The organism is Undibacterium sp. SXout7W, from assembly GCF_049339385.1.
Taxonomy (GTDB): domain Bacteria; phylum Pseudomonadota; class Gammaproteobacteria; order Burkholderiales; family Burkholderiaceae_D; genus Undibacterium.
The window spans coordinates 1-57,220 of sequence record NZ_JBMPPF010000024.1 but is presented as its reverse complement, the minus strand read 5'-3'; the positions used below and the strand labels follow the sequence as shown (position 1 = coordinate 57,220).

58 protein-coding genes and 1 tRNA gene (1 of these 59 cut by a window edge) are annotated in these 57,220 nt (G+C 47.1%); 26 read left to right on the top strand and 33 right to left on the bottom strand.

Going from position 1 to position 57,220, the window contains the following annotated elements:
- Positions 1–1,713 carry the 3' portion of a ferrous iron transport protein B gene (feoB, locus tag ACO0LB_RS18895; protein ID WP_423051930.1) on the top strand. It extends 192 nt beyond the left edge of the window, so 1,713 of the gene's 1,905 nt are visible here — the last part of the coding sequence; its start codon lies beyond the left edge, outside the window; the stop codon is at positions 1,711–1,713.
- Between the two features lie 107 nt (positions 1,714–1,820).
- Here feoB and ACO0LB_RS18890 read toward each other — a convergent pair whose 3' ends face one another.
- The gene (locus tag ACO0LB_RS18890; RefSeq protein ID WP_423051928.1) at positions 1,821–2,012 is read right to left on the bottom strand and encodes a hypothetical protein; all 192 of its coding nucleotides are present in this window, start codon (positions 2,010–2,012) and stop codon (positions 1,821–1,823) included.
- A gap of 76 nt (positions 2,013–2,088) precedes the next feature.
- Between ACO0LB_RS18890 and ACO0LB_RS18885 the strand changes: the two genes are divergently transcribed.
- The gene (locus ACO0LB_RS18885; protein WP_423051926.1) at positions 2,089–2,661 is read left to right on the top strand and encodes a hypothetical protein; all 573 of its coding nucleotides are present in this window, start codon (positions 2,089–2,091) and stop codon (positions 2,659–2,661) included.
- Positions 2,662–2,793: 132 nt separating this feature from the next.
- On the opposite strand, the gene ACO0LB_RS18880 is transcribed toward ACO0LB_RS18885, so the two are convergent.
- Complete coding sequence (locus ACO0LB_RS18880) at positions 2,794–3,432, bottom strand: NAD(P)H-dependent oxidoreductase (protein WP_423051924.1); 639 nt, start codon at positions 3,430–3,432, stop codon at positions 2,794–2,796.
- Between the two features lie 266 nt (positions 3,433–3,698).
- On the opposite strand from ACO0LB_RS18880, the gene ACO0LB_RS18875 reads away from it, so the two are divergent.
- The gene (locus ACO0LB_RS18875; protein WP_423051922.1) at positions 3,699–4,811 is read left to right on the top strand and encodes an NADH:flavin oxidoreductase/NADH oxidase; all 1,113 of its coding nucleotides are present in this window, start codon (positions 3,699–3,701) and stop codon (positions 4,809–4,811) included.
- 110 nt (positions 4,812–4,921) lie between these two features.
- Here ACO0LB_RS18875 and ACO0LB_RS18870 read toward each other — a convergent pair whose 3' ends face one another.
- From ACO0LB_RS18870 to ppsA, 3 genes are all read right to left on the bottom strand, one after another.
- Positions 4,922–5,863, bottom strand: a complete 942-nt coding sequence (locus ACO0LB_RS18870; protein ID WP_423051920.1) for an SPFH domain-containing protein — start codon at positions 5,861–5,863, stop codon at positions 4,922–4,924.
- 57 nt (positions 5,864–5,920) lie between these two features.
- Entirely contained in the window at positions 5,921–6,445 is a 525-nt protein-coding gene (locus ACO0LB_RS18865; RefSeq protein ID WP_423051918.1) for an NfeD family protein, read from the bottom strand.
- A gap of 264 nt (positions 6,446–6,709) precedes the next feature.
- Complete coding sequence (gene ppsA, locus ACO0LB_RS18860) at positions 6,710–9,127, bottom strand: phosphoenolpyruvate synthase (protein ID WP_423051916.1); 2,418 nt, start codon at positions 9,125–9,127, stop codon at positions 6,710–6,712.
- A gap of 207 nt (positions 9,128–9,334) precedes the next feature.
- Between ppsA and ppsR the strand changes: the two genes are divergently transcribed.
- Complete coding sequence (ppsR, locus tag ACO0LB_RS18855) at positions 9,335–10,180, top strand: posphoenolpyruvate synthetase regulatory kinase/phosphorylase PpsR (protein ID WP_423051914.1); 846 nt, start codon at positions 9,335–9,337, stop codon at positions 10,178–10,180.
- Between the two features lie 21 nt (positions 10,181–10,201).
- On the opposite strand, the gene ACO0LB_RS18850 is transcribed toward ppsR, so the two are convergent.
- From ACO0LB_RS18850 to ACO0LB_RS18775, 16 genes are all read right to left on the bottom strand, one after another.
- Positions 10,202–10,990, bottom strand: coding sequence for a TrmH family RNA methyltransferase (locus ACO0LB_RS18850; protein WP_423051912.1), 789 nt, complete (start codon positions 10,988–10,990; stop codon positions 10,202–10,204).
- Entirely contained in the window at positions 10,987–11,592 is a 606-nt protein-coding gene (gene rnhB, locus ACO0LB_RS18845; RefSeq protein ID WP_423051910.1) for a ribonuclease HII, read from the bottom strand. The genes ACO0LB_RS18850 and rnhB overlap by 4 nt, the downstream gene beginning before the upstream one ends.
- On the bottom strand, positions 11,585–11,836 hold the full coding sequence (locus tag ACO0LB_RS18840; RefSeq protein ID WP_423051908.1) for a glutaredoxin family protein: 252 nt from the start codon (positions 11,834–11,836) through the stop codon (positions 11,585–11,587). The genes rnhB and ACO0LB_RS18840 overlap by 8 nt, the downstream gene beginning before the upstream one ends.
- Before the next feature lie 125 nt (positions 11,837–11,961).
- On the bottom strand, positions 11,962–13,443 hold the full coding sequence (locus tag ACO0LB_RS18835; RefSeq protein WP_423051906.1) for a DegQ family serine endoprotease: 1,482 nt from the start codon (positions 13,441–13,443) through the stop codon (positions 11,962–11,964).
- 12 nt (positions 13,444–13,455) lie between these two features.
- On the bottom strand, positions 13,456–14,469 hold the full coding sequence (locus ACO0LB_RS18830) for a MucB/RseB C-terminal domain-containing protein (RefSeq protein ID WP_423051904.1): 1,014 nt from the start codon (positions 14,467–14,469) through the stop codon (positions 13,456–13,458).
- Between the two features lie 4 nt (positions 14,470–14,473).
- On the bottom strand, positions 14,474–15,121 hold the full coding sequence (locus ACO0LB_RS18825) for a sigma-E factor negative regulatory protein (RefSeq protein WP_423051902.1): 648 nt from the start codon (positions 15,119–15,121) through the stop codon (positions 14,474–14,476).
- A gap of 60 nt (positions 15,122–15,181) precedes the next feature.
- Positions 15,182–15,784 (bottom strand): RNA polymerase sigma factor RpoE, encoded by a 603-nt coding sequence (rpoE, locus tag ACO0LB_RS18820; protein ID WP_423051900.1) that lies wholly within the window; start codon positions 15,782–15,784, stop codon positions 15,182–15,184.
- A 103-nt stretch (positions 15,785–15,887) separates the two neighbouring features.
- A complete protein-coding gene (locus ACO0LB_RS18815; RefSeq protein WP_423051898.1) occupies positions 15,888–16,379 on the bottom strand; it encodes a protein YgfX in 492 nt (163 codons plus the stop codon).
- Positions 16,380–16,438: 59 nt separating this feature from the next.
- Positions 16,439–17,680, bottom strand: a complete 1,242-nt coding sequence (gene fabF / locus ACO0LB_RS18810; protein ID WP_423051896.1) for a beta-ketoacyl-ACP synthase II — start codon at positions 17,678–17,680, stop codon at positions 16,439–16,441.
- A gap of 33 nt (positions 17,681–17,713) precedes the next feature.
- Entirely contained in the window at positions 17,714–17,953 is a 240-nt protein-coding gene (gene acpP, locus ACO0LB_RS18805; RefSeq protein WP_008449912.1) for an acyl carrier protein, read from the bottom strand.
- Positions 17,954–18,101: 148 nt separating this feature from the next.
- A complete protein-coding gene (fabG, locus tag ACO0LB_RS18800; RefSeq protein WP_423051894.1) occupies positions 18,102–18,854 on the bottom strand; it encodes a 3-oxoacyl-ACP reductase FabG in 753 nt (250 codons plus the stop codon).
- Positions 18,851–19,786, bottom strand: a complete 936-nt coding sequence (gene fabD, locus ACO0LB_RS18795; protein WP_423051890.1) for an ACP S-malonyltransferase — start codon at positions 19,784–19,786, stop codon at positions 18,851–18,853. Before fabD ends, fabG begins: the two co-directional genes overlap by 4 nt.
- Before the next feature lie 33 nt (positions 19,787–19,819).
- Complete coding sequence (locus ACO0LB_RS18790) at positions 19,820–20,806, bottom strand: beta-ketoacyl-ACP synthase III (protein ID WP_423051888.1); 987 nt, start codon at positions 20,804–20,806, stop codon at positions 19,820–19,822.
- Positions 20,803–21,879 (bottom strand): phosphate acyltransferase PlsX, encoded by a 1,077-nt coding sequence (gene plsX / locus ACO0LB_RS18785; protein WP_423051886.1) that lies wholly within the window; start codon positions 21,877–21,879, stop codon positions 20,803–20,805. Before plsX ends, ACO0LB_RS18790 begins: the two co-directional genes overlap by 4 nt.
- Positions 21,880–22,137: 258 nt before the next feature.
- Entirely contained in the window at positions 22,138–22,320 is a 183-nt protein-coding gene (rpmF, locus tag ACO0LB_RS18780) for a 50S ribosomal protein L32 (RefSeq protein ID WP_162018712.1), read from the bottom strand.
- A gap of 125 nt (positions 22,321–22,445) precedes the next feature.
- Positions 22,446–22,970 (bottom strand): YceD family protein, encoded by a 525-nt coding sequence (locus ACO0LB_RS18775; RefSeq protein WP_423051884.1) that lies wholly within the window; start codon positions 22,968–22,970, stop codon positions 22,446–22,448.
- Positions 22,971–23,106: 136 nt separating this feature from the next.
- On the opposite strand from ACO0LB_RS18775, the gene ACO0LB_RS18770 reads away from it, so the two are divergent.
- The 3 genes from ACO0LB_RS18770 (at position 23,107) to ACO0LB_RS18760 (ending at position 25,965) form a co-directional block, all read left to right on the top strand.
- Positions 23,107–23,787, top strand: coding sequence for a Maf family nucleotide pyrophosphatase (locus ACO0LB_RS18770; protein ID WP_423051882.1), 681 nt, complete (start codon positions 23,107–23,109; stop codon positions 23,785–23,787).
- A 203-nt stretch (positions 23,788–23,990) separates the two neighbouring features.
- Positions 23,991–24,740 (top strand): SAM-dependent methyltransferase, encoded by a 750-nt coding sequence (locus ACO0LB_RS18765; RefSeq protein WP_423051881.1) that lies wholly within the window; start codon positions 23,991–23,993, stop codon positions 24,738–24,740.
- Positions 24,741–24,804: 64 nt separating this feature from the next.
- Positions 24,805–25,965, top strand: a complete 1,161-nt coding sequence (locus ACO0LB_RS18760; protein WP_423051879.1) for an iron-containing alcohol dehydrogenase — start codon at positions 24,805–24,807, stop codon at positions 25,963–25,965.
- 224 nt (positions 25,966–26,189) lie between these two features.
- Here the strand turns inward: ACO0LB_RS18760 and ACO0LB_RS18755 are convergent, their stop codons facing one another.
- The 5 genes from ACO0LB_RS18755 to ACO0LB_RS18735 form a co-directional block, all read right to left on the bottom strand.
- A complete protein-coding gene (locus ACO0LB_RS18755) occupies positions 26,190–27,413 on the bottom strand; it encodes a hypothetical protein (RefSeq protein WP_423051877.1) in 1,224 nt (407 codons plus the stop codon).
- Positions 27,414–27,547: 134 nt separating this feature from the next.
- Complete coding sequence (locus tag ACO0LB_RS18750) at positions 27,548–28,321, bottom strand: hypothetical protein (RefSeq protein ID WP_423051875.1); 774 nt, start codon at positions 28,319–28,321, stop codon at positions 27,548–27,550.
- A gap of 10 nt (positions 28,322–28,331) precedes the next feature.
- Positions 28,332–28,928 carry a hypothetical protein gene (locus ACO0LB_RS18745; RefSeq protein WP_423051874.1) on the bottom strand — a complete coding sequence of 199 codons (597 nt, stop codon included), beginning with the start codon at positions 28,926–28,928 and terminating at the stop codon, positions 28,332–28,334.
- Positions 28,925–29,203 carry a DnaJ domain-containing protein gene (locus ACO0LB_RS18740; RefSeq protein WP_423051872.1) on the bottom strand — a complete coding sequence of 93 codons (279 nt, stop codon included), beginning with the start codon at positions 29,201–29,203 and terminating at the stop codon, positions 28,925–28,927. The genes ACO0LB_RS18745 and ACO0LB_RS18740 overlap by 4 nt, the downstream gene beginning before the upstream one ends.
- Before the next feature lie 268 nt (positions 29,204–29,471).
- Positions 29,472–30,083 carry an FKBP-type peptidyl-prolyl cis-trans isomerase gene (locus ACO0LB_RS18735; protein WP_423051870.1) on the bottom strand — a complete coding sequence of 204 codons (612 nt, stop codon included), beginning with the start codon at positions 30,081–30,083 and terminating at the stop codon, positions 29,472–29,474.
- A gap of 205 nt (positions 30,084–30,288) precedes the next feature.
- Between ACO0LB_RS18735 and ACO0LB_RS18730 the strand changes: the two genes are divergently transcribed.
- A complete protein-coding gene (locus ACO0LB_RS18730) occupies positions 30,289–30,873 on the top strand; it encodes an SAM-dependent methyltransferase (protein ID WP_423051868.1) in 585 nt (194 codons plus the stop codon).
- 266 nt (positions 30,874–31,139) lie between these two features.
- Here ACO0LB_RS18730 and ACO0LB_RS18725 read toward each other — a convergent pair whose 3' ends face one another.
- From ACO0LB_RS18725 to ispD, 3 genes are read right to left on the bottom strand one after another with little or no spacing between them, the layout of a single operon-like run.
- A complete protein-coding gene (locus tag ACO0LB_RS18725; protein ID WP_423051866.1) occupies positions 31,140–31,409 on the bottom strand; it encodes a DUF4404 family protein in 270 nt (89 codons plus the stop codon).
- 42 nt (positions 31,410–31,451) lie between these two features.
- On the bottom strand, positions 31,452–31,955 hold the full coding sequence (ispF, locus tag ACO0LB_RS18720; RefSeq protein WP_423051864.1) for a 2-C-methyl-D-erythritol 2,4-cyclodiphosphate synthase: 504 nt from the start codon (positions 31,953–31,955) through the stop codon (positions 31,452–31,454).
- 19 nt (positions 31,956–31,974) lie between these two features.
- A complete protein-coding gene (ispD, locus tag ACO0LB_RS18715) occupies positions 31,975–32,796 on the bottom strand; it encodes a 2-C-methyl-D-erythritol 4-phosphate cytidylyltransferase (RefSeq protein ID WP_423051862.1) in 822 nt (273 codons plus the stop codon).
- A gap of 128 nt (positions 32,797–32,924) precedes the next feature.
- Here ispD and mfd point away from each other — a divergent pair, with 128 nt between their 5' ends.
- From mfd to ACO0LB_RS18695, 4 genes are all read left to right on the top strand, one after another.
- On the top strand, positions 32,925–36,356 hold the full coding sequence (mfd, locus tag ACO0LB_RS18710; RefSeq protein ID WP_423051860.1) for a transcription-repair coupling factor: 3,432 nt from the start codon (positions 32,925–32,927) through the stop codon (positions 36,354–36,356).
- A gap of 18 nt (positions 36,357–36,374) precedes the next feature.
- Positions 36,375–37,235, top strand: a complete 861-nt coding sequence (serB, locus tag ACO0LB_RS18705; protein ID WP_423051859.1) for a phosphoserine phosphatase SerB — start codon at positions 36,375–36,377, stop codon at positions 37,233–37,235.
- Positions 37,236–37,471: 236 nt separating this feature from the next.
- Positions 37,472–38,548 carry a phosphotransferase gene (locus ACO0LB_RS18700; RefSeq protein WP_423051950.1) on the top strand — a complete coding sequence of 359 codons (1,077 nt, stop codon included), beginning with the start codon at positions 37,472–37,474 and terminating at the stop codon, positions 38,546–38,548.
- A 108-nt stretch (positions 38,549–38,656) separates the two neighbouring features.
- Positions 38,657–39,916: an acyl-CoA dehydrogenase family protein gene (locus ACO0LB_RS18695; protein WP_423051857.1), complete on the top strand. Its 1,260-nt coding sequence runs from the start codon at positions 38,657–38,659 to the stop codon at positions 39,914–39,916.
- Positions 39,917–40,023: 107 nt separating this feature from the next.
- On the opposite strand, the gene ACO0LB_RS18690 is transcribed toward ACO0LB_RS18695, so the two are convergent.
- Both ACO0LB_RS18690 and ACO0LB_RS18685 read right to left on the bottom strand, forming a co-directional pair.
- On the bottom strand, positions 40,024–40,917 hold the full coding sequence (locus tag ACO0LB_RS18690; protein ID WP_423051855.1) for a DMT family transporter: 894 nt from the start codon (positions 40,915–40,917) through the stop codon (positions 40,024–40,026).
- A gap of 116 nt (positions 40,918–41,033) precedes the next feature.
- Positions 41,034–41,843 (bottom strand): SDR family NAD(P)-dependent oxidoreductase, encoded by an 810-nt coding sequence (locus ACO0LB_RS18685; RefSeq protein WP_423051948.1) that lies wholly within the window; start codon positions 41,841–41,843, stop codon positions 41,034–41,036.
- Positions 41,844–42,025: 182 nt separating this feature from the next.
- Here ACO0LB_RS18685 and ACO0LB_RS18680 point away from each other — a divergent pair, with 182 nt between their 5' ends.
- The 12 genes from ACO0LB_RS18680 to ACO0LB_RS18625 all read left to right on the top strand — a co-directional run bounded on the left by ACO0LB_RS18680 (position 42,026) and on the right by ACO0LB_RS18625 (position 53,910).
- Positions 42,026–42,931 (top strand): LysR family transcriptional regulator, encoded by a 906-nt coding sequence (locus tag ACO0LB_RS18680; protein WP_423051946.1) that lies wholly within the window; start codon positions 42,026–42,028, stop codon positions 42,929–42,931.
- A gap of 194 nt (positions 42,932–43,125) precedes the next feature.
- Complete coding sequence (locus ACO0LB_RS18675) at positions 43,126–43,818, top strand: glutathione binding-like protein (RefSeq protein ID WP_423051853.1); 693 nt, start codon at positions 43,126–43,128, stop codon at positions 43,816–43,818.
- A 68-nt stretch (positions 43,819–43,886) separates the two neighbouring features.
- Entirely contained in the window at positions 43,887–45,113 is a 1,227-nt protein-coding gene (locus ACO0LB_RS18670; RefSeq protein ID WP_423051851.1) for a DUF2863 family protein, read from the top strand.
- An 862-nt stretch (positions 45,114–45,975) separates the two neighbouring features.
- Positions 45,976–46,524 (top strand): TlpA family protein disulfide reductase, encoded by a 549-nt coding sequence (locus ACO0LB_RS18665; RefSeq protein WP_423051849.1) that lies wholly within the window; start codon positions 45,976–45,978, stop codon positions 46,522–46,524.
- On the top strand, positions 46,524–46,766 hold the full coding sequence (locus ACO0LB_RS18660) for a DUF4266 domain-containing protein (RefSeq protein ID WP_423051847.1): 243 nt from the start codon (positions 46,524–46,526) through the stop codon (positions 46,764–46,766). Before ACO0LB_RS18665 ends, ACO0LB_RS18660 begins: the two co-directional genes overlap by 1 nt.
- Positions 46,767–46,798: 32 nt before the next feature.
- Positions 46,799–47,953, top strand: coding sequence for a DUF3570 domain-containing protein (locus ACO0LB_RS18655; RefSeq protein ID WP_423051845.1), 1,155 nt, complete (start codon positions 46,799–46,801; stop codon positions 47,951–47,953).
- A 34-nt stretch (positions 47,954–47,987) separates the two neighbouring features.
- Positions 47,988–48,887 carry an FAD:protein FMN transferase gene (locus ACO0LB_RS18650; RefSeq protein ID WP_423051843.1) on the top strand — a complete coding sequence of 300 codons (900 nt, stop codon included), beginning with the start codon at positions 47,988–47,990 and terminating at the stop codon, positions 48,885–48,887.
- Between the two features lie 68 nt (positions 48,888–48,955).
- Positions 48,956–50,212, top strand: coding sequence for a DUF4214 domain-containing protein (locus tag ACO0LB_RS18645; protein WP_423051841.1), 1,257 nt, complete (start codon positions 48,956–48,958; stop codon positions 50,210–50,212).
- A 275-nt stretch (positions 50,213–50,487) separates the two neighbouring features.
- Positions 50,488–51,678 carry an acyl-CoA dehydrogenase family protein gene (locus ACO0LB_RS18640; protein ID WP_423051839.1) on the top strand — a complete coding sequence of 397 codons (1,191 nt, stop codon included), beginning with the start codon at positions 50,488–50,490 and terminating at the stop codon, positions 51,676–51,678.
- Between the two features lie 10 nt (positions 51,679–51,688).
- Positions 51,689–52,828 carry an acyl-CoA dehydrogenase family protein gene (locus tag ACO0LB_RS18635; protein WP_423051837.1) on the top strand — a complete coding sequence of 380 codons (1,140 nt, stop codon included), beginning with the start codon at positions 51,689–51,691 and terminating at the stop codon, positions 52,826–52,828.
- 135 nt (positions 52,829–52,963) lie between these two features.
- On the top strand, positions 52,964–53,425 hold the full coding sequence (locus ACO0LB_RS18630) for a MaoC family dehydratase (RefSeq protein WP_423051835.1): 462 nt from the start codon (positions 52,964–52,966) through the stop codon (positions 53,423–53,425).
- A 32-nt stretch (positions 53,426–53,457) separates the two neighbouring features.
- On the top strand, positions 53,458–53,910 hold the full coding sequence (locus ACO0LB_RS18625) for a MaoC family dehydratase (protein ID WP_423051833.1): 453 nt from the start codon (positions 53,458–53,460) through the stop codon (positions 53,908–53,910).
- A gap of 298 nt (positions 53,911–54,208) precedes the next feature.
- Here ACO0LB_RS18625 and ACO0LB_RS18620 read toward each other — a convergent pair.
- Positions 54,209–54,285 (bottom strand) — tRNA-Pro (locus tag ACO0LB_RS18620).
- A gap of 213 nt (positions 54,286–54,498) precedes the next feature.
- Here ACO0LB_RS18620 and ACO0LB_RS18615 point away from each other — a divergent pair.
- Together ACO0LB_RS18615 and ACO0LB_RS18610 are read left to right on the top strand one after the other, a co-directional pair.
- A complete protein-coding gene (locus tag ACO0LB_RS18615; RefSeq protein ID WP_423051944.1) occupies positions 54,499–55,644 on the top strand; it encodes a M14 family metallopeptidase in 1,146 nt (381 codons plus the stop codon).
- 75 nt (positions 55,645–55,719) lie between these two features.
- Entirely contained in the window at positions 55,720–56,187 is a 468-nt protein-coding gene (locus ACO0LB_RS18610; RefSeq protein ID WP_423051831.1) for a CYTH domain-containing protein, read from the top strand.
- Positions 56,188–56,375: 188 nt separating this feature from the next.
- Here the strand turns inward: ACO0LB_RS18610 and ACO0LB_RS18605 are convergent, their stop codons facing one another.
- On the bottom strand, positions 56,376–57,035 hold the full coding sequence (locus ACO0LB_RS18605; protein WP_423051829.1) for a hypothetical protein: 660 nt from the start codon (positions 57,033–57,035) through the stop codon (positions 56,376–56,378).
- Positions 57,036–57,220 lie beyond the last annotated feature (185 nt).

Below are 57,220 nucleotides of genomic sequence, written 5' to 3'. Positions count from 1 at the left end.
GGCACCTATAGTTTGAACGCCATTACTCCCGATGAAAAAATTACAGAAGAAGTTATCAAGGGACAACGTGCTGACGAAGCTTTACCTGACGCAGTTTTGTGCGTGGTGGATGCAACTAATCTGAAACGCGGTTTGCGGGTTGCTTTTGAATTAAAAACATTAGGTTTACCGATGATACTGGCAGTCAATATGATGGACGTCGCAAAAAAGCGCCACATCCATATTGATATTGCAAAAATGGCAGATATTTTTGCTCTTCCAGTGGTCGAAACGATTGCAGTCGATCATCACGGTGTAGATGTATTGCTCGAACAACTGGAGTTATTGGCACAGCGTTTGCAGTTACGGCCGACTGTACAGGATACTCATCGAGAACACGTCCCTGATACCGAAACCCCGGAAAGCATACAACATCGAGTCAACGAAGTATTACGTCTTTGTGTCTCTCAAACAGAAAACAACATCGATCAAGGTCATGACAATCTAAGTTATAAACTGGATTCTTTTGTCTTGCATCCAGTCTTAGGCCCACTCATTTTTGCAGCGCTGATGTTCCTTGTTTTTCAGGCAGTATTTGCCTGGGCACAATTGCCAATGGAATTGATTAAGACGGCCATTGACCATATCGGTACGATAGTAGAGTCTTCTATGCAAGAAGGAATGTTGCAAGGCTTATTGGTCAAAGGCGTGATTGGTGGCGCTGGCAGCGTGCTCGTATTTTTACCGCAAATTATCATTCTGTTCTTCTTCATTCTGGTAATGGAAGACTCTGGTTACCTTCCACGTGCTGCATTTTTACTGGATAGAGTGATGGGAAAAGTGGGTCTTTCCGGGCGCGCATTCATCCCACTTCTTTCCAGTTTTGCCTGTGCTATTCCAGGCATTATGGCAACACGAACAATACAAAACCCCAGAGACCGGTTGGTTACCATCATGATTGCGCCATTGATGACCTGCTCTGCCCGGCTTCCTGTTTATGCATTAATCATTGCTGCATTTATTCCTGATGAAACAGTGCTAGGTATATTAAGCCTGCAAGGTCTTGTTTTATTTTTCTTATATATTGCAGGTATTATTTCTGCCATGCTCGTTGCTTTTTTGTTGAAAAAACAATGGGGGAAATCAGAACAACAACCGCTCATGCTTGAGTTGCCAGATTATCGGTTGCCCAATTCTCGTAATCTGATCTTAGGTTTATGGGAGCGCATCAAAATTTTCACGACCCGCGTAGGGACGATTATTTTGGCATTGATGGTGTTTTTATGGTTCCTGAGCAGCTTTCCCGGCGCTCCTGAAAATGCGCCAAATCCAGCTATTTATTACAGCATCGCCGGGCAATTAGGCAGAATTCTTGAGTTTGCATTTGCTCCCATTGGTTTTAATTGGCAAATTTGTATTGCGCTTGTTCCTGGTCTTGCTGCCCGGGAAGTGGCAGTTGCTGCACTGGGAACAGTCTATGCACTATCGCAGTCGGGGGAAGAGTTAAGTCGCTCATTGGAACCTTTGATCGCCCACTCATGGAGTCTCCCAACGGCACTTTCCCTGCTCGCATGGTATGTGTTCGCACCGCAGTGCATTGCAACGCTTAGTGTAGTCCGACGGGAAACAAATACTTTACGGTACCCACTCATCATGGCTGCGTACCTTTTTGGATTGGCTTATTTTGCTTCGTTTGTAACCTATCATATTGCAACGCTATTAACTAATGGGTGATAAATGCAAACTCTGATTGCGACATGCTTGCTCATGTTGGCAACACTTTATCTGTCTATAAAGTGGATGCCTGCTAAATTGAAGGCATCATTCCTATCGTGGCTGAATCAACGCTCGCCATCAGCAGCTCGTCTATTGTCGGCATCAACCCGTGGGTGCAGTGATGGTTGCTCGTCAGCATGTAATAGTTGCAATTCGGCTACAAAGTCAGCTGAAAACAATACAATTAAATCAATCAAAATTGTTCGAAAACTATAAATATCAATAATGTTGGTAAAGCATGCCTCAGTAGTTGGCACAGTATGTATTGCTGATGTATGCTAGGTTCACAAAGTCAGAATACATACTGACAATTCGAGACACTACCTAGCTAATATGATCGCCATCATTTACGATAAAACCGATAAAGGGCGCGAAGAAATTGTCACGCGCAAATACCATTTAGCCTCACGACTAAGAACTTTATTAGTGATGGTCGATGGAAAACAGAACCATCAGGATTTACTAAAAAAAGTCGCAGGTCTGGGATTGAACGAACAGCATCTGCAAGAATTGATCGATCAAGAATATATCAGCACGTCAATACCCGTCATCTCAGAAGAAAATTTACCTGCGATACCTGATTTGCTTTTGGAGGAAACCCCTAAGACTGATCAGACAACAGCAGCAAACCATGTGACCGATGCCGAAAGATTTCAAGCGCTTTATAACTTCTTTAATGAAACGATTAAAAGTGCCATTGGACTCAGAGGTTATGGACTGCAACTGAAAGTAGAAAAAGCTACTAGTCTGGATGACTTTCGTGAATTGAGACAGCCCTATATTGAAGCTGTGCTCAAGGCAAAGGGAAAAGAAACCGCCCGTAGCTTCAGGGACAGACTGGATCAGTTACTATACGATGGCCAAAACATGCAAAACGATACTTTGCTCAAGGATGAACCGTTGTAAAAATATATTCTAACCTTGCGATTATCAGAGAAAAACAAAACACCCGATAACTTCATCGGGTGTTTTGTTTTCATATGTCTCAGCTCTAAAACTGCTTCAGACTGAATTTATCACTTCAGAATATGGTGAAACTTACTTGACTTCTGTGACAAAATTTTCTGTATGACGACGTACTTTTTTAAGATTTACCAACCAGTCTTTATCTTCTTCACGATAGCCCAAAGGAAGAATCACAACGCTACGCAGACCTTTAGCACGCAAGCCTAGGATATCATCCAGCGCTGCCGGGTCAAAACCCTCCATCGGTGTAGCATCCACCTGCTCTTCTGCCGCAGCAATTAATGCAGTACCCAAGCCAATATAGGCCTGGCGCGCAGCGTGTTGAAAATTAACTTCTGCATCACGTGCTGGATAGGTACTGAGGAGCATATTACGATAATTCTCCCAACCCTCATTTTTAAAACCACGAATGTCGTTCGTCAGGTCAAACATGGTGTTGATTCGTTCCACAGTGTAGTTATCCCACGCAGCGAAAACTAACAAATGAGAGCCTTCTGTAATTTGCGCCTGATTCCAGCCTATGGCTTTGATTTTTTCACGAATTTCTGGGTTAGTGACCACCAAAACTTCGTAAGGTTGTAATCCGCTAGAGGTGGCTGTCAGACGTATTGCTTCCAGAATGCGTTCTACTTTTTCCTGAGGAACAGCTTTCGCTGGATTCATTTTTTTTGTTGCATAACGCCATTGCAGTTTTTTAATTAAATCGCTCATTGATTGCTTTCAAAATAAGTGTGGGCAGTAACTTTACTACGACTGAAAAAAACCAGATGATATATATCAGGATGCATCATGGATTACACAAGTCAGAAAATGCAGTAATAATTTGGATAAGTCGTTCAGTATTTTTGATCAGTAAGACCTGCGCTGGTTTCACGATTACGAATGCCACAAGAACCCAAAGCACATCCAAACAAGAATAAGTAATCTGACATATGATAACTGGCTTACAGACACTTTTTTCATGAAAGAATTTAGTAATGAGTGCTTTATTCTCACCGACATCCATCGGTAGCATTGATCTAAAAAACAGAATTGTCATTGCTCCTATGTGCCAATATTCAGCGTCCGGGGGTAACGCCAACTCCTGGCATTTGATTCATCTCGGTAATCTTGCGCTGTCCGGTGCAGGCTTATTGATTATTGAGGCAACTGCGGTTGAAGATATCGGCCGCATTTCTCCTTGGGATCTCGGTTTATGGTCGGATGAGAATGAATCTGCATTGGCACAGGTACTAAGTACGATCCGTCAACACTCTTCGATGCCAATAGGCATACAGCTCGCCCACGCTGGTCGCAAGGCGTCGAGCGAAGCTCCGTGGAACGGTGGACAACTGATCACTCCAGAAAAAGGGGGCTGGGAGACTGTAGCACCTTCCGCAATTTCACATGCAGAGGGAGAACTTCCCCCGTCCTCGCTGGATTTGGACGGATTGGCACGCATCAAAACAGCGTTTGTGAACGCGGCTATTCGAGCACATAGACTCGGAATTGAGGTGATTGAGCTACATGCTGCACATGGCTATCTTTTACACCAATTTCTATCTCCACTCGCAAATCAACGTACAGATCAATACGGTGGTGTTCTGGAGAATCGCATGCGCTTTCCACTAGAAATTTTTGATGCTATACGTGCAGCGCTACCTGAACATCAGGCGATCGGGGTGCGCATTTCTGCGACTGATTGGGTTGAGCATGGATGGAATCTTGCTGAGAGTATGGTATTCACAAAAGCATTGGAGCAACGTGCCTGTTCTTACATTCATGTGTCCAGTGGTGGGGTGTCGCCTTTGCAGAAAATTCCCTTGTCTGCTGGATATCAAGTAGATTTTGCTACGCAAATACGCAAGCAAACCAAGATGCCTGTTATCACGGTTGGTTTGATTACCGAAGCAGAACATGCCGAAGAAATTGTAGCGTCGGGTCAGGCTGATATGGTTGCCATCGCACGAGGTATTTTGTTTGACCCGCACTGGCCATGGCATGCCGCAGCAAAACTGGGGGCGACGGTAGAAGCGCCACGCCAGTATTGGCGCTCCCAACCCAGGGAATTAAAGTCCTTGTTTGGAGAAACAAAGATAGGGCAGCGTTAAATTTTTCTTGTCTCATGAATAGCCGGTAAGCCTTTACATTCAATGAAAATTTATTCAATTGACTGTAAAGGCGAACCGACAATATCGCTGAATATCTCTGCTACTAGACATTATTTCAATGTTTCATTGCCCGTATTTTTTTGTGATTTAACGACTTGCATGGCAGTAGCAATCAGACTACTCATATCACCAACATTGGCTGGCACGATGATGGAGTTATTCGTTTTGGCCAAATTGGCAAATGCGCTGACATATTGCTCTGCCACTTTGAGATTAACAGCGTCTGCCCCACCAGGAGATTGAATCGCTGATGCTGTTTTACGAATGGCTTCAGCACTTGCTTCTGCAATCGCGAGAATTGCAGCTGCCTGCCCTTCCGCGCGATTAATTGAGGCTTGTTTTTCACCTTCAGATTTAGCGATTGAAGCTTCACGTTCACCTGTCGCAATATTAATTTGTTCTTGTTTGCGTCCCTCTGAAGCAGCAATCAACGCCCGTTTTTCGCGCTCTGCAGTAATCTGTGCCTGCATTGCATGCAAAATCTCTTTCGGCGGAGTCAAGTCTTTGATCTCATAGCGCAGCACCTTAACCCCCCAATTGGCTGCGGATTCATCAATCGCATTAACGATCGTGGTATTGATATGGTCACGCTCTTCAAATGTCTTATCGAGCTCCATTTTGCCAATCACCGAACGCAGCGTAGTCTGTGCGAGTTGTGTGATTGCCGCAATATAGTTCGACGACCCATAAGAGGCCCGCATTGCGTCAGTAATCTGAAAATACAAAATGCCATCGACCTGCAGCTGTGTATTGTCTCTAGTAATACAAACCTGCGGAGGTACATCAAGAGGAATTTCCTTTAATACGTGTTTATAAGCAATTCTATCGATGAATGGAACCACGATATTTAATCCCGGCCCAAGTGTTGCGTGATACTTGCCTAGTCTCTCCACCACCCAAGCATGCTGTTGTGGTACGACATTGATTGTTTTGACGATAAAAACAATCGCCAAAACAAAGATGATCAGAGCAACACTTCCTATGCTTTCCATATAGCTTCCTTTATTGTGTTATCTAAAATAATTTTCACATTGAATCAATATTGCTATCTATGCAGGCCTCACAATTAAACGACTTCCGCGAATTTCTTCGATCACGAAAGTGCCTGCGTATGCTGCTGAATGCCTGAGTTCAACATCCCACATGGCGCCACGATACGTCGATCTGGCAATGTATATACCATTACCCTGATCTTGCCATTCACTAACCTGCAAATGCATTCCTATATCCATATTGACATTCGGATCACGAGAAGACTCTTGGCTTTTATTCCAGCCATATCTGCTTTTATGCAAAATTATCGTAGTGATACTACTGATAATTGCTCCGATGATTAACTGTATCTCCAGAGGTGCACCGACAGCAGCAGCCACAGCACCAACAGTTAATCCTATGGCAATCATTAATAAATAAAATGTTCCGGTAAAAAGTTCAAGTATGACAATTACTCCCGCTAACATCAGCCATATCATCCATGCATTCATATTTTTGTATTCTCCTTGGATAAAACGTTGCCCAGACTTCACACTGACATTCTTCTTCACCAGATCGAAACATTCATCGGTAATCAACACTAACGATTACCCACAAAAAAGCCCCCGTAACCAGCAAGTAACGAGGGCTTTTAATCAATGATGAAGAAGTTTTAATTTTATTTTTATTACTGTTTCGACATGGGTAGTCTAGTTCAAATAGAAATAATCACAAGTTTTATTATGGTGATACGCAAAATTGTTGCTATAACACATCAACGAACAAGAAATATAAATACAATCTGCCAATCAAAAGCGGGACATATTTTCATATGTCCCGCTTTTAAACTACCTCTGATTCACTATTTACTTGGTGACTGTTGCCAGTTTTTGCCAGGTATCAATGACCGAATCAGGATTTAAGGAAATTGATTCTATCCCTTCCTTCATTAACCATTCTGCAAAATCAGGATGGTCGGAAGGTCCCTGCCCGCAAATACCTACGTACTTGTTCAATTTGCGGCATGCAGCAATGGCCTTGGACAATAATGCACGAACAGCAGGATCACGCTCGTCGAAATCAGCTGCCAGTAATTCCATGCCAGAATCTCTGTCCAACCCTAAAGTCAATTGTGTCAGATCATTAGAGCCGATAGAGAAGCCGTCAAAGAATTCCAGGAACTCTTCTGCCAAAATCGCATTGGAAGGAACTTCGCACATCATGATCAGGCGCAGGCCGTTTTCGCCACGCTTCAGGCCATTTTTACCCAAGAGATTGACCACTTTTTCGGCTTGGCCCAAAGTACGTACAAATGGCACCATAATTTCAACGTTTGTCAGCCCCATGTCGTTGCGGACACGTTTCATTGCCTGACATTCCATGGCAAAAGACTCGTCAAAATCAGCCGCAAGGTAACGTGCAGCGCCACGGAAACCTAACATTGGATTTTCTTCATCCGGCTCGTAACGCGAACCACCAATCAGCTTTTTATACTCATTGGATTTGAAGTCAGACAAACGTACGATGACTTTTTTGGGCCAGAACGCAGCTGCGATTGTCGCAACACCTTCTGCCAATTTATCAACGTAAAAGGCTTTTGGAGAAGCATGTCCACGCGCAACAGATTCGACCGCTTTCTTCAGATCAGGATCAATATTTGGGTATTCCAGAATCGCTTTTGGATGAACGCCGATATTGTTATTGATAATGAATTCCAGACGCGCCAGACCAACACCGTCATTAGGAACAGACTGAAAATCAAATGCGAGCTGAGGATTACCCACGTTCAACATGATTTTCAGAGGTAATTTTGGCAATTCACCACGAATTTCTTCGGTTACTTCTGTTTCCAGCAAGCCGTCGTAAATCTTGCCCTCGTCACCTTCAGCACAAGAAACAGTAACCAGTGTGCCGTCTTTCAAAATATCAGTGGCATCACCACAACCTACAACTGCAGGCACACCCAGTTCGCGCGCAATAATCGCTGCATGACAAGTACGGCCGCCACGATTCGTGACAATGGCTGCGGCGCGTTTCATCACTGGTTCCCAGTTTGGATCTGTCATATCAGCGACCAGAACGTCACCTGGCTGTACACGCTCCATCTCTGATGGATCATGAATAACACGAACACGGCCAGCGCCGATTTTTTGGCCAATAGCACGACCAGAAGACAAAACTGTACCACTGCCTTTCAATTTGAAACGTTGCTGCGCATCAGTTGCTTTTTGCTGTGATTTGACGGTTTCAGGACGCGCCTGCAAAATATATAACTTACCATCACGACCATCTTTACCCCATTCGATGTCCATAGGACGACCGTAATGCTTTTCGATAATGACTGCGTATTTGGCCAGTTCAACAACTTCCGTATCGTTCAGTGAGTAACGATTACGCATTTCGACTGGAACGTCGACTGTTTTGACAGAGCGCCCCGCTTTTGCTTCGTCAGTGAACTCCATCTTGATTAATTTGGAACCAATATTACGGCGGATCACTGGCAGTTTGCCTTGTTCCAGCATCGGTTTATGTACGTAAAATTCATCCGGATTTACGGCGCCTTGAACGACTGTTTCTCCTAAGCCATAACTGGAAGTAATGAATACGACATCTTTGAAGCCTGACTCTGTGTCAATCGTGAACATCACGCCTGCCGCACCCAAGTCTGAGCGCACCATGCGTTGAACACCTGCCGATAATGCGACTTCTGCGTGCGTAAAACCTTTGTGTACACGATAGGAAATTGCGCGGTCGTTATACAAAGAGGCAAACACGTGTTTCATTGCTTCCAGAACATTATCAATACCCACAACGTTCAGGAAGGTTTCTTGCTGGCCTGCAAATGAAGCATCTGGCAAATCCTCAGCTGTAGCCGAAGAGCGCACAGCAAATGACATCTCAGCAGTGGAATCTGCAACAAGTTTGTTATAAAACTCTTCAATTTCTTTTTGGAGACGTGGTTGAAACGGTGTTTCAATAATCCATTCACGAATCTCTGCACCTGCCTTTGCCAGTTCTTTCACATCTTCGATGTTCAGATCAGCAAGACGATCGGCAATACGCTGAGCTAATGGTGCGCCACCATTTTCACTGTATGATAAAAAATCGCGAAAAGCCTGAGCTGTTGTGGCAAAGCCGCCCGGCACACGTACGCCTGCCGAAGCCAATTGGCTGATCATTTCTCCTAAAGATGCATTTTTACCGCCGACGGATTCAACATCCGTCATTCGTAAATGCTCAAACGAGGCAACATAAGTTGCTTCGGTATTTGCTGCGTTAGACATAACAACCTCTTTTTGATGGTAAGAAATCTTTCGTATTGCTTCGTCTATGAAGTTTTTTTTGTTATTCTTGATCGAACAGACGCATAAAGTACTGATGCAGCATTTTACATTGTGTACTGAGAAATTTATCTATGTGCCATCACAAATTAAGGTCTTTTTTGTCAGACTTTGTACAAATTTTTTTCATCAATTCAACTAAACAATAAAATGCCAGAAGCCTCACATCGACTCCCTGCCGCGAATCGCACAGTCTTCTTTATTTCAGATGGAACAGGGATTACTGCAGAAACCTTTGGTCACTCCGTACTGACCCAATTTGACCTCAAATTTCGTCAGATCAGGCTTCCATTCATTGACACGTTAGATAAGGCACACGATGCCGTCAGGCGCATTAACGATGCCTACGCATCAGAAGGTAATCGTCCTATCGTATTTTCAACGCTGGTAAAGGCAGATTTAGCCAATGTCGTCTTTAAATCCAAAGGCTTGCATATGGATTTAATTCAGACTTTTGTATCTCCTCTGGAGCAGGAACTTGGTGTCAAATCAACGCATACAATAGGTCGTAGCCACAACATTGCAGATTCGGAAGAGTATAAAAATCGCATTGAGGCGATCAATTTCTCGCTCGCACATGATGATGGTCAGTCGAATAAAAATTTATCGACTGCAGATGTTATTCTGGTGGGTGTTTCGCGCTCCGGAAAAACACCCACCAGCTTGTATCTGGCAATGCAATACGGAATCAAGGCTGCGAATTATCCTTTGATACCGGATGATTTTGAGCGTGGAAAATTACCTTCGGCCTTACCTGAGTTTAAAGGGAAAATTTTTGGCCTGAGCATTGCTCCTGAACGCTTATCAGAAATACGCAACGAGCGCCGGCCAGGTAGCAAATATGCTTCATTAGAAAACTGTCGCTATGAAATCAATGAGGCGGAAGCAATGATGAAGCGCGAAGGAATAAGATGGCTCTCATCAACTGCAAAATCAATCGAAGAAATTTCCACGACGATTTTGCAAGAAATTAAATCTGACCCAAGAATTTACTGATACAGATGAAAACACGGCGAGTCAGGTCGGTAATTGCTGTCTGACTTGTTCAAAAAAACAAATTGCAGCGCTGGCAGCAACATTCAATGATTCAATCGCTGCCTGCTGTGGAATAGTGACAGTCTGGGTTGCCATACGCATGAGTTGTGGTGATACGCCCTGCCCTTCGTGACCAAATAGCCAAACAACGGGTTGATTCAGATCGGTCTGATAAATCGTTTGCTGCGTATGTGAACTCGTCGCCAGAACTGGAATTGTTGCAGTAGCCAACACCTCTTCCAACGCCACATTTTCAAAAATATTTAATAAAAAATGGGCTCCCATGCCCGCCCGCATGACCTTAGGCGACCATGCGAATGCGGTACCGTGACTGCAAAATATATTATTTATTCCGGCAGCCGCTGCGCTTCTCAAAATGGAACCAAGATTTCCGGGATCTTGTAAATTATCCAGTAATACCGACGACTGCTTTAATTCCAAGGGAAACTCAGGGTTTGGCGTTTGTATGACAAACATCACCCCAACGCCATTCTCTACCTGACTTAATGCATGATAAAGCGCATGCGATAAGCTGATACAAACCGTACCTTTTTGCTCGCATTCTGCAAGCAACGAAACAACCTCTGGATGATTTAAGGCATCTTCCGCCACAATGCATAACTGTGGCATACCCAGATGCTGACAATATGCCTGACATAAATGCACGCCATCAAGCAATGTGCGCCCTGCTTTACGGCGCACCTGAGAGCTTGTTGCCAGTTGCTTAAGCTCTTTGTACAGTGGGTTGTCGCGAGAAGTAATGGATTTCATTTCAATAAGGCCTTTACTGGCGCATAAGACTTGCGGTGTATAGGAGACACGCCATGCGCTCTAAGACGTTCAAGATGTAAGGCGGTAGGATAGCCTTTGTGCTGATCCAATGCATATTGGGGATACTGCAAATGAAGAGCAGCAAGCGCATGATCACGTGCAGTTTTGGCAAGGATGGACGCTGCGGAAATTGCAGCTACTTTATCGTCACCTTTCACAATCGCTTCAGAGCGAATTTTCATGACTGGGCAGCGATTACCGTCAATCAGTGCTAACGTTGGCTGAATGGATAATGCTTCCACAGCACGTCGCATCGCCAACATCGTTGCCTGTAATATATTTAAGTCATCAATTTCTTGCTCTGAACACTCTGCGATTGCCCACGCGAGGGCATGCTCCTTGATTTGAGCTGCCAGAATTTCGCGTCGTTGTTCACTCAGCTTCTTGGAGTCTCGCAGACCTTCGATTGGCCTGGAGGGATCAAGTATTACCGCGGCGGCCATCACGGGCCCAGCTAAAGGCCCTCGCCCCGCCTCATCTACACCGCAAATAATTTCACCTTCAACATCGAAAAGAAATTGATTTTGTATTGGTTCAGTCATGTAAAAAAGCCTTCAGTGCTTCATGATCTAAGAAGTAGTGGCAAATTTGTTTTGCGCCGGCATTGGGTTTCTTGCCGACCAGCACCGGCACCAGTTCATCATATAACTCGGTCAATGCTGGGTCTGCATCGACATCAAGAACACGTACTTCGAAAGCATATTCAGGATGATAGTGTTGCAACTGCTCCAGCATGTCATCACACAAATGACAATAACTACGGGAATAAAGAATAAATTGAATCATCTGAATAAGGCACAAAAGCGTGGAGCGGTATTATAAGTCTGAGGATGTAGCAACGGACGACTATCAAAGGAATAAAAAAAGCTGCCCCTTTAACAGAAGCAGCTTTTAATGGAGTAATAGTAAGATTACTGCGCTTGTGGTCTGATAGGAATAAACCTTGAAGTATCGCCTCTGCGTACTAACAACACAGCGGCTTTCTTGGTATCGAGCTTGGCTAACATTGTTGCAAATTGTTTTGTATCTTTTACATCCACGTTATTTAACGTCAACACAATATCACCAGGGCGCAGATCAACGGCTGCAGCTGGCCCATCGACTGACTCAATGACGACACCAGACGCCACGTTTAATTCCTTTTTCTGAGCATCAGTCAAATCTGCCGCATAGATACCAAGTGGATTGATCGTTTCTTTTTTTGATTTCTTTTCAAGTTTTGTGGCTGCTTTTTCCTGTTCAGTTTCTGCCACAAGTATTGTCAAATCCCGAGCCGCCCCCTTGCGCCAGATGGACATTGTTACTTTGGAACCTGGTTTTGTCGAGCCGACTATCCTTGGTAAATCACTTGATTTCTCAACGGAAACGCCATTGAATTTCAAAATCACATCACCATCCATTAAGCCTGCTTTTTCTGCAGGAGCGCCAGATTCTACTCGCGAAACCAGAGCGCCTTGTGCTTTAGGTAAGCCAATTGACTCTGCGACCTCTTTGGATACATCACTGATCTGAACACCAATGCGACCACGAGTCACTCTGCCAGAAGATTTTAACTGATCAGCAACACGCATAGCTTCATCGATTGGGATGGCAAAGGAAATTCCCATATAGCCACCTGATCGGCTATAAATTTGAGAATTAATCCCTACCACTTCACCGCGCATATTAATCAAAGGCCCACCGGAGTTGCCTGGATTGACTGCAACATCGGTCTGTATTAAGGGAAGATAATCACCCGTATCGCGCGCTTTTGCTGAAATAATTCCTGCCGTCACGGTGTTTTCCAGATCAAATGGTGAGCCAATTGCGATCACCCATTCACCCGCTTTGATTTTGTCTGAATCACCAATGGTCAGACGTGGTAATTTATTGCCATCAATTTTCAATACTGCAACATCGGTCCGCTTGTCAGTCCCGACTACTTTTGCTTTGAATTCACGCTTATCTGTCAGCTTGACATACACTTCTGACGCACCATCAACGACATGGGCATTTGTCAGCACATATCCATCTTGAGAAACGATAAAACCTGAACCAACGCCGCGTGGGACCTCCTCTTCTTGCTGTTGAGGAGCCTGTTTTTTTCCTTTGGGATTAGAAAATTGTTTTGGCATGGGAACACCAAAAAATTTACGGAAAAATTCCTGCATTTGCTCATCATCTGATCCGCCGCCGTTTTGATACTGCTGCACTTTTTCCGTTGTGCGGATGTTTACTACTGCAGGGCCAGTTTTTTCAACCAAATCAGTAAAATCAGGTAGCCCTGCCGCGGCTGTCGCTGCCTCCGCAGCAGGCAAGGCATTCACTGCTGTAGGTGCGACAAAACCCACACAGGCACTGATAACCAATGTCGAAACAATTTTTTCTAATGGAAAAAGAGTCTTTGTTTTCATAAAGTTATTCGCTTATTTAGGTTTAAATTCAATAGAACTCATTACTTGCTGAATGGCGGCAACAGGTACTTCTCCCAATACCGTCAGCCAATAGTCACCATAACGTTTACCCATAATCGTCATCGCTCCTTGTTGCAAAACACCTTCAGAGCGATGATTACCATAAGGCTCAATAAAAACAGAAATCGCAGCTAAGCCATCAGAAAAAATCATCTGTATTACCTGATGCGTTTGTTCTGGCGTATGCTCACTACCGGATGTCGCAACAATAGGAATGAGACGCTTCATTTCACGTGTTTTCTTAAACCCTTTTGGTATAGATTTGACTATCCATCCCGAATTGATATTGGTCTGAACTGTCAGATTTTCAATCCGCCAATGACCGGTCTGTTGAAAACTGGGCTTTACTTTATGTCTGTCGATATCTGCAATTGATAGCTGGGTGAACGCAATCTGTTCTATCACTTCATTTTTTGTATTCACCGTTTGCGCGCGCAATAAAAGTCCCGAATTTTTTTCTACACAAAGTCGATATCCATAACGATAGGTATCTTTTGGGTCAAACAAATAGGTTTGACATTCAATGCCGGCAACACGGTTCAGATCTGCTTTCTTAATTGAATAATACTCAGGCAGATTCGTCACATTAGATGTCAGGAACGCAGGAAAGACTTCCTGAGTCACATTTTTTTCAATTTGTATGGTCTTGCTTTCCGGTAGGTAGCATGTGACATCGGCATTTTTTCGAATGTACTCTCGCGGAATACCATCAAGAATTTCCAGTTTCTCTATTTCCGTACCAGAATGAATGACGTGTGTAATTCGTGAAGTGCGGATTTGGTTTGCTTGTTGATAAACAAAAGTACCCGCATATTCCATTTTTTGCGCAGAGCTTTGTATTTTTTGCAGCAGTGAAGGTATGTCATGCGTATGATCGTTTGCGCTTTGTGCTTGCGCATCGGAAAAAATGACACTCAAACTCAACCCTATGAGCAGCGCTGGAAACAATGAGTGCTTGAACCGCATACCTTTATTTTTCCGAATTAGTAATTGCATTTGCCCGCGTAACATATTGTGCTCCGCTACTCATCGCAGGAGAAAAACGTTGATGCGCAGCCAGATAGCTGTCTATTCGTGGATCTCGCAGCATATCCATTTCCGTCTGACCGGAGTTGGCAGCGATCTGCGCTTTGTCCTGACTGACTGAGCGAGCGACCGGTGCTGCCACATTTAAATCTGAAGCAAGCTGAATCTGAGACTCGGGTTTGGTCACCATGCCGAGTTGAACATTTGCAGGTGAATGGGTCTCAAGCTGATTTAATTGTGGTGCAAATACGAATGCGAAAATTGCTGCAGCAACACCTGTCAAGGCAATATAAGATTGCCAACGTGTGTTTTTCTTTTCTGGAGTGGTAGCGAAATGGGCATTCATCATTGCGCGAGGAGCCAGCACAACAGGTTCCGCATCAAGCTTTTGACGAAAACGCTCAGAAAAATCAGAACTCATCTGTATCGCCAAATCGTCTGAGCGTAATGCGTCACCTATTTGATGATATACATCCCAGTGGCTCGTTCCATTCGCTTCGGCATATGTAGCAAGCATTTCATCCAACTGGGCATCGGTCAGCTCACCATCCATCAGGACAGATATTTGTTCTTGTTGAGTGACGGTATTCATTTTATTTCCACAATGTGTAGTACTAATGTAAATTAAATTGTAATAATTGCAGACAAAGACTCACCATCGCTGATCCAGATTAGTGCCAAGTATGGGGCGCAACTTATCAGCGATCGCTTCACGTGCTCTAAAAATACGGCTACGCACGGTGCCGATTGGGCAGAGCATCGCTTCAGCAATTTCGTCGTAACTTAGACCTTCAATTTCTCTCAAAGTGATTGCATTACGCAGCTCTTCCGGCAACGAGGCCATTGCGGCATTCACAGTCTCTGCAATTTGTTTACTCGCCAATAAGGACTCCGGCGTATTGATATCCCTGAGACCCTCTGCATCCACAAAAGTTTCGGCTTCTTCGATGTCTGCATCAGTAGAAGTCGGCGTTCTGCGACCTTGAGTAACCAAATGATTTTTTGCCGTATTCACACCAATACGATAAAGCCAGGTATAAAAAGCAGAGTCGCCTCGAAAATTCGGCAAGGCACGATATGCTTTGATAAACGCTTCCTGAACAACATCCTCAGCCTCAGCCTGATCGTAGACGAGCCTGGACACGAGCCGCATTAATTTCCTTTGATATTTGGAAACCAGAAGCTCAAATGCCTTTTTATCACCACGCTGGACGCGTTCGACCAATAATTGATCTATGTCGCGCTCGGTCGTCACGCCGTCATTTCCTGTTCACCTGATGCAAATTTTCATTTCAGTCATGCTTATTCATCTGGCATTGCTGCTTATTAATATCTGCTAGATAGAGTATTTGCAAAGCTTAAAAGTTCCGCAATGGATATTCTTTTTTTTGTAAGGTCTGTTGATGTTCCGCGATCCAGTGCAGTGAAGCAGATAATGCGCGGAAATGCGCGTTTTCTAAGGAGTCAGGAAAGACCAATACCTGATACTGCCCACCACTTTCATCATCCAGATGAACAAACATCACCCGGGTCCATATCTTTGTTTTGTTATTTAACGTCACCTTCGTCGACTTGGAAAGCAACTGCTTCTGACGATCATGCAATCTTAGTATCATCTTGCCATCATGGCTGATATGTAAGCTTGCACCAGGCATGACGCCAAATTGATATCTGAGTAATAGTACTGATAACAGCAGACAAGCAGCAGCAATGCCGATTAACCAACCGCAGGAAGATATAAAAATACTGGCAGTAAGCAGGAGTGAAGTATTGACGATTAAAACCATCAGCAACAGCATGCGAAACAATAAGCGTGATGGCTGGATGGTGATATTAAGCTGAATCGACATAAAAGAAAAAAGCACTTCATCCCTTACGAAATGAAGTGCTTATATGAGTTTTCGATTCGTCAAACTTTGGCAAAAATCAAAGTACCGTTTGTTCCACCGAAACCAAATGAATTCTTCATCGCGAAATCAATCTTCATGTCTCTGGCTGTGTTTGCACAGTAATCCAGATCACATTCAGGATCTTGATTAAAAATATTGATCGTTGGTGGAGAAATCTGATCATACATCGCCAAAACCGTAAATACCGACTCCAAGCCACCTGCACCACCCAATAAATGACCCGTCATGGATTTGGTCGAATTCACTGTCAACTTGTAGGCATAGTCACCAAAAGTTGCCTTGATTGCTTCCGTTTCATTTTTATCACCAAGAGGTGTAGATGTACCGTGCGCATTCAAATACTGAATCTGATCAGGGTTCAGTTTAGCGTTTTTCATGGCATTGACCATACTACGTCTCGGCCCATCCATGCTCGGCGAGGTAATATGATACGCATCGCCAGTCATGCCAAAGCCAATAACTTCAGCATAAATCTTGGCACCGCGAGCCTTGGCATGTTCATATTCCTCTAACACCATTACACCAGCACCCTCACCCAAGACAAAGCCATCACGGTCTTTATCCCAAGGTCTGGATGCAGTCTGAGGGTCATCGTTGCGCGAAGAAAGTGCACGTGCAGAAGCAAATCCACCCAAACCTAAAGGGGAAATGGTTGATTCAGCACCGCCAGCAATCATGACATCTGCATCACCATATTCGATCATGCGTGCAGCAGATCCTATGCAATGAAGACCGGTCGTACATGCAGTCACAATCGCCAGGTTCGGCCCTTTCAGACCGTACTTAATCGACAAATGACCAGAAATCATATTGATGATCGAAGCAGGGACGAAGAAAGGGCTGATACGACGTGGGCCACGCTCGATCAGTGTTTCTTTGGTATTTTCGATCAGAGGCAAGCCGCCGATACCAGAACCAACAATAACACCGATACGTTCAGCATTTTCTTCAGTAACAGAAAGTCCACAATCCTGAAACGCCTGCATCCCCGCAGCAATACCGAAGTGAATGAAAGTATCCATATTCCGGGCTTCTTTGGCAGGAATGTATTCCTCCACATTAAAGCCCTTGACCTCACCTGCAAAATGCGTGGTGAAAGGAGTTGCGTCAAATTTGGTGATCGTTGCAATACCGGATTGACCTGCTTTGACCGCATCCCAAGCAGTAGCAATCGTATTGCCCACTGGTGAGATACAGCCAAGTCCTGTAACAACGACACGACGTTTAGGCGAACTACTCAAGCGTTTCTCCTGGATTTAAAAAAGAGATAAAAATTACGCTTTTACGTGTGCAGTAGCGTAGTCAATCGCTTGTTGCACTGTTGTAATTTTTTCAGCTTGCTCATCAGGGATTTCCATTTCGAATTCGTCTTCGAGAGCCATTACCAATTCAACTGTATCGAGTGAATCTGCACCCAAATCATCAACGAATGAGGATTCAATTTTGATGTCAGCTTCAGCGACGCCCAGTTGTTCGGCGACGATTTTCTTAACGCGTTGTTCGATATCGGACATGTGTATCTCCAGTGAAAAAATCAAAAATAAGGGCTTACAGAAAGTGCGCGCATTTTAGCAGGTTTGTGCGCAAAAAAAGCAAACTCTGCATTTTCAGCAATAACTCCGGTTATTTTCGGCGAAATTACTGATAAATATCAATAAAAAATTACGCCAAGTACATTCCGCCATTAACATGCAGCGTTGTACCAGTGATGTAACCAGCGTCCGATGACGCCAGAAATACCGTTGCAGCAGCAATATCTTCAGGGCGCCCCAGTTTTGCCATCGGAATTTGCGACAAAATCGCAGTTTTTTGCTCGTCCGTCAGTGCTTTAGTCATATCAGTATCAATAAAACCTGGCGCTATGCAATTGACCGTGATGTTGCGGCTGCCAATTTCGCGTGCCAATGCACGACTCATTCCTGCTACGCCAGCCTTTGCGGCAGCATAGTTCATTTGCCCCGGGTTGCCGGAGGAGCCTACAACAGAGGTAATATTGATGATACGGCCATGTTTTGCCTTCATCATGCCACGCAACACAGCCCGGGATAGTCGTGCCACTGAAGTCAGATTAGTGGCAATGACATTGTCCCAGTCTTCTTCTTTCATACGCATAGCAAGTTGATCCTGAGTGATTCCGGCATTGTTGACCAGAATCGACAGCCCACCAAATTCCTTTTGAATTTCATCGACCAGACTTGAGCAGCGCTCAACATCATTGACGTTAAATGCAATACCCTTACCAGCATCCGGTGCAACTTCAGCAAGGTATTCCGAAATGGCTGCTGCCCCTTGCTCTGTAGTCGCTGTGCCAATGACTTTAGCACCCGCACTGGCGAGGGCAATGGCGATGGCTTTACCGATACCGCGGGATGCGCCTGTGACAAGCGCGACCTGATTTGCTAATTGTTGAGTCATTTTAATAATTCCAGTACTTTTTCCAATGTTGCCTGATCAAATATCGCATCCCCAGTCACATCTGCGTGAATGCGCTTTGTGAGTCCGGCGAGAACCTTGCCTGGACCGCATTCAATGATGTGCGTGATGCCATCCGATTGCATTTTTTGAACAGTCTCAACCCAACGCACGGGGCTGGCTGCCTGACGCACCAAAGCATCTTTGATTTCTTCTGCCGTCTGGCGGACGGCAACATCAACATTATTGATCAGCGCAATCTCAGGCGTCGAGAACGCAATACCAGCAAGATATTCACGCAACTTATCCGAGGCAGGCTTTAACAGCGAAGAGTGAAATGGAGCAGATACAGGCAACGGCAATGCACGTTTGGCCCCTTTTGCCTTGGCAATTTCGCAAGCACGCTCAACGGCAGCCTTGCTACCGGCAATAACAACCTGCGCAGGAGCATTAAAATTCACGGCCTCCACCACTTCGCTGGGCGTAGCGGCTTCCGCACATGCAGCTTTTACGTCTTCATCCGACAGCCCCAGAATGGCAGCCATCCCGCCCTGCCCTACAGGAACTGCATCCTGCATTGCCTGAGCCCTGAAACGCACCAGAGGAACTGCGTCCTTGAATGCAATCACGCCAGCGGCGACCAAAGCCGAATATTCACCAAGGCTATGGCCAGCAACCATCTTTGGCACAGCGCCTCCGGCAGCAATCCATGCACGATAACTAGCTACGGCGGCTGTCAGCATGACTGGCTGTGTATTGGTGGTTAAATCAAGCGCCTCTTTAGGGCCTTCAGCAATTAATTTGCCTATATCCATTTGCAGTGCATCAGATGCTTCTGCAACCGTTTGCTGCACCACAGAGTTCCCCGCAAAACCATTTAACATACCGATGGCTTGCGAGCCCTGTCCAGGGAAAACAAATGCGAATTGGGTCATTTTAATTTACGTCTTTCGTGAATTATGTTGCTCTCAGATTTGAACAATGGCAGCGCCCCAGGTAAAACCACCACCGACACCCTCCAGCAGTACTTTTTGTCCAGGTTTGACACGCCCATCGCGCACAGCCAAATCCAGTGCCAGAGGAATAGACGCAGCAGAGGTATTGCCATGCTGATCGACTGTTACAACAACCTTATCCATTGGCATACGCATTTTTTTTGCGGTACTTTGCATAATGCGGATGTTAGCCTGATGCGGGATCAGCCAATCGATCTCCGATGCTTGCAAGCCTGCCATCTCCAAAGCCTCATTGGCGACTTTTTCCAATAACGACACCGCCAGTTTAAATACAGCCTGCCCGTCCATATACAGGAACGCGCTACCAGCAACTACGCCGCCCTGCACATTGCCCGGTACACAGAGAATGTGGGCATAACTACCGTCGGCATGCAATTTAGTGGCCAGAACACCTGGCTCCTCCGAACGAGACATGACGATCGCACCAGCGCCATCACCGAACAAAACACAAGTTGTACGATCTTCGAAGTTTAAGATGCGGGAAAAAACTTCCGCACCGATCACCAGAACATTTTTATGCGCGCCAGACTTAATCATGCTGTCAGCAACCGACATGGCATACATAAATCCACTGCAAACAGCCTGCACATCCATCGCGGCAGCGCCGTTCGTGATTCCCAGCTTGTGCTGTACTACGCATGCCGTGCTTGGAAAGCCGCCGAAGAAATCGGGAGTTGAAGTGGCGAGGATAATCAGATCGATATCATTCGCCTGCAAGCCGGAAGCTTCTATTGCTCGCTTTGCCGCCTCCACCGCCAGATCGCTTGACGACACATCGGGCTCAGCATAATGACGGGCAGAAATGCCGCTGCGAGAAAAAATCCACTCATCGGAAGTTTCTATGCCCTTGGATGCCAGTTGCTCGGCCAGCTCTTGGTTCGTTACTTTTTTAGGTGGCAGGTAACTGCCTGTACCGATAATTTTACTGAAAAAAGTCATGCGATTTTCTGTTTGATGAGTTCATTGACATCTGACGCAACCACCTCGGTGATGGGCATCAATTTTGCCATTGATGTAGAAATACGTGCCAATACATCATTCTTTGCGGCATCGAATGCACGCTGTATTGCCCACTCGTAACTGTATTTATCTGCGCTACCATGACTTTTAAAAACCAATCCGCGCAATCCCAATAAACTGCCGCCATTATAGTTGGAGGGATTCATAGTGCGTGAAATTGACTTCAATGCACCTCGCGCAATAAAGGCGCCCAGCATGTTCAGAAAGCTGCTTTTGAAGGAGCTGGTCAACGCAATTTTGACAAAGCGTCCCATGCCTTCCGCTGCCTTCAGGGTCACATTGCCGACAAAGCCATCGCACACCACGATATCGGTCGTACCTTCGAAGATATCATTTCCCTCTACGTTGCCATAAAAATTCAGCAAGCCGGATTCGTGATCTGCACGCAGCAATTGCGCTGTCTTTTTGACGACATCATTGCCTTTAATATCTTCTTCCCCGACATTCAAGAGACCGATACTCGGCTTTTCTTTTCCCTCCAGTGCAGACACCAGGGCAGATCCCATGATGGCAAACTGATGTAAATGTACCGGCTCACAATCGACATTGGCACCGAGGTCCAGCATGTACGTAGGGAGATTTTTCTGGTTAGGCAAAATACTGCAGATGGCTGGACGATCAACCCCCTGCATTGTCTTAAGGACATAGCGCGATACTGCCATTAATGCCCCGGTATTGCCCGCCGAAACGCATGCTTGCGCAGAACCGTCCTTTACCAGAGTAACGGCAACCCGCATTGAGGAGTCTTTTTTGCGGCGCAAGGCAACTTCAATAGGGTCATCCATTTCAACTACTTCGGAAGCGTGAATGATGCTCAAGCGTGGATGGTTCAATGCGTGATGCTTCTTCAGTTCTGTCTGAATATCTGACTCGAGGCCAACCAACAGGAATTCAACATCAGGTTCACGATGAGCGAATGCGACTGCAGCCGCTACGGTGACTGCCGGGCCATGATCCCCGCCCATGCAATCGATGGAAATTTTTATTGTCATGTAGTGATGCGAAACTTCATTTCGAAACGGCTAGTGTATCAAACTGAGCAGAAATTTATCCCAAATAAATATCCAATCAACCCACAATTCATTTCAAATCAAAAAAACTATCTGTCAATCACCTGAAATGATTGGTCTGAGATAGTGCTTTTGATTTAAATGAACACCGCGAAAAAACAGGGAAAACGATGCGAAAAGACATAAAAAAACGGCGCCAAGTACAGGACTCGTCACGCCGTTTTTAAACCTGGAACAGGATTACTCGTCGTTCTTGGTTTTCAATACTTTACGACCACGATAAAAGCCGTTAGGGCTGATGTGGTGACGCAGATGTGTCTCACCAGTTGTTGGCTCGATACCTAACTGTGGTGCAGTCAGGAAATCGTGGGAACGGTGCATGCCACGCTTGGATGGGGACTTTTTGTTTTGCTGAACTGCCATGATAACTCCTAATACTTCAAAAAATGTTTCTAAAAATTTAACACACCTGGTTGAAGAATATGCATTCCACCAACCAAGAATCCCTAACAATACTTCGACCTGAGTGTTTTTTCAGAATAATGCCACTAGGTACGCCCATTGATTTTCTTCAACACAGCAAAAGGTGATTCCTTCTTGCTGACTCCTGCTTCAATCGCTGCAGTAGTATTTGCTGAAGCCAACGATACATCCGGGCATACTGCATGTTTGGGCGATTGGGGTATTGCCAGCAGCGCTTCATCCTCGATTAAATCATTAACGTCGAATGCCTTGCTACCTACTACAACATCGACCTCGTCATCATCAAGCAATGCATCAATTTCATCTGCATTTTCTTCATTTTTGGCGAGGATCAATATAGATTCTGAGTCAATCTCAAATGCAAGCGGTGTCAAACAGCGCTGACACATCAGATTCACGCTTCCAGTCACGCTTAAGATAAGCTGCGGATGACCTAGCCCGTCTTTACCGCCTGACAGAGACCAGTTCAACGCACCCTCGGTGTTGGCGCATTCACCTGAAAGCCGGGGCAAATCTGCGACCAAAATGCTTCCTGAACGTTGCTCTTCGAGCCGACAATACGCGAAAGCGTCAATCACAAAAGCTTGCATAGGATTATTTGAACCCAGAAAACCTGCGATAATAACAGCACTCACCCTTGTTAGTCAAAGACTTGCAGGCATTTTTTAATGCCAAAACACTTATGCGTGCTGTTACACCTGCTATTTATTGCTTATTTCTCTGAATATGACGAACCGCCGGCCTGATGTGCCAACCAACCCGCGACTGATTCTGGCATCCAGTTCAGTTTATCGCCGCGAATTATTATCCCGATTGCAACTTCCTTTCGACTCGCTGGCTCCAGATATTGACGAAACGGCGCAAACTCACGAAACGCCTGAGATAACCGCACTACGTCTGGCTCAACAAAAAGCAGAAACGATTGCCGCAACTATTGCGCTGACAAACATCGAAACACAACAAACAACTCCGCAAGTAATTCCGCAATCGGAACAACAAACCGCACTGATCATCGGCTCTGATCAGGTTGCAACACTAGATGGCATCCATATCGGCAAGCCCGGAGATCATGCCAGCGCATTGAAGCAACTACAACTGATGCGTGGCAAAGAAGTTATTTTCCACACAGCATTATGCCTGCTCGATACCCGTCCGGACGCGCAGCCATCAGTACAATTGCGCAATGTGCAGACCATTGTCCGCTTCCGCAATCTGCCGGACGCTGAACTCGATGCCTATCTACGCATTGAGCAGCCTTACGATTGCGCGGGCAGCGCGAAAAATGAAGCGCTTGGCATCAGCATTTTATCGTCAATACAAAGCGACGATCCGACAGCACTGACCGGACTGCCTCTGATTGCATTAACGGACATGCTGCGCAATGCCGGCGTACGATTTTATCGCTGAACTGAACGCGACTGATGAACAAGAAATCAAGTCGATCGGATCAATCAGCACCAGCACCATAATCATCGCCGATTATAGAATTATAGGGAGTATGTTCATTTTTCGACCGATTATCAGCATAAAACAACGGCGTTAAAATATACTCCCCCTAGTATTATTTGACTTTATTTTCGACTTTTTACCGATTTACAACAAGACTACCCATGACAGGCACATTATTCCTCATCCCGAACACTCTGGGTTACCACGAAGGACAACAAGACGGCTTGCTGGCGAAAATCATTCCCGACACCGTACAATCCATGTCCGCGCAACTCAGTTATTTTGTTGCAGAAAACGCTAAAACTACCCGTGCCTACCTGAAGTTTCTGGGTCAGCATCATCCATTAACACTGGCGATGCAAGAAATTCAGATCAGCGAACTCAACGTCAACACACCGGCACAGGCGCTGGAAGGATTGCTGCAACCTTTATTACAGGGGCATGATGTCGGATTGATTTCCGAAGCGGGCGTACCGGCAGTGGCCGACCCGGGCGCCAATCTCGTGCGACTGGCACATCAGCGCAATATCACCGTTCGCCCGCTCGTGGGACCATCCTCCCTGTTACTGGCATTAATGGGAAGCGGATTAAATGGCCAGAGCTTCGCCTTTCACGGGTATCTGCCGACTGATGCCGCCTTGCGTGCAAAGCGTATCAAGGAACTGGAAGACCGCTCCCGTAAAGAAAAACAAACACAGCTACTGATAGAAACACCCTATCGCAACGCCGCCATGCTGGAAGCCTTATCTAGTACGTGCGCTCCTGGCAGCCTGATCTGTGTAGCAACAGACCTGACCCTGCCGACAGAATCTATCAACACCAGAACAGCCGCCGACTGGAAAAAAATCATCCAGCAACAAGCGCCTGATTTCCATAAAAAACCAACGGTTTTTCTGTTCCTTGCGCAATAAAAATAGAACGACCGATCATTTTTTCTCATTTGCGCTAATATGAGTCTTTCTGGAGGAATCACACATGCTCAATTTTGACTTTTATAATCCAACTCACATCCTGTTTGGTCAAGGTCGCATTGCTGACCTGAATAAAGTAATTCCTGCCGAAGCGCACGTCATGCTGCTCTACGGCGGCGGCAGTATCAAACAAAACGGCGTATTTGACGAAGTGGTCTCAGCGCTCGGCACAAGAAAATTCACAGAATTTACCGGCATAGAACCCAACCCCAGCTACGAAACACTGATGAAAGCTGTCGAAGTCGTCAAACAGGGAGGAATTGATTTTCTTCTTGCAGTAGGTGGTGGCTCTGTTATTGACGGAACAAAATTTATCGCAGCGGCAGCCTTGTTCGAAGGCGATGACCCTTGGGCTATCCTCGAAAAACGGGGCAACAACATCACGCAGGCACTGCCGTTTGGCAGCGTATTGACCTTGCCAGCGACTGGCTCAGAAATGAACAGCGGCAGCGTGGTGACCCGCAAATCAATGAAGGCGAAAATGGCGTTTTCCAGCCGCTATTGCTACCCGAAATTCTCGGTACTGGATCCAACTAAAACTTATAGCTTGCCAGTACGTCAGGTGGGCAATGGCGCTGTCGATGCGTTTGTCCACGTCATGGAACAATACATGACCTACCCCGTCAACTCGCCAGTACAAGACCGTTTTGCCGAAGGTCTGCTGCTGACGCTGATCGAAGAAGGTCCGAAAGCCTTGGCTGAACCAGAAAATTATGATGTCCGCGCCAATCTGATGTGGTGCGCAACAATGGCGCTGAATGGTCTGATCGCTACCGGTGTGCCGCAGGATTGGGCAACACACATGATCGGTCATGAATTAACAGCTTTGCATGGCATCGATCACGCACAAACATTGGCGATCATTTTACCGAGTATGTTACGCGTCCGCAAAGAAGCGAAACGAGCCAAATTACTGCAATATGCAGACCGCGTCTGGAACTTGCGCGACGGCGATGAAGATACGCGCATCGACGCTGCCATTACCCGCACACAAGATTTTTTTGAGCAAATGGGCGTTAAAACCCGTCTGAGCGATTATGCACTGGATGCCAGCCACATTAGCCCTATCCTGTCTGCACTGGAAACACATCGCATGGTGGCACTCGGAGAAAAACGTGACGTGACGCTGAGTATCAGTCAGCAAGTACTGGAAATGAGCCTGTAACAGTCAGGAGCCGGTAATATGCCGAAAAAATCGGTAGCACGTCTGCATAGACCATACAGGCTATGCAGACTGCAATCGTGAATGATTAAACTCACCAGGATGCTGTCTGCATGAAATAAGGTGGCATCTTGGGAAGATCAAAGGAATATCTGCTGAGCACCTGCAGAACCCTCTTGAAAGTCAACTGCAGTGAATATCACGTCACCATCGCCGTAGGTTCTGCATTATTTTTTGACAGTTTTTTGTATATGGCAATTCGCAGTCAAAAAGCGCATTGCGCCGCTATACGTTGTATCCCAGTCATCCATCAGATAATGCTGAGACTCTTCGATAAAGTTTGTCCAGTCCTCCAGCAAACCTTCCTGTTTTTCATGTGGCGCTGATTGCTGTATCCAGGTTGTTGCCTTTTCATGCGCAAAACCATCCTGGCGGAATTGTTTGATCAGACTTTTTGCCGCACGCTCAGTCATGCTCGTCTTGGGCGCAACGCCGCCGGCAATACAAATAAAAAGCGTGATCAGGGAATCAATATCGGTCTTACCTTTGGTCAGGCGACTCCATTCTTTCGAGACAAGCGCATCGTATTCTGATGTGTCTTCGATTTCGTGGTCACGCAGATAATAACGATCCTTGAGTTCGAAGACCAACTTATCAAGCGCAATCGACTTATCCTTTACACGAGGCAAATCCTGCAGCGTAATTTCTTCCTTGATCCGTTCCACTATCTCCAGATAAGCTTCTGGCACGTCGGACAAATCCAATGACGCCAGGCACTTTGTCAGCCTGGCTGAACTCAGTTTGCGGATCGCGGCAAGCAATGTTGCAAATTCAACCTGGTTCTGCAATCCAGCAGCATCATCACCAAACAATTCCAGCAACAACGCTGTACGAATCACCGATACCGCCTCGGCATCTTCTTCCTGCAAATAAGACGAGGACAGACCCATTTGTTCACCGAACCAGAATCCTGCTTCGATTTCCAGCGCATTAGAGCGGCGGTGTTCCAGTGCTTGAATATAGTCATTGAGATCGGACTTCAATGACCATGCTTCCAGAAAATCCTCAGTCTTGCCTTTCGCTTCGCGCCCAAACAAGGCGTATTCCGGCATGGCAAACAACGCTTTCAACAAACCAGAACCGCCACGCGATAAACTCAGAAACGTGTTATCGCGAATGAGTTTGGCTGCGATGTCCAGATCGCCGCCCGATGTCTGCTGCAGATACAGGCTGACGAGATTCACAATCCGTTTGCGGGCAGATTCTATCTCCGGGCGCAGGTACTTACTGCCAAATGCTTCGGCAATTTGCACCATACCTTTCGGTGCTTCTGCTTCAATCGCGGCAATTTTAGTGCTGCTGATGATCGCCTTTTGCACACCATGGCGCAGTGCCGACTCAAAAAAAGGACGCTGATCAATCAGGGCAATATCAAATTGTGTTTCGGACATAGGATTCAAGTAAAGTCGCAGGAAAAATCAATGGCAGCAAGCGTAGCTGGCAGACGCACTACCGGGCGCGCCTGCCAGAACATCATCTGCATCCAGACTGTGCCGAACGCGGATGATGGTGATTACATAAAAAATCAGAGCGCGGACTCTTCGTCATCGTCCTTGTCATCGCCATCGTCATTATTTTTAGGACGATCATCCTCTTCGTCTGCCTCAGCAACAACACCTGCGGCCTCCAGTTCATCTTGCTGCACACTGGCCAGATAGGCTTTATAGCGGGCACGCAATTTCATCAGCACTTCGCGGAAAATCTCCGGCAACTCGTAACGCAGCAAATAAGTGACTTGCATCCAATCGCGGTCTTCCAGATTGGCCATATCCAGTGGGGAGGCCAGACTTTCCGTATCGCCGCGATCGATACTCATCAGATCATCGTCCTGCGCCTGTGTTCTGGCACCGTCGCCGTATTCGTACAAATCAAAGGTGGCGTACTTATAAAAATGCTCCACCATCGGTGCACGATCGAGCAAATAATCCACAAGCGCATCGTAGCCGCCATCCACTTCAGCGATTTCATACAAGAACTCAGCCGGATCAGCACCTTCGCGGAAAATGACGGAATTGATCATGCCGCGCAACTGCTCGTGCGTCTGGTCGCCATAGCGACGCTCCAGCACGACTGCCTGTGCAAATTGCTCCGGGGTCACCAGCAAATTAACCAACGATTCCTTGGATGCATCATATTCGCGGATCACCGCCAGCAAATCCTTCGCCGGCAAATCGTCCAGCGCGGCGACGAGTGCGCGATCACCCTGTGTTTCAGCGATATTGGCGAGTGCGTATTCTGCGCCGGCAATATCACCTGCTTCTATCAGACTTTGCGCTTCAATGATTGCAGGTAAGCTCATTCAATATTCCTTATTCTTTGCGGTCAAAACCTTGTTCGGCAAGCCAGTCTGCGCCCGCTTCATCGAGATCATAATCATCGCCATCGTCACCATCATCACGACCGTGGCGGCCATAATTGCCGTCAAGATCACCGTTTTCTTTCATTTCTTCATCGGCCTCGTTTGCCTCATCCAGCTCATCATTCTCCAGCGTGTTCTGGGCACTATGCTTGCGGGATTGCTGACCTCGATGCAGATATTCGAGTGCTGCGGCAATGACCATAAACTGCTCGCCGCCTGCTTCTTTTAATACGATCTTGCTCAGGGATTCAGCCCACGGCTCCAGCTTGACGGCAGCAGACAACGTTTTCCATGAAGGTAATTTGCTTGCTTCTTTGCTGCTCAACGATTCCAGTGCCAGTGGATTCATGAAAATAAAACCCTGATGGAATGCCGATGCCAGCATTTCAGGATTACTTTCCATCATGGGTAACAGCAAAGGCAATTGTTCGGCTTTTTCACGTAAACGGGCCTTGAGGACATTCTTGCCATCAGAATCAGATTTTAAATCTTCGATCTCGGCGTTATACACCGCCATCAAATCTTCAAAAAAATGGGACAATTTCACTGCAGTACTCCTGATAAATAATTTTTCCAGACTTCCGTTGCGGTTTCCAAAGGAGAATCCAGCAAGTTACGCCGTCGGTTTTCGTCATAAGCAGCACGCGCTGCATCGTCAGACAAGACATCGTAGGCTTCTTTGACGGCATGGAATTTTTCTGGTGCCAATTCGGAAGCATTGCGATCGGGATGGAATTCGGCCGCCTTCTGACGAAATGCCTTTTTAACATCCGCCAACGTCGCGTTACTGGCAATGCCGAGAACAAAATAATAATCTTTCATGAATTTCTCTCAGTAACGAAAACCTTTGTGTCAGTCCGGGCAATGCGGTATCGACTTAAAATCTGACATTCAAACTGACATTGAAATGAAGCTGGCGCTCAAATCTTTGCGCAACCAGACTCATTCAAGTTTGCCCCCAAATTAACGACGTCATCGGAAAAAGACGGGAGTATAGGCGTAAAAACGCTTATCGTCGTTAAATTCAAAGGCGGCTTTAAACATACTCCCAGTGAGTATATTTTAAGCCTTTCAAGCGGTATAACAGCGATCAGTGGTGATGACCATGCTCGCCGTGAACATGACCGTGAACCACTTCTTCATCATTGGCAGCGCGGATATCGAGTACTTCGGCGTCAAAACGTATGGTCATACCTGCCAATGGATGATTGCCATCGACAGTGACCACGCCCGCATCAATGGCGGTGACGCGAAATTGCATGGTTTCTTCTGTTTCCGGATCGCGTGTTTCGAACATCATGCCAACTTCAATATCAGGTGGAAATGCGCTGATGTCTTCTTCCTTGATAAAGTCAGGATCCAGATCACCAAAGCCATCTTCCGGTGCCAGCGTCACCGATACTTTATCGCCGACGGATTTACCTTCCAGCGCCGCTTCCACTGCCGGCAAAATGTTATCGTAACCACCATGAAGATAGACGATAGGATCGTGGTTACGATCAATAATGGCGCCATCGGCATTAAACATAGTGTAGTTCAGGCTGACGACGGTATTTGGAGTGATTTGCATAATGCGAGAAATAGAAAGTAGTTGAACACTGCCCGATAAGACAAATGAAGGCAAAATAAGGCAAGCATGATATGGTGCCGGAACAGTCAATAAAAAGAGCGTACCTTTCTTTCTGACGCCTTTTATGAACATGACGGCTCGTCAAGATTTATCAGGGCATCTGCACTTTGCGCACTGATGCTGACTTCCTTGGCAACCAGACAGGGGACGTATTGTATCAGAGCGATGATTTGCTCCTGAATCAGAATAAATATTTCACATCACCAACGCAACCAGCACAAGCTAAGGCAAACGTAGTATATTTCGCCCCCTTCCTCTGCGTCTCAAGACAATCATCATGCTCATCATTACGATCAAACAAGGCAAAGAAAAAACCTTGCTGGCAAAGCAACCGTGGATCTATCTGTCGGCTGTCGCCCGAGTAGATGGCAGGTTTGAAGAAAGAATCAAGCCTGGCACAACCGCCATGGTGCGATCATCCTCTGGCCAGTTTCTGGCACGTGCAGCCTGGAGCCCGCTGTCACAGATCCGGGCGAGAGTCTGGACTTTTGATGAAAAAGAGGCTGTCGATCATGCCATGATCAAGCGCAGAGTGCAGGCCGCTGTACAAAAAACGGATATCAACAAACTGAAAGCAGCATCACCAGACCAACCACAGCGCTTGATCAATGCCGAAGAAGATGGCTTACCTGGCTTGCTGGTTGATTATTACCCGACAAAACCAGGGTATCTGGTGTGTCAATTTCAGGCAGCGGGCGTAGATGCCTGGAAAGTAACCATCGTGAAAACACTGATTGCCGCAACCGAATGTCAAAACGTCTATGAGCATGCGGATGCACTGGTGCGTAAGGGGGAAGGTCTGCCAGCTAATTCTGGTGCACTGGCCGGTGATGAGCCGCCAGATCACCTCTCCTTCGATTGAGCAAACAATCCGGAGTTACACCAAACTGCCCCTGTGGCGTTATGAATCATTGTTAAACAAGCACGTGCTCCCCTCGTGACCATGCCTTGTTTAAACAATATTGCGTCAGCCATGACAATAAAAAAGCGATAAATAAAATGTTTATTTATCGCTTTTTGTTGATGTGTTTCTGAAGCTATCTGCGTTTGATGTGTTTAACGTGTTTGCAGGCACCTTGCTCGCCGCTGACCTGCAATTTTATGCAAGCGACTACACCTTATGACGACTTAAACGCCGATTTTTTCCAGCATCATGCCAAGCTCACGCAGTGCTGGTTCCAGCTTAGGATGCTGCGCAGCGAAACGTGCTGTCAGTGCCTGAGAACGTTCACTGAGCGCAGTAAACACAGGATCATCATGATTCTCCTGACTCAGCACATGATGAATGTCCTTATTCAATCCCTGCAACAGCGACTTCAACTCGCCATCCACCTCTTCAGTGTGCGCCAATTCTTCGTGCAACTTCGCCAGCAATTGCTTTAAATTTTCTTTTTCCACAGTACTTTCCTTTGCAATCAATCCAATCCGGATAGCATCAGTTTAGACCTGATCAGCCCTAAAAACCAGCACAACCGCCTCGGCAGCAATTCCCTCTTCGCGCCCAAGATAACCAAGTCGCTCATTGGTTTTCGCCTTGATATTCACGCAGCCTTCCGCGACTTGCAGATCGGTCGCAATGTGTTGCACCATCGCCGGAATATGCGGCGCCATTTTCGGCGCCTGCGCAATGATCGTGGCATCCAGATTACCCACGATATAACCAGCAACATGCAATCGACGAACAGCTTCTTGCAACAACACACGCGAATCTACGCCTGAAAACTGTGGATCTGTATCGGGGAAATGTCGCCCGATATCACCGAGTCCGGCAGCACCAAACAATGCATCGGTAATCGCATGCAGTAATACATCGGCATCAGAATGCCCCAACAAGCCTGTTGTATGCGGAATATTGACTCCGCCAATGATCAGTTGTCGCCCTGGAACCAACGCGTGACAGTCATAGCCCTGTCCAATACGAAACGGAAATACTTTATGTTGCATACGCACTTTCAAAGATGGATCAATGATTAATCGACGGCAATTCAGAACACGCAATTGCACCAGTCAGATACGCTTGCGCTGTCAATATATCCGCCGGAAGTGTAATTTTCAGATTACAGGCATGCCCCTCAATCAGCAAGGGAACATACCCCGCTGCTTCGATAGCACTGGATTCATCGGTCACTTCTTCGATGGCATCCAGCGCCTCGCACAGCAAACGATAACGAAACATCTGTGGCGTCTGTGCCAGCCACATGCCTTCGCGGGAAATAGTCTGCACGGTGCCATTCACAACGCGCTTCATCGTATCCACCACCGGCAGCGCCAGCAAACCACCGACCGCATGTGCTCCTACCTGATCAATCAGGCGTTGTAACAATCCGCTATGAATACCCGGGCGGGCGGCATCATGCACCAGCACCCAGTCATTAACACCCAGTTCTGTTGCGATTGCCGCCAGGCCATTACGCACCGTGTCTCTGCGACTAGCTCCACCGCAACGCAATACCCGCAAGCGCTCGCCGGGCGCAAACGGCATGGATGGCGATTTAGTTTGTACGTTTTTTTGTACGCTTTCCAACTGCGCTTCTATATAAGGATCATCCTCACTGACAACGACGTACACATGGCGTATCAAAGGAAACGCCAGAAATGCCGCAATCGTATGCTGCAAAATGCTTTTATCACCAATCGTCATATACTGCTTTGGCACCTGACTTCCCATGCGCGCGCCGACCCCGGCAGCAGGAATCAGTGCGACATACTGCACATCGTCCTGCATCTGTTGAGTTGGCGAGGTCTGCGGCGTCTGTTGAGTTTGCTGGGTCGATATTGTCTGCATAAATACAAGTTAAAACCAAGTTCAGCGGCGTCTGAATAGAAAGAGCGCCTTCGTTTATAATGAAGCGTTCATTTTAACCGCCAATCTGATGCCGCAAGCCCTTTGACGACATCTTCTTATTTAGTCGCATGCCATTTGATTTCAGCAAATCCTTAGCAAAACCCGGCCACAGGCTGGCAATCCCTGCCCTGCACGGTTCCTCTGATGCCTATGCGCTGGCACAAGCCGCGAGCATCTTAAAATCACAGCAAAGAATGCTGACCGTATTTGTCGCCAATGCCGGTGATGCACAGCGTCTGCTGGACGAAATTCCCTGGTTTAACGCTGAGTTGCGTTGCCACCTGTTGCCAGATTGGGAAACCCTGCCTTACGACGCGTTTTCACCGCATCAGGATTTGGTATCCGAACGTCTGGCAACCTTGCATGAAATCCAGAATGGGCGCTGCGACGTGCTGCTGGCACCCGCCAGCACCGCGCTGCTGCGCATGGCGCCCCCCTCTTTTCTGGCCGCTTACACCTTCTTCTTCAAAAAAGGCGATACGCTGGATGAGGCCAAACTCAAAACCCAGCTCACGCTGGCAGGCTACAACCACGTGAATCAGGTGATGTCTCCCGGCGAGTACTCGGTACGCGGCGGGTTGATCGATTTATTCCCCATGGGTTCCGCGCTGCCCTACCGGCTGGATTTGTTTGGTGACAGCATAGAAAGCATCAAGACCTTTGATGCGGATACCCAGCGCTCTATCTTCCCAGTACCTGAGGTGCGCTTGCTGCCCGGACGTGAATTCCCGATGGATGAACCGGCGCGTGCCGCCTTCCGCAGCCGCTGGCGCGAACAGTTTGAAGGTGATCCTTCACGCAGCGCGATCTACAAAGACATCGGTAATGGCATCGCATCGGCTGGCATTGAATACTATCTGCCACTGTTTTTTGAAGAGACGGCCACGCTGTTTGACTATTTGCCAGCTAATCCGTATTTCGCTTTACTTGGGGATGTTGACGAAGCAATTAAACGCTTCTGGACCGATACCCGCTCGCGCTATCAGTTCCTGAAAGCAGACCGGGAGCGCCCGGTACTGCCACCGGAAAACGTCTTTCTGCGCGATGAAGATTTCTTCACCATTCTGAAGCCGCAAGCACGCTGGGTGCTGCCTGCTATTGACAAAGCTGCGCCTGCCTCTGAAATCAGCAGTTTTCTGCCAGATATTGCCGTCAACCGCCGCGCTGATGACCCGCTGACGAATCTGCGTGCTTTTTTGCTGCAAACAGATAAGCGGGTCATGATCTGTGCCGAAAGTGCGGGACGGCGCGAAACCCTGCAACAGTATTTCAATGAATTTGATATCGCACTGACGCTGTGTGATGGCTATACCGATTTCATCACTGGCAGCGCGCGCCTGATGCTAGGCATCGCCCCTTTGCATGCAGGCTTTATATTGGCCGAAGGTGTCGCCTTTATCACTGAAGCCGAGCTGTACGCAGGTAGTGGCAAACGCATAGGCAGAAAAAAACAGGAAGCAGTGACTCAGGTTGAGCACATGGTGCGTGATCTGTCTGAGCTCAAAATCGGTGACCCCGTGGTACACAGCAACCATGGTATCGGGCGCTACATGGGTCTGATCAGCATGGATCTGGGTGAAGGTGAAACCGAATTTCTGCACTTGGAATATGCCAAGGAAACCAAGCTGTATGTGCCGGTCGCGCAATTACATGTGATTTCGCGCTATTCCGGTGCTTCGCCCGAAGACGCGCCGCTGCATAGTCTGGGTTCTGGTCAGTGGGAAAAAGCCAAGAAAAAAGCGGCACAGCAAATCCGTGATACGGCGGCAGAGCTGCTGAATCTGTATGCCCGTCGCGCTGCACGTCACGGTCATGCGTTTGAATATTCAGCCAAAGATTATGAAGCTTTTGCAGAGAGTTTCGGTTTTGATGAAACACCGGATCAGGCCGCCGCAATTACTGCGGTGATCGGTGATATGACATCAGGCAAACCTATGGATCGCCTGATTTGCGGTGACGTCGGCTTTGGCAAGACCGAGGTTGCCTTGCGCGCCGCCTTTGTTGCGGTCATGGGTGGCAAACAGGTCGCGATTTTGGCACCGACCACTCTGCTCGCTGAACAACATGCCCAGACCTTTGCCGACCGCTTCGCTAACTGGCCGGTCAAAATCGCTGAATTATCGCGTTTTCGCTCCGGCAAGGAAATCAATCTGGCGATCAAAGGTATGGGCGATGGCACCGTCGATATCGTGATCGGTACGCATAAGCTATTGTCAGATGACGTAAAGTTTTCCCGACTCGGTCTGGTGATTATCGACGAAGAACATCGGTTTGGCGTGCGTCAGAAAGAAGCGCTGAAATCACTGCGTGCCGAAGTCGATGTATTAACTCTGACGGCAACGCCGATTCCGCGTACCTTGGGCATGGCACTCGAAGGTCTGCGTGATTTCTCCATCATTGCGACCGCACCGCAAAAACGTCTGGCGATCAAAACTTTCGTGCGCAGCGAAGATGATTCCGTGATCCGCGAAGCTTGTCTGCGCGAATTAAAACGCGGCGGCCAGGTTTATTTCCTGCACAACGAGGTTGAGACGATAGAAAACCGTAAGGCCATGCTGGAAACGCTGTTGCCGGAAGCGCGCGTCGTCATCGCCCACGGCCAGATGCATGAACGCGATCTGGAAAAAGTGATGCGCGATTTTGTGGCACAACGCCATAACATCCTGTTGTGTACCACCATTATCGAAACCGGTATCGACGTCCCGACCGCTAATACCATCATCATGCATCGCGCCGATAAATTCGGCCTCGCCCAACTGCATCAGTTACGCGGTCGGGTTGGCCGTTCACACCATCAGGCTTATGCCTATTTGCTGGTGCATGATGTACAAGGTCTGACCAAGCAGGCTAATCGCAGGCTGGAAGCGATTCAGCAAATGGAAGAACTGGGCAGTGGCTTTTATCTTGCGATGCATGATCTGGAGATCCGTGGTGCCGGTGAAGTTCTGGGCGATAACCAGTCTGGTGAAATGCATGAAATCGGCTTCCAGATGTATTCAGACATGCTCAATGAAGCGGTACGTTCGCTGAAAAACGGCAAGGAACCCGATCTGGCGGCGCCTTTGCAAAGCACCACCGAGATCAATCTGCATATACCGGCGCTGTTACCAAATGAATTCTGCGGCGACGTGCACGAGCGCCTGTCTATTTACAAACGCCTGGCTAATTGCAGCAAGCCTGGTGCAATTGATGACCTGCAAGAAGAATTAATCGATCGCTTCGGTAAATTGCCGGAGCAGGTCAAATCCCTGCTGGAAACCCATCGTTTACGCGTTGCTGCCAAGCCGCTGGGCATTATCAAAATTGATGCCCACAGCGAAGCCGCCACCCTGCAATTTGAGCCGCAGCCACCGATAGACGGCATGCGTATCATCGAACTTGTACAAAAGAACAAGCACATCCGCTTGAATGGACAGGATAAATTGCGCATCACCGCCGACATGCCTGATCTTGCCAGCCGCGTAACACAGATTAAGCAGGCAATCAAAGCCTTACATTGAGTCCTATTTATTTTTCTCATGAATACAACGCATATCATCCTCCAGGGCCTCGAGCCCATACATCAACGTTACCAACAGTTACTGCAAGAAATTGCAGACATAGCCAGTGCGGGCAATGTGGTCAAACTCAATGACAGCGCAGCCCGTTTTGAACAAGTCAGTCTTGATACTGATGCCTGGGTCAGCATACAAGAACTCTGCTTCAAGGCAGAACTGGATGTGACGGCGCTGGACAAAAAACTGTCATTGTCAGACTTTAAATTGCTGGCGATGGATATGGATTCCACATTGATTACGATCGAGTGCATAGACGAGATCGCAGATATGCAAGGATTGAAACCACAAGTGGCTGAAATCACAGAAGCTGCCATGCGTGGGGAATTGGAATTTCAAGAAAGCCTGACACGTCGCGTAGCACTGCTCAAAGGCCTGGATGCATTGGCGTTACAACGTGTCTACGATGAGCGACTGCAATTGTCACTCGGCGCTGACAAGATGCTGAAAGCCTTACAGCAAGCCGGTTTGAAAACTCTGCTCGTCTCTGGCGGCTTCACTTTCTTTACTGATCGTATGAAATCGCGCCTGCAACTGGACTATACCCACTCCAACTTACTGGAGATTGATCACGGCAAGTTGACCGGAAAAGTATCCGGCATCATTGTCGATGCGGATGAGAAACAACGAACAGTTGAACGGATCTGTGCAGAACTGGGCGTCACGGGTAAGCAGGCAATCGTGATGGGTGACGGTGCGAACGATCTGAAAATGATGAGCGTTTCAGGATTGTCAGTCGCATTCCGCGCCAAACCTGTGGTACGTGCAAAAGCAGACGTGGCATTCAATTTTGTCGGACTTGATGGCATTCTGAATCTGTTTTGATCTGATCTGACAATGTAAGACTGATCGGTATGGAGTAGTCGGTACTCCAGCCGATTGATGCATATCTGTGAAAGCGCACCGGCCAGAAACAAAAAAACATCAATTTATACTCACGAGTAGAATAATAGTACGAACGTACGATTATTTGATATAAAATAGATTTTCACCGCACGACGCCTTGGGTATGATCAGGGCGTAAGATGACGAAAACCATTTTATTCCGTTGGGAGAGACCGATGTTTGAAGAATTCATGGGCACCATGCCAGTTGCTGATCGTCAAAAATTTGATGTCGGCGCACTGGCAGACTATATGCGGCAACACGTAGAAGGTTTTGATGCCTCTCTCGCCGACAAACTGGTTGTCGAACAATTCAAAGGTGGGCAATCCAACCCCACATTCAAACTAAGCGCAGGTGACCAGCGTTATGTGATGCGCGCCAAGCCTGGGCCAGTTGCCAAACTTCTGCCGTCAGCACACGCTATAGAACGCGAATTCAAGGTGATGAACGCCTTGAACAAGGCTGGGTTCCCGGCAGCAAAACAATATGCCTTATGCGCTGATGAAGAAGTCATCGGACGTGCTTTCTATATTATGGAGTTTGTCGATGGTCGGGTTTTATGGGATCAGTCCTTGCCCGGCATGACCCCAGCGCAACGCGCAGAAATTTACGATGAACTCAATCGCGTTATCTCGCAATTGCATTCTATGGATTACGAAGCCATAGGCTTGGGTGACTATGGCCGACCAGGAAATTACTTTGCTCGCCAGATTGATCGCTGGACCAAGCAATACAAAGCATCGGAAACAGAGAAAATCGACGCCATGGATCAGTTGATGGCATGGTTACCAGATAACATTCCGGCAGGCGACGATACCAGTATCGTGCACGGTGACTACCGTCTCGATAACATGATGTTCCACCCGACAGAACCGCGCGTACTGGCAGTGCTGGACTGGGAATTATCAACACTGGGACACCCACTCGCTGATTTTTCTTATCATTGCATGAGCTGGCACGTCACACCAGGACAGTTCCGTGGAATTGCCGGACTGGATCATAAAGCGCTGGGAATTCCGAGCGAGCAGGAATATATCGCCAAATATTGCGAGCGGACAGGTAAAACTATCCGTCAGGAAGATTTCAGTTTCTATCTTGCCTACAACATGTTCCGTATGGCTGGCATTTTGCAAGGAATCATGAAACGTTATGTTGATGGCACCGCATCAAGTGCGCAGGCAAAAAAATCCGGCGAAGCAGCACGCCCTATGGCTGAATTGGGATGGAGTTACGTCAGCAAAAGTAGCAGATAAAGGCAGCCGGTAATGTCGATATCTGACAGAGTCAGAAAAACAGACGAATATCAGACGAATAAATAGCAGCAATTCATTTTCATCGTACAACAACATCACGGAGACAACATGGAATTCGAATACTCAGATCGCTGTAAGGAACTGCAAGGTAAATTATTGCGATTCATGGATGAGCATATTTATCCGAATGAAAAAGCTTACAAAGAAGAAATCGACCGCAATGGTCTGGAAAAAGGCAACCGCTGGATCGCAACGCAGATCATTGAAGATCTGAAACCAAAAGCCCGCGCAGAAGGCTTATGGAATCTATTCCTGCCTAAATCAGCCCGTGCACCAGAGGGTTTATCGAATCTGGATTACGCACCTTTATGCGAAATCATGGGTCGCGTTGGTTGGGCACCGGAGGTATTCAACTGCTCCGCGCCGGATACCGGCAACATGGAAACCATAGAACGTTACGGTACCGAAGAGCACAAAAAACAATGGCTGGAACCGCTGCTGCGTGGTGAAATCCGCTCCGCTTTTGCGATGACTGAACCTGGCGTTGCCTCATCGGATGCGACCAATGTGGAAACCCGCATCGAACGCGATGGCGATCATTATGTGATCAACGGCCATAAATGGTGGATTTCCGGCGCCGGTGATCCGCGTTGCGCCGTCTATATCCTGATGGGTAAAACCGATTTCAATGCGGCACGCCATGCACAGCAATCGATGATACTGGTCGATGCAAAAACGCCGGGCATCACGGTGAAACGCCCTCTTCCTGTCTTCGGCTACGACGATGCACCGCATGGTCATTGTGAAATCCTGTTTGAGAATGTGCGCGTACCAGCGTCGAATATTCTGCTCGGTGAAGGCCGCGGTTTTGAAATCGCACAAGGCCGCCTTGGCCCTGGACGCATCCATCACTGCATGCGTGCAATTGGTGTAGCAGAACGTGCACTGGAATTGATGTGCAAACGCCTGAACAGCCGCACCGCATTCGGTAAGAAAATTTCTGAGCAAAGCATCTGGCGTGAGCGTATTGCGGAATCCCGCATTCAGATTGATACAGCGCGCTTATTGACAATGAAGGCGGCGTATCTGATGGATACGGTCGGCAACAAACATGCGCAAGCAGAAATTGCGATGATCAAAGTGCTGGCGCCGAATGTCACACAGCAAGTGTTGGATTGGGCGATACAGGCACATGGCGCTGGCGGCGTGTCCGGTGATTTCCCGCTGGCAGCACAATGGGCTGGCAACCGCACCTTGCGCCTCGCAGATGGTCCCGATGAAGTACACCGCAATGCGATTGCCAAGCTGGAACTGGCGAAGCACATTGATCTGAAAGAAGATTTGGGCTTGCCTATCACCCGTTCCTAATTGGCTTAGTGAGCAATTAAACGTTGCCCACTCAAACAAAAAGGCGAAGATATTCTTCGCCTTTTTTGATTCTGCAGTCTATCTTCCGTACGGTATTTCGTACAATATCAGTGTGCCTTCCCATGCCAATACGACACCGCCACCGTCGCTGAAATCACGATAGCACAACCGATCAAGGCGCGCAGACTCGGCGTTTCATGTAACACGAGATAAGCAATCGCTATCCCATAAACAGGCTCCAGCGAAGTCATCAGGCTGGCGAAACGGGTGGAAACATAGCGCAGGCTATACATGAACAAACCGTGCGAGATCGCAGTAAACACAATGCCCATCAGCGCCAACCCCCACCATTCATTGGCAGAAATCTGACTCAGGCCCCCGTCCACCAACACAAATGGCAGCAAGGTAACGGTGGCGACACTATTTTGCAGAAACGCCAACCGGAACGGCGCGATATGGCCACCTTGCCAGCGATTTGCCAATACCAGCAAGGCAAAGCTGAATCCAGAAAAAATACCAAGCAATAAACCTGTCAATGGTGATTGTGGTGCCGCATTTGCGATGTCGCCCGTTCCACCGCTATCGCTGACCATCACGATCATGCCGACCACTACCGCCAGCGCCGCATACCAGTCCTTACCATCCCGTTTTTCCTTGAACAGCCACGGTTCCAGCCATGTCACGAACAACGGAAAACTGGCGAACCCCATCAGGCCATAGGTGACAGGCGCCACCTTCATCGCGGCAAAAAAACTCAGCCAGTGCACCGCCAGCAAAGCGCCGCACAGGATGACCGTTTTTGGCACAGCGCGAAAAGAAAATTCGCGCTGAACCAGCAATAAAGGTATAAGGCTGATGCTGGCAAATAAGGTTCGCCCGAACACCAGCAATAACGACGACACTGCCAGCACTTTACTCAACACACCCGCACTGCCGAACAAAAATATCGCAAAATGCAAAGCTATATAAGGCACAAAAGGCACAACCGGACTGTTTTTCATCAATCTGCATACGCTACTAAAACAAAGATGTCGCATGATGCCATCATTCACTGCATCTGGTAAGGCAGAATAGTCGTCTGCACTACAGAGCACAGACTGACCGCTGACGATATAGCTTATAAAAACATACCGCCGGATGCTTCGATGCGCTGACCGTTAATCCAGCCACAGTTATCCGACAATAGCGCCGCAGCCACGCCGCCAATATCATCCGGCAAACCGGCACGCCCCAATGCGGTCTGACTGGCAACAAACTGATTCAGCTGCGCATTATCCCTGACGACGCCACCACCAAAATCAGTGGCAATCGCGCCCGGCGCAATCACATTGACAGCAATGCCACGTGCGCCCAGCTCTTTCGCCAGATATCGGCTCAATATCTCGACCGCCCCCTTCATCGCCGCATAGGCAGCGTGCCCAGGCAAGGAAAAGCGTGTCAGACCGCTGGACACATTCAGGATACGGCCGTGATCCGCAATCACTGGCAACAGGGTTTGCGTGAGGAAAAACACGCCTTTAAAGTGGATATTCATCAACTGATCAAACTGCGCTTCACTTGTTTCAGCAAACGTAGTGTGCCCGCCTATCCCGGCATTATTCATCAGAAAATCGAATTGATGCCGTTGCCATTGCTGAACCAGTATCAGTTGTAATTTTTCAGTGAACCCGGCAAAGGTATCGGCTGCGCCGGTGTCGAGTTGCAATGCTACTGCCCGCCGCCCCAGTGCTTGTATTTCTGCCACCACGGCAGATGCATCGGATTCCCTGGTCTGATACGTCAGAATGATATCGACACCTTGCCGAGCCAAGGCGAGCGCCGTGTTTTTACCCAATCCACGGCTGCCGCCGGTGATCAGGGCGATTTTCTGCTGTGAAGATGAAGCTGGGGTGTTTGCGCTTGCATTTGCATTTGCGTTTGTATTCATGTTGTTCATGGTATGGCTCCTGATGAAATACCCCATCACAAATGGGATGAATGCAGTGTATAAGCGTGCCCATTGAAGATAAATAGTGCAAAAATGATCGTACTGTTCGTTATTTACGAACAATCAATACTATCAATACTATATTTCCTGTATTCACTCCTACAGCTGGGTTAAAGGACGGTCTGATGAATCAGTTTGAAGCGATGCACATTTTTGTCCGGGTGGCGGAGCTGGGCAGTTTTACGCAGGCAGCCGATCAGATCGGATTGCCGAAAGCCAGTATTTCCACTTCCGTTAAGCAACTCGAAAACCTGCTTGGCACCCGCTTGCTGCACCGAACCACGCGCAGCGTACAAATGACAGCGGATGGCCTGATTTTTTACGAACGCTGCAAAGACATGCTGGCGGATATGGAAGAGCTGCAAACGCTGTTCCAGCAAGGCGAAAGCCAGATCAGTGGACGCCTGAGGATGGATTTGCCGAGCGCATTCGCACGCAATATCGTGATTCCGCGCCTGCCGGAATTTTTACGCTTGCATCCGCGACTGGAAATCGAATTAAGCAGCACTGACCGGCGGGTCGATCTGATCCGGGAAGGCTTTGATTGTGTGATGCGTATCGGTAATCTGAGCGACAGCAGTCTGATCGCCCGCCCCCTTGGGAAGCTGAGGCAAATCAATTGCGCCAGCCCGGCCTACATCGCACAGCATGGCATGCCTGTCAGTCTGGCGGATCTGGGGCAGCATCAGTTGATTCATTACGCCAGCAATTTCGGGGGCAAGCCAACGGGATTTGAATACGTAGACGAAGGTAAACACAAGACCATTGCCATGTCCGGCGTGCTCACCGTCAATAACAGTGATGCTTATCAGGCAGCTTGTCTGGCCGGCTTTGGGATTACCCAGGCGCCGGCGATTGGTGCCAGAGAATGGATAGAGCAAGGCCTGCTGGTTGAAGTGCTACCGGAATTCACTGCCGCGGCAATGCCAGTTTCGCTGCTGTATCCAGATCGCCGCCACCTGCCGAAACGAACGCAAAGCTGGATGAACTGGGTAGCGGCGATTGCGCAACCCTATCTCGATATATAAGCCGGGAAAACTGGCCGCATACACTGGCTGACCGTATAAATCAATGAACAAAAATGCTCATTAAGAGGATTCTGTGCGCGAAATGGCAAACCTCTGCATAATAAGCATCAGGCAGCAACAATCAGAAGCAACATCAGGTTCGTATTCATATGCGCCAAATCCGCTGTATCGATAATTCACTATAGGAGCACACGATGATAGACGTTTATTCCTGGCCCACTCCGAATGGTCACAAAATCCACATCATGCTGGAAGAATGCGGTCTGGCGTACCGCGCAATTCCGGTAGATATTGGTGCCGGGGATCAGTTTAAACCGGAATTTCTCGCGATTTCCCCGAATAATAAAATCCCTGCAATCGTCGATGCCGATGGACCTGATGGCAAACCAATTTCCCTGTTTGAATCAGGTGCTATCCTGTTATATCTGGCGGGAAAAGCCGGACAGTTTTTGGGCAATACGGTCAGGGAAAAATATGAAACCCTGCAATGGCTGATGTTTCAGATGGGTGGCGTTGGTCCTATGCTGGGGCAGGCACATCATTTCCGCATTTATGCACCGACTAAAATTGATTATGCCGTCGATCGCTACAGCAATGAGGCTAAGCGGCTGTATGGTGTATTAGACAAACAATTATCAAAAACCGCCTATCTGGCGGGTGATCATTACACCATTGCTGATATCGCTACTTTTCCGTGGACACGCTCGTTTGCCAACCAGGGAATAGACTGGGCTGATTTTCCACATGCCAAACGCTGGTTTGATGAAATCAGTCAGCGCCCTGCTGTAGAGCGAGGTGTCAAAGTATTAGCTGATTTACGCAAACCGCTCAACGATGCAAACGCTAAAGATATTTTGTTTGGACAACAACAATACGCAAAGAAATAGGTTTCATACATCGGGGTCAGGGGGATATACCGTTAGAATCACTCCCCTCATTTCTACACTGTGTCTGTATGCGCCGCCCAATAAAAAGAAACCGAATCAAACTCGCTGCAGAGAGCCAGCGCATTGCTAATCTTGCCATTGCCGTTACCCAGTCAGCAAGCAGACTGGAAGACCTGAGCTGGCAAGCGCGATTGGACGCGACTGTCACCAAAAATTTTAAACTGCACCATCAAGACACACTCGATGCAGCATGTGAATTTTTATTCCAGTCTCAGCCAGATGCATACGAAGTCATGATCGAAACTCTGGAAACCGTCAGCACCAGCGCGACCTTAACCGTAGAAGGAAAGCAATACAGCACACTGCTGATTGCAGCGCCCGTTCTGGCATGGACAAGATTTGAAATCGCCTCGGCTCCTATTCCTGCAGAAACAGCGACTACACTGGCAGAATTCCTGCACAGCTATATCCTGGCAGACGACACACAGTTAAACATTCTGCCGAATCTTTACTCGATAGACCAACTCCCAAAATCTCACTGCGATGTCTATGCCACGATGGAAAAGTATAGTCTGGCGCAACTAAAAAATAGCCACCGCCTGCAAGAACAGGCTACCGCACAGACCGTTCCTTTTTTAGCCGATATACGCTATGTCCTTGCGACATTGACTGTACCTGTCGGGACCGCCATGTTCCGCTGGCAAAATATTGATGCGCCTTATGATTGTGCCGCCGCTAAAAACGATGCTTTGTCTCAATGGCAATTATTTGCAGAGCCCGTGATACAGCGTATGTTGCCTGGCTGCAGCATCGAGTTGTTGATGCCAGAAGCGTATTACACGGCCTGCCGTGAGGCAGATATCCGCATAAGGCCTGCCTCCATCCGTTCTGCCGTTTTTTATCTGACCCAAAGTCTGGGTAAGGAAGCGAATCAATTCAGCGCAGTGATCGCCTCATTCGGCGAGCAGGAGATGCCGGGCCAGATCGATGAATACAGAGTCAGTTTTTGCCTGAAAGATAGCCCTGAAGTCATCTATGGCGTCGTGTGGCCTTTGTATCAGGCAGATGATCAGAACTCCGCTGTCAGCATGGATGAATCAGGTCAACTGACAGGCGAAATCGCTGCGCTGTTAAAAGAATCCGGCATCGACGACATACTTCCATTGGAAGATATATTTTCTATGGAATTCTGTGATGATTGCGGAACACCACTATTTGCCGACCGCGATGCAGATTTGGTACACACCGAAATGCCGGATGATTTACCCACACCGGGAACTGCGCATTTCCATTGATAACGCATTGATTTTCATACCATTTGGCTGATATTGGTACTATTGGCAATAACACTGTAAGTGTCTGTATTGTGTTTATAACGCACTACAGACACTTACTTTCATTTCATTCTCGTTTTATTTTTACAATACTCTCCCACATTCCTGTCTCTCTTTTTTACAAACAAGTGACACAAAACTGCTCTGGTGACTTAACTGCTACTGATTGTAAAGTCCTATACGAACCATACTGTCATTTCGCCACATTGTAATCAGCGTTTCAGACACCATGTCACCCTCTAAACAAGCAAACATCACTTAACGAACTCACTCGCCACCTTCCAAAAACACAGGAAATTTGTCTGGCCTTATAGAGGTAATTTTGCGTAAGCCCAGATAAAAAATTATTCGCGTCAAGTCTGTTGATAAAGTCTGCTGATAAATAGTAATCAATATTTAACACAACGTATCATCAGCACGACAAAGGCCTCACGTCAGATACAAAATGAAACACTTATCAAGCAGCCTTAACGGCGCGCGCTGGTAGGATGGCATATCAATGGCTGTCGAATGATGGTTGAATGATGGTTGAATGATGGTTGAATGATGGTTGAATGACGGTTGAATGACGGTTGAATGACGGTTGAATGGCTATTTGATAACACCTGAATTGCAAATGATGTCATCAAGATGGGACTAAGGTGGCAAAAAGATCGATTAATTTTTCCTTAAGATTTATGAATTACCCTGATCAGTCAATGCGATGGATCATGTTGGATTACTTTTCATGATTGCTTCATCGACATAACTGCGTATTACAGCAATAACGGCCTATGTTTCAGCGCATCGCCATACTTTTCAATTAACAGGAAGAGCCTAGCCAATGCATACACACAATTCCAAAGTAACCACGCCAGATAATCTGAGTCGGTTATCAAAAAACAGCTTCATCCTGGCCTCCCTCGTTCTGCTCACATTCACTTGCTTGTCTGCTCGCGCAATAGAGAGCGGTCAACCAGCGGTCGATTTTTCACTGCCAGGCAACAAGGGAAATATTCAGCTCAGTGACTATAAAGGAAAAATCGTCTACCTCGATTTCTGGGCTTCATGGTGTGGCCCATGCAAGCAGTCTTTTCCCTGGATGAATGCCATGCAGACAAAGTTTCAGGCGCAAGGTGTAAAAATCATTGCGGTCAATCTTGATACCAACAAGGAAGATGCCAAACGTTTTCTGGACTCAGTGCCAGGTAATTTCGATATTGCTTATGACCCTAAAGGCACACTGCCACGTCAATACGAGGTCAAAGGAATGCCCACGAGCGTGCTGATTGACCGCGATGGTAAGGTTGTTGCCCAGCACATAGGATTCAATGATGCTGCGCGCGGGAAAATAGAACAAATGATACAAACCCTTGCCGGAGTAAAACCATAATGTCTTCATCGACCATAACACGTTGCTGCGCATTGCTCGTTACGATGATCGCGCTGTCTGCATGCAGCACAATAGATTCGATACAGCAAGTCAATGCCTGGGAAAAAGGTACCCTGGCAAAAAAAGAAATGACCTTTGAGAACGATGCGCTCGAATCAAAATTTGCAGAGCACATTTACGGCAGTAAAGAAGCAGCAACCGGTGGCGCAGGCGTCGGTGGCGGCGGTTGTGGTTGCAATTAATGTGCTCTGCACTCAATAAAAATCTGGAAAATATGATGGATACATACCAGCAAGAATCGCAGACATCGACCGTTTCAACAATTACGGCAACCCTGCTGAGTGCAGCCATGTGCTTGCCATTGGTAACAGCAGTACAAAACGCACAGGCAGACACTCCGCCAGAGCGAGGCCTCGTCAGCCTGAAATATCTTGACTATCAGGATAGTCAACCAGGTGATGACCGGATTAAGGTACAGGCAACCTCGTTGAAAGTTCTGGCACCTGTGTACGGAGATTGGTCGATTGGCAGCTCTTATACCTCCGATAGCATTTCCGGCGCATCACCTGCATATCACAACGGCGGGATCAGTAAAATGCACGACCTGCGACGCGCTTTCGATGCCGACGTTACGCGCTATTTTGAGCATGGATCGCTGACTCTGGGGGGCAATGTATCTAGCGAATCAGATTATTTGTCGCGAGGTATCTCCTTACAAGCCAGTCGCTCCAGTGACAGTAAAAACACCACCTGGACTGCCGGTATCGGTTACAACAACGATACGATTAATCCGAACAACAAGGTCGTCACGAACGAAAAAAAATACATTACTGATGTGCTATTCAGTGTGACGCAAATCCTGACCGTTAACGACATCGCTCAGCTCAATCTTGGGTTTACCAGAGGCCGGGGTTATTACTCTGATCCATACAAAATATTTGATCACCGTCCCCGCGAACGCAACAGCAATACCGTGCTGGCAAGATGGAATCATCACAGTGAAACAACAAGAGGGACTACGCGCCTGAGTTATCGCTACTACTCTGATTCCTGGAGTATCAAAGCGCACACACTTAATCTCGAATATGTACAACCTGTTGCGCAAGGCTGGAGCATCGCACCCTCTCTACGTTTATACACACAAAGCGCTGCCAGCTTTTATGTTGATGCTGATCCGTCTTTATATCCGTTTCCTCCTAATCCATCCCTGGATGCGTTGAATTACTCAGAAGATCAGCGCGTATCTGCTTTTGGGGCACGAACATTCGGACTCAAAATCAGCAAACAAATTGATGAAGACTGGTCAGCCGATATCAAGCTGGAGCAGTATCAACAGCGCTCCTCCTGGCGTTTATTTGGTAGTGGCAGCCCGGGCTTGTTGCCGTTTAACGCCAGAATGATACAAGTCGGACTCGCAAGGCAATTCTGATTCTGAATGATGTTCACTGCCCAGATAAAAGTTTATGCAAATACATAAAATTCCATTCAACGCTATGGCATGTGGCTGTGAAATTGTGTTGGCAACAGACAGCGAGCAACAAGCGATGCGCGTCGCAAAAGCTGCTGTGGAAGAAGTATTTCGCATACAGAAAAAATTCTCCCGTTATACGCACGACAGCATCGTTTCACGCATCAACGCAGCAGCAAGTCAGGCACCCGTAGTCTGTGATGACGAGACATGGTCACTATTAGAATTTGCAGATAATCTTTATCGAAATAGCGATCAGCTATTTGATATTACGGCTGGGGTTTTGCGAAAAATCTGGAATTTTCAAGAGCCCCACATTCCAGATGAATATCAGCTCGCCGAGGCATGCAAGCTGATCGATTGGTCTGTCGTAGAACGCTCAGATCATCAGATCAGACTGCCACGACAAGGAATGGAAATTGATTTCGGTGGTTTTGGCAAAGAATATGCGGCAGACCGAGCTGCTGATGTTGTATCAACTTATGGCATGCAGCATGGCTATATCAATCTGGGTGGAGATATCCGCGTTCTGGGGCCAAAGCCAGATAACAGCCCATGGATGATCGGAATACAAAACCCCCGCAAAAAAAATCAACTAATTGCCAGCATTCCTCTGACACAAGGTGCGCTGGCAACCAGCGGAGACTACGAGCGTTTTTTTGAACTTGATGGCCGTCGATACTGCCATATTCTCAATCCCTTCACTGGTCAACCTGTTCATCAATGGCGCACAGTGAGCGTTATCGCACCGCTCGCGACCCTTGCAGGCAGTTGCACCACGATCGCCATGCTCAAGCAGCAAGATGCCTTACGCTATCTGGATGACACAGGTCTGAACTATCTGGCGATGGATCAACATGAGCAAATCCACATGAGACAAACGCAAGTTGCGTAATTTACGCTACGTCATGACGGGCATCCACCACATCGACTATTTTATTTATTCAATCGGAGATTAATGATATGGCTACTTATACCGGTACATCGGGAGACAACTCCTGGACCGTCGTCAATCCGGGCACTTTTACCATTGATGGTCTGGGCGGAACAGATTCACTGATACTTGGTACATCTCTGCGCACTGATTACAACATCACCAAAACTTCAGATGGTGCTGTGCACGTCGATACAGTTTCGGGGGCCAGCGGCACCCTGCATGCGACTTTGTACAATATGGAAAAGCTGGTATTTAATAACGGCAGAGATACTCTCGATTTAACGACTTATTTCGGAGATACGACACCTCCAGTCATTAGTAGCACCAACCCGGTTTCGTCTGCGACGGGTATCGCTGTTGGAGCCAATATTGTAGTGACGTTCAATGAAGCGATCACCAAAGGAAGCGGGACGATCACCTTATCGACAACGGATGGAACACCTGTCGCTACCTATGATGTCGCCAGCAGCAGTAATCTGAGCATTAATGGCAGCACTCTGACGATTGATCCCACCAATGATCTGAATCCTGGAACCAGCTACAAGCTGACCATCGCTGCGGGTAGCATTAAAGATATCGCAGGCAACAGTTTTGCTGGCAGCAGTAACTATACATTCACAACAACGAATATATCCAACGGCGTTATTATCGGTACCGCAGGAAATGATACGTTGACAGGCACCAGTGGCAATGACATATTTAAAGGCTTAGCTGGTAATGACACGATTATTGGCGGTGCCGGGACTGATACAGCGATCTACTCAGGGAAAATAGCTGATTATCAAATTAGTACCAGCAATACTGATTTTACTGTTCAATATAAAACTGGTGCAGAAGGCATAGATACTGTACGACAAATTGAACGCCTGCAATTTACTGACGGGAACGTTGCTTTGGATATTAACGGTATCGCCGGACAAGCATATCGTTTATATCAAGCGGCATTTGACAGAAAACCTGACCTAATTGGATTAGGTTACTGGATTGGTGATATGGATAAAGGTTCTTCGTTACAATCTGTAGCTGCTGGGTTTGTGGCGTCCACAGAATTTCAGTCTTTGTATGGAGTCAATCCATCAGCCACAACACTCATTACTAATTTTTACAAAAATGTTCTGCACCGTGCGCCAGATCAATCTGGTTTCGATTACTGGTTCAATGAGTTAAGTACTGGAAAAATTTCCCCTGCCGGTGTGTTAGTCAGTTTTTCTGAAAGCCCTGAAAATCAGGCGCAACTAATAGGTCAGATACAAAACGGAATTGCTTACACCCCCTACGTCTGACACATTAAAATTTTTCATTGCTTCAAACAACATCCATTACCGAGCCTCGGTAATGGATAGAATAAGTTTGCAAAACCGCCTTCTGACTGCGTTGTAGCACGTGCCTTGAGTCTCAAATTCTGTTGGTTAATTTTCAAATTCTGTCGCCAATAAAACAATCACATCATTCTTTCATTATTTGCTTGTCACACAGCCAGAAATCCGTTGTACAATTGATTTGAACGGTCGTGCTTTTTTATATAATATATCATCGGCCATGACAACCAGGAGACATAATGGATTTGAATTATACGGCGGAAGACCTTGCTTTCCGTGATCAGGTACGTACTTATCTCGAAACAAATCTCCCTGAAGATTTGCGACAAAAAGTGTTGAATCACAAACGTATGTCACGCGAAGATTTTGTTCGCTGGCATAAAATTTTGGCAAAACAAGGGTGGGTTGCAACTGGTTGGCCTAAGGAGTATGGTGGCACTGGCTGGACACCGACACAACGGCATATTTTTGAAGAAGAATGCGCACGTATTGGCACACCAGCCATCATGCCTTTCGGTGTGGCGATGGTTGCTCCTGTCATTATGGCATTCGGCAATCAAGCGCAAAAAGACTACTATCTGCCGCGCATCTTGAATTGTGATGACTGGTGGTGCCAGGGATATTCTGAGCCAGGCTCAGGCTCGGATCTCGCTTCCGTCAAAACACGTGCAGAACGGGATGGCGATTTTTACATTGTTAATGGTCAAAAAACCTGGACCACACTGGCACAACATGCCGATATGATTTTCTGTCTGGTTCGCACCGACCCGACAGCGCGCAAACAAGAAGGTATATCCTTTCTCCTGATCGACATGAAAACACCGGGTATCACAGTACGCCCTATCATCATGCTCGATGAAGATCATGAAGTAAATGAAGTGTTCTTTGATAACGTCAAAGTACCAGTGCAAAATCTGATCGGACAGGAAAACAAAGGCTGGACTTACGCGAAATATCTGCTTGGACATGAGCGTACCAACATCGCGGCTGTAGGCCGCGCCAAACGTGAGTTGCAATTCCTCAAACGTATTGCCACCGAACATCAAAAAAATGGATTGCCATTGCTGGATGATCCTGTCTATGCAAGTAAGGTTGCCAGTCTCGAAATCGAATTGATGGCACTGGAAATCACTGTCTTGCGCGTTATTTCTCAAGACAGTGGTCGCCCTGGTCCTGAGGCATCACTGCTAAAAATCAAAGGAACAGAAATCCAGCAGCGCCTGACAGAGTTGATGGTGGAAGCGGCCGGCCCATACAGTCTGCCATTTGATCCTGCCTTCCTCGAAGGTGAGCAATTGCATAGCGTGGTTGAGGATGACGATGCAGCACCTTTAGCATCGTACTACTTCAATTACCGCAAAACCTCAATTTATGGTGGTTCAAACGAGATCCAAAAAAATATCATCACCCAAATGATTCTGGGACTGTAAGGAGAACAAAATGGATTTTAATTTAACGCAAGAACAAACACAGTTCGCAGAAGCCGTTCGTCGTTGGGTCGAAAAGGATTACAACTTTGAGCAACGCAAACATATTATCGAATCTGCTGCTGGTGTCTCAGATGCAGCCTGGGCAGCTTTGGCAGAATTAGGCGCGACCGCTCTGCCTATTCCAGAAGACCAAGGTGGATTCAATGGTACCGCTATTGACATGCAAATTGTCATGCAGGAATTGGGACGAGGCATCGTGATTGAGCCCTACTTCGCAACCATACTAGGTGCTGAATTTCTGAAACTAGCAGGCAAGCAGGAAGCATTACTGGAGCAGGTCGCTAGCGGCGAGCTGAAGTTGGCTTCTGCTTTGGGAGAAAAACAGTCGCGTCACGACTTGTTTGACATTGCAACAACTGCGTCCGCAAATGCAGATGGCTATATTCTGAACGGCACTAAGACCGTCGTTCTGCACGGCGCGCAAGCAAATTCACTGATCGTCTCCGCCCGCAGCAGTGGCTCGCAACGCGACCTTCAAGGCATCAGTTTGTTTGTGGTTGATACAAGCACTCCTGGAATTACACGCAAAGACTATCGCACCATTGATGGTTTCCGAGCGGCGGATATCCATTTTAATCAAGTACAAGTGTCGAATGCTGCATTATTAGGCGATGCAGGCAATGGTTGGAACATCCTTGATGCAGCTTCTGACTACGGTATCACGCTCTTGTGCTCGGAAGCGATCGGCATCATGGAAGCAGTCATCGCCGCCACACTGGAATATCTGAAAACACGTCAGCAATTCGGTGTACCTATTGGTAAGTTTCAGGTACTGCAACATCGCATGGCAGAAATGTTTATGGAAATGGAACAAGCCCGTTCCATGGCGACACTGGCTGCAGTCAAAGTGTCGTCTGACAATATTGAAGAACGTCGCCGTACCGTCTCCGCAGCCAAAGCACGCGTAGGACAAGCAGCTCGCTACATTGGGCAGCAAGCCGTACAGCTGCATGGTGGTATGGGAGTGACGAATGAATTGCCAGCAGCACATATGTTTAAGCGTTTGACAATGATAGAACTGTCTCTGGGGGATACCGATCACCATCTGGCACGTTTTATTGCTCAGCCCGGCTTTAAACAAGCAGCCTGATTCTGCTCAATAGAAGTCCCGGCATAGTCCGGGATTTTTTTCGACCCGATAGAAAAATTTGACTATCAACGTCAAGACTGCAAGCAGATACACAACTGACATCATCAAACCACATTAAAAATACAAGGGGACAATATGACAGGTAAAACATATCAATGGTATTTTGAAGATTTCATTCCAGGAAGCGTCATTGAACTCGGTAGCCGCACGATCAGCGAATCTGAAATTATTGAATTCGCCTCGCAGTTCGATCCCCAGCCTTTCCACATAGACAAAGCGGCGGCCAGCCACTCTATTTTTGGCGGAGTGATCGCCAGCGGGTGGCATACATGCGGAATCATCATGCGTATGGTCGTCGACGGCTTTCTGAACGACTCAACCAGCATGGGCTCACCCGGTCTTGAAGAAGTGCGCTGGATATTGCCGGTTCGCCCAGGTGATACCTTGACTGTTACTGCACATACCTTAGAAAGTCGCCCATCCAGCTCCAAACCAGATCGCGGCGTTGTATTAACTGAATGGCGTGCAGTGAATCAGGATGGCAAATTGGTTTGCACAATCAAAGGCATGGGCATGTTTGGTCGCCGCCCACAATAGTACCTATAACGATAAGACGACAGGAGAAACGTATGCGGGAAATAAAAAGCTTGGAAGAATTACGCAGTCTGACTGGTCAGGTGGTCGCTGTTTCGGAGTGGCTGGAAATATCGCAGGACAGAGTCAATATGTTTGCAGATGCTACTGGAGATCACCAGTGGATTCATATTGATGTAGAAAGAGCAAAACGAGAATCTCCGTTTGGCGGCCCGATCGCACATGGATTCCTCACACTGTCTTTACTGCCAATGCTGATAGAAAGCACTGTACACCTGAGTTATGTCAAGATGGGAGTCAACTACGGCTTGAACAAAGTACGTTTCCCCTCCCCTGTTCCAGTGGGTAGCCAGTTAAGAGCACATCTGAAATTACTCTCCGTCGAAGATATTAAAGACGGTGCGCAGATGATATGGGAAGTCACAATTGAACGCCAAGGCTCAGACAAACCTGTCTGCGTAGCAGAATCCATCGCCCGCTGCTTTTAAGGCATAGCAAATCTCCTGACCAGTCCCTTTTTAATATTGACATTCAGGTTTTCTAAAACTGTACCAACAAGACCAGACACACTTTCCGTACCTTGAGAAACATCACTTCCCAGTGATGTTCGCTTCACAAGCAAACGACGTGATGACAAAGGCTGCGTGGAGTTGTTCTGGGCTTTGCGTCAACAAACCATCGTGTTCCTGAGGTGGATTGCGCAGACTCTGACCAAATAACCTACCTGCAAAAAGTCAGCATAAAAACAAAAAGACTTACAAATCCTCGTTTGTAAGTCTTTTTTATTGGTCGGGACGGAGTGATTCGAACACTCGACCCCTTGCACCCCATGCAAGTACGCTACCAGGCTGCGCTACGCCCCGACATCAAGCGAAAGATTATAGTCTATCACCCATTATTTTTCCATAATCTCTTGAGAAATGACTACGCTCAGCAGACAAATGAAAATATATGTCCGATTTATTTATGTATTTTGACTAAAATATTTTCATATTTGTGAAAAAACTGTGAGAATACCTACTCTACTGGTCGCGGTACTGCCGCGTTTGTACACAACATTTTTTAAATTCATTAACATGGCGATTAAAATCAGTCAAAACTTCGATGCTGGTGCAATAGAAGTCATCAGCAGTGAGCAGGTGAATGCTATTGAATTAAAGCTACGAAAAGACTCACACGCAAATTTTTCTCAGTGGTTTTATTTTCGGCTGCAGGGAGCCCGTCAGCAAAATGCCGTCATGCGCATTCTGAACGCGGGTAACTCCTCTTATCCAAAAGGATGGGACAACTACCGAGCGATGGCGAGCTATGATCGTGAAAATTGGTTTCGAGTAGAAACAGAATTTGACGGTCAGATCATGACAATACGTCACACACCAGAACGCGACAGCGTCTATTATGCCTATTTTGAGCCTTATAGCTGGGAACGCCACCTCGCATTGTTGGCTTTTGCGGAGAGCTCGCCACTGGTACACACAGAGGATCTGGGCAATACCGTAGAAGGGCGTGATCTGAATTTGATTGTGGTTGGCAATCCCGATGCCAAGAAAAAAATCTGGATGATTGCACGTCAGCATCCAGGTGAAACAATGGCAGAGTGGTTGATCGAAGGTAGCTTGCGGGCTTTGCTTGATACGTCCAATCCTATTGCTCGTCGTATTTTGGAGCAGGCCGTCGTTTATGTCGTACCCAATATGAATCCCGATGGCTCTGTCAGAGGTAATTTGCGGACAAATGCCGCTGGCGCAAATCTCAATCGGGAATGGATGACGCCTTCACTAGCATTAAGTCCTGAAGTCTTTTATGTCAAAAACCGGATTGCTGAAACAGGCTGCGACTTATTTTTAGATATTCACGGAGATGAAGGATTGCCTTTTGTGTTTGTTGCCGGCAGCGAAATGCTGGAGGGCTTTAGTGAAACTCAGATGCAGGAGCAACAACGCTTCATTGATAGTTTCTGTGCGGCAAGTCCGGATTTTCAAACACGTTATGGTTACGAAGCCAGCAAATACAGTGATGATGTTCTGACACTGGCATCCAAATATATCGGGCATACCTACAAGTGTGTTTCGCTGACATTGGAGCTGCCCTTCAAAGATAATCAAAATTTGCCGGATACTGCAGTTGGATGGGATGGCGCTCGTAGCATGAAGCTGGGGGAAGCGATGCTACAACCGATACTGACCAGCCTGATGGCAGCCTCTGCAGACAGCGCTATTTAATCAACAGTCTTTGCTGGAAAACACCCGTCAAATCAGGGGATGCAGGATAATTCAGTTTTATCCAATCGGAGAAATATGATGGGTGTGGAAATTGAACGTAAATTTTTGGTTGTTAACAATGATTGGAAAGAGTCAGGCAAAGCGACATTTTTACGTCAGGGATATATCTCTTCGGAGGCCGGAAAAATAGTTCGTGTGAGAATCGATGGTGAAAACGCCATGCTGACAATCAAAGGAATATCCACTGGCATTACATGCAATGAGTGGGAATACCCTATTCCACTTAGTGATGCGCAATCACTTCTGGATCATGTATGCCAGCAACCGCTGATCGAAAAAAATCGCTACCGCATTCTGCAAAATGATCTGGTGTGGGAAGTGGATGAGTTTTTCGGGGAAAATGCCGGGCTAATTGTTGCAGAAATTGAACTTACGTCAGAATCACAGCACTTTGAACGTCCATCATGGCTAGGTGAGGAAGTTAGCCATGACCGACGTTATGCCAATGCCAGCTTATTAAAGCATCCTTATACCAAATGGTAATCGTGGTAGCGTAAAAGTAACTGCGCTGCTAAGCCATGATAATTAGCGCTCACGCCACCAACGATCGTCAGATGAGTTTTAGTTTTAGGATCGAGTCACACCTTGAATTAAACGCCATCCTCAACAGGAACGATTGCCTGCATAGGCTATCAAGTGCAGGCAACTCATCTACGAATGACGCAATTTTTTCACTTTGTTGCAGGTAGATTACTCAATGCTCTAGGAGCATAGAGTGCATTCTGAAATTCTGGAACATATTCATACTTCATCATCTTCCCCAGCTTGAGCGACTTAATGAAAGTCGAAAAACTTCCGTCATTCAGTTTTAAATTAACTGTTTCGGATTTTGAACTGGAGCCATGCGCAAGCTGTCGCGAGACCGAATAGCCATAGTTAAGTTGTCCATTCTTGTCGAGATTCGTGAAGCTATTTTTTACCATCTCGACCTCATGCGACAAGTCGCTTAGCTTCTCACCTTCAAAAACGAAATCCACTTTTCCTGTATCACCATCAGTTACTGTGAAAGAAAATGCCTTATCTGTCTCTTTAAGTTCAATTCCCGTCAACCACTTCGGCAAGTTATATCCCACAACACCTCTGACCCTGGCCAGCTCGGTATTGACAGGAAGCTTCAGCACATAACCCCAGAAATCTCCCGAAGATGACTGACTCATCAGTGTCAATGGGCCAAAATTCGATTTGCCCGGCGCGTTTGTAACAATGGATAGCGAAATCTCATTGTAGCTATCGTTGTCGCAGTAATCGTAACTATAAGCCGTCAATGCAACCGAACCGCGACCCGGCCAGACCTGAAGCGGTTGAACTTCCTGTAAAACCTTGTCAGGCATCAGCTCGCGTAGGCGATCGATATTTGCTGTGAATACGGCAGTAATCTTGCGATTTTTATAGAACTCATTTCATAAATATCTTCGAAGTAGAATCATAGAGAAAGCCAGATGAACAAAGCCTGTATATCGATCAGCGCAACGGTCCCAACGAGTGAGAACACGTTTGAATTTGTTGAGCCAGGCAA

Excerpts from the sequence above, each read along its gene's own strand:
- ACO0LB_RS18885 (WP_423051926.1), top strand. The coding sequence starts at position 2,089 with ATGATCGCCATCATTTACGATAAAACCGATAAAGGGCGCGAAGAAATT.
- ACO0LB_RS18880 (WP_423051924.1), bottom strand. The coding sequence starts at position 3,432 with ATGAGCGATTTAATTAAAAAACTGCAATGGCGTTATGCAACAAAAAAA.
- ACO0LB_RS18875 (WP_423051922.1), top strand. The coding sequence starts at position 3,699 with ATGAGTGCTTTATTCTCACCGACATCCATCGGTAGCATTGATCTAAAA.
- ACO0LB_RS18870 (WP_423051920.1), bottom strand. The coding sequence starts at position 5,863 with ATGGAAAGCATAGGAAGTGTTGCTCTGATCATCTTTGTTTTGGCGATT.
- ppsA (WP_423051916.1), bottom strand. The coding sequence starts at position 9,127 with ATGTCTAACGCAGCAAATACCGAAGCAACTTATGTTGCCTCGTTTGAG.
- ppsR (WP_423051914.1), top strand. The coding sequence starts at position 9,335 with ATGCCAGAAGCCTCACATCGACTCCCTGCCGCGAATCGCACAGTCTTC.
- ACO0LB_RS18850 (WP_423051912.1), bottom strand. The coding sequence starts at position 10,990 with ATGAAATCCATTACTTCTCGCGACAACCCACTGTACAAAGAGCTTAAG.
- rnhB (WP_423051910.1), bottom strand. The coding sequence starts at position 11,592 with ATGACTGAACCAATACAAAATCAATTTCTTTTCGATGTTGAAGGTGAA.
- ACO0LB_RS18840 (WP_423051908.1), bottom strand. The coding sequence starts at position 11,836 with ATGATTCAATTTATTCTTTATTCCCGTAGTTATTGTCATTTGTGTGAT.
- ACO0LB_RS18835 (WP_423051906.1), bottom strand. The coding sequence starts at position 13,443 with ATGAAAACAAAGACTCTTTTTCCATTAGAAAAAATTGTTTCGACATTG.
- ACO0LB_RS18830 (WP_423051904.1), bottom strand. The coding sequence starts at position 14,469 with ATGCGGTTCAAGCACTCATTGTTTCCAGCGCTGCTCATAGGGTTGAGT.
- ACO0LB_RS18825 (WP_423051902.1), bottom strand. The coding sequence starts at position 15,121 with ATGAATACCGTCACTCAACAAGAACAAATATCTGTCCTGATGGATGGT.
- ACO0LB_RS18815 (WP_423051898.1), bottom strand. The coding sequence starts at position 16,379 with ATGTCGATTCAGCTTAATATCACCATCCAGCCATCACGCTTATTGTTT.
- acpP (WP_008449912.1), bottom strand. The coding sequence starts at position 17,953 with ATGTCCGATATCGAACAACGCGTTAAGAAAATCGTCGCCGAACAACTG.
- fabG (WP_423051894.1), bottom strand. The coding sequence starts at position 18,854 with ATGACTCAACAATTAGCAAATCAGGTCGCGCTTGTCACAGGCGCATCC.
- fabD (WP_423051890.1), bottom strand. The coding sequence starts at position 19,786 with ATGACCCAATTCGCATTTGTTTTCCCTGGACAGGGCTCGCAAGCCATC.
- ACO0LB_RS18790 (WP_423051888.1), bottom strand. The coding sequence starts at position 20,806 with ATGACTTTTTTCAGTAAAATTATCGGTACAGGCAGTTACCTGCCACCT.
- plsX (WP_423051886.1), bottom strand. The coding sequence starts at position 21,879 with ATGACAATAAAAATTTCCATCGATTGCATGGGCGGGGATCATGGCCCG.
- rpmF (WP_162018712.1), bottom strand. The coding sequence starts at position 22,320 with ATGGCAGTTCAGCAAAACAAAAAGTCCCCATCCAAGCGTGGCATGCAC.
- ACO0LB_RS18775 (WP_423051884.1), bottom strand. The coding sequence starts at position 22,970 with ATGCAAGCTTTTGTGATTGACGCTTTCGCGTATTGTCGGCTCGAAGAG.
- ACO0LB_RS18770 (WP_423051882.1), top strand. The coding sequence starts at position 23,107 with ATGACGAACCGCCGGCCTGATGTGCCAACCAACCCGCGACTGATTCTG.
- ACO0LB_RS18765 (WP_423051881.1), top strand. The coding sequence starts at position 23,991 with ATGACAGGCACATTATTCCTCATCCCGAACACTCTGGGTTACCACGAA.
- ACO0LB_RS18760 (WP_423051879.1), top strand. The coding sequence starts at position 24,805 with ATGCTCAATTTTGACTTTTATAATCCAACTCACATCCTGTTTGGTCAA.
- ACO0LB_RS18755 (WP_423051877.1), bottom strand. The coding sequence starts at position 27,413 with ATGTCCGAAACACAATTTGATATTGCCCTGATTGATCAGCGTCCTTTT.
- ACO0LB_RS18750 (WP_423051875.1), bottom strand. The coding sequence starts at position 28,321 with ATGAGCTTACCTGCAATCATTGAAGCGCAAAGTCTGATAGAAGCAGGT.
- ACO0LB_RS18740 (WP_423051872.1), bottom strand. The coding sequence starts at position 29,203 with ATGAAAGATTATTATTTTGTTCTCGGCATTGCCAGTAACGCGACGTTG.
- ACO0LB_RS18735 (WP_423051870.1), bottom strand. The coding sequence starts at position 30,083 with ATGTTCATAAAAGGCGTCAGAAAGAAAGGTACGCTCTTTTTATTGACT.
- ACO0LB_RS18730 (WP_423051868.1), top strand. The coding sequence starts at position 30,289 with ATGCTCATCATTACGATCAAACAAGGCAAAGAAAAAACCTTGCTGGCA.
- ispF (WP_423051864.1), bottom strand. The coding sequence starts at position 31,955 with ATGCAACATAAAGTATTTCCGTTTCGTATTGGACAGGGCTATGACTGT.
- ispD (WP_423051862.1), bottom strand. The coding sequence starts at position 32,796 with ATGCAGACAATATCGACCCAGCAAACTCAACAGACGCCGCAGACCTCG.
- mfd (WP_423051860.1), top strand. The coding sequence starts at position 32,925 with ATGCCATTTGATTTCAGCAAATCCTTAGCAAAACCCGGCCACAGGCTG.
- serB (WP_423051859.1), top strand. The coding sequence starts at position 36,375 with ATGAATACAACGCATATCATCCTCCAGGGCCTCGAGCCCATACATCAA.
- ACO0LB_RS18700 (WP_423051950.1), top strand. The coding sequence starts at position 37,472 with ATGTTTGAAGAATTCATGGGCACCATGCCAGTTGCTGATCGTCAAAAA.
- ACO0LB_RS18695 (WP_423051857.1), top strand. The coding sequence starts at position 38,657 with ATGGAATTCGAATACTCAGATCGCTGTAAGGAACTGCAAGGTAAATTA.
- ACO0LB_RS18690 (WP_423051855.1), bottom strand. The coding sequence starts at position 40,917 with ATGAAAAACAGTCCGGTTGTGCCTTTTGTGCCTTATATAGCTTTGCAT.
- ACO0LB_RS18685 (WP_423051948.1), bottom strand. The coding sequence starts at position 41,843 with ATGAATACAAACGCAAATGCAAATGCAAGCGCAAACACCCCAGCTTCA.
- ACO0LB_RS18675 (WP_423051853.1), top strand. The coding sequence starts at position 43,126 with ATGATAGACGTTTATTCCTGGCCCACTCCGAATGGTCACAAAATCCAC.
- ACO0LB_RS18670 (WP_423051851.1), top strand. The coding sequence starts at position 43,887 with ATGCGCCGCCCAATAAAAAGAAACCGAATCAAACTCGCTGCAGAGAGC.
- ACO0LB_RS18665 (WP_423051849.1), top strand. The coding sequence starts at position 45,976 with ATGCATACACACAATTCCAAAGTAACCACGCCAGATAATCTGAGTCGG.
- ACO0LB_RS18660 (WP_423051847.1), top strand. The coding sequence starts at position 46,524 with ATGTCTTCATCGACCATAACACGTTGCTGCGCATTGCTCGTTACGATG.
- ACO0LB_RS18655 (WP_423051845.1), top strand. The coding sequence starts at position 46,799 with ATGATGGATACATACCAGCAAGAATCGCAGACATCGACCGTTTCAACA.
- ACO0LB_RS18650 (WP_423051843.1), top strand. The coding sequence starts at position 47,988 with ATGCAAATACATAAAATTCCATTCAACGCTATGGCATGTGGCTGTGAA.
- ACO0LB_RS18645 (WP_423051841.1), top strand. The coding sequence starts at position 48,956 with ATGGCTACTTATACCGGTACATCGGGAGACAACTCCTGGACCGTCGTC.
- ACO0LB_RS18640 (WP_423051839.1), top strand. The coding sequence starts at position 50,488 with ATGGATTTGAATTATACGGCGGAAGACCTTGCTTTCCGTGATCAGGTA.
- ACO0LB_RS18635 (WP_423051837.1), top strand. The coding sequence starts at position 51,689 with ATGGATTTTAATTTAACGCAAGAACAAACACAGTTCGCAGAAGCCGTT.
- ACO0LB_RS18630 (WP_423051835.1), top strand. The coding sequence starts at position 52,964 with ATGACAGGTAAAACATATCAATGGTATTTTGAAGATTTCATTCCAGGA.
- ACO0LB_RS18625 (WP_423051833.1), top strand. The coding sequence starts at position 53,458 with ATGCGGGAAATAAAAAGCTTGGAAGAATTACGCAGTCTGACTGGTCAG.
- ACO0LB_RS18615 (WP_423051944.1), top strand. The coding sequence starts at position 54,499 with ATGGCGATTAAAATCAGTCAAAACTTCGATGCTGGTGCAATAGAAGTC.
- ACO0LB_RS18610 (WP_423051831.1), top strand. The coding sequence starts at position 55,720 with ATGATGGGTGTGGAAATTGAACGTAAATTTTTGGTTGTTAACAATGAT.
- ACO0LB_RS18605 (WP_423051829.1), bottom strand. The coding sequence starts at position 57,035 with ATGCCTGACAAGGTTTTACAGGAAGTTCAACCGCTTCAGGTCTGGCCG.